This window comes from Sphingomonas sanguinis NBRC 13937, assembly GCF_001591005.1.
GTDB classification, from domain to species: Bacteria; Pseudomonadota; Alphaproteobacteria; order Sphingomonadales; family Sphingomonadaceae; genus Sphingomonas; species Sphingomonas sanguinis.
On record NZ_BCTY01000004.1, the window covers coordinates 113,571 to 165,091 of the forward strand.

44 protein-coding genes and 1 other RNA gene (1 of these 45 only partly in view) are annotated in these 51,521 nt (G+C 66.6%); 21 read left to right on the forward strand and 24 right to left on the reverse strand.

Annotated elements, in window-relative coordinates:
* From SSA01S_RS03950 to SSA01S_RS03960, 3 genes are all read right to left on the reverse strand, one after another.
* Positions 1–881, reverse strand: the 5' portion of a protein-coding gene (locus tag SSA01S_RS03950) for a M13 family metallopeptidase (RefSeq protein ID WP_061779313.1). 1,165 nt of this gene lie to the left of the window's left edge; 881 of the gene's 2,046 nt are visible here — the first part of the coding sequence; the start codon lies at positions 879–881; its stop codon lies off the left edge, out of view.
* A 143-nt stretch (positions 882–1,024) separates the two neighbouring features.
* Positions 1,025–2,221: a multidrug effflux MFS transporter gene (locus SSA01S_RS03955; RefSeq protein ID WP_061779314.1), complete on the reverse strand. Its 1,197-nt coding sequence runs from the start codon at positions 2,219–2,221 to the stop codon at positions 1,025–1,027.
* A 208-nt stretch (positions 2,222–2,429) separates the two neighbouring features.
* A complete protein-coding gene (locus SSA01S_RS03960; protein WP_061779315.1) occupies positions 2,430–4,706 on the reverse strand; it encodes a glycoside hydrolase family 3 N-terminal domain-containing protein in 2,277 nt (758 codons plus the stop codon).
* 165 nt (positions 4,707–4,871) lie between these two features.
* Here SSA01S_RS03960 and SSA01S_RS03965 point away from each other — a divergent pair, with 165 nt between their 5' ends.
* The 7 genes from SSA01S_RS03965 to SSA01S_RS03995 all read left to right on the forward strand — a co-directional run bounded on the left by SSA01S_RS03965 (position 4,872) and on the right by SSA01S_RS03995 (position 15,315).
* Positions 4,872–5,873: a LacI family DNA-binding transcriptional regulator gene (locus tag SSA01S_RS03965; RefSeq protein WP_061779316.1), complete on the forward strand. Its 1,002-nt coding sequence runs from the start codon at positions 4,872–4,874 to the stop codon at positions 5,871–5,873.
* The gene (locus SSA01S_RS03970) at positions 5,870–7,405 is read left to right on the forward strand and encodes a tryptophan halogenase family protein (protein ID WP_061779317.1); all 1,536 of its coding nucleotides are present in this window, start codon (positions 5,870–5,872) and stop codon (positions 7,403–7,405) included. Before SSA01S_RS03965 ends, SSA01S_RS03970 begins: the two co-directional genes overlap by 4 nt.
* 220 nt (positions 7,406–7,625) lie before the next feature.
* On the forward strand, positions 7,626–10,604 hold the full coding sequence (locus tag SSA01S_RS03975) for a TonB-dependent receptor domain-containing protein (RefSeq protein WP_240954698.1): 2,979 nt from the start codon (positions 7,626–7,628) through the stop codon (positions 10,602–10,604).
* A gap of 214 nt (positions 10,605–10,818) precedes the next feature.
* Positions 10,819–11,499 carry a DUF6445 family protein gene (locus tag SSA01S_RS03980; protein WP_061779356.1) on the forward strand — a complete coding sequence of 227 codons (681 nt, stop codon included), beginning with the start codon at positions 10,819–10,821 and terminating at the stop codon, positions 11,497–11,499.
* Positions 11,496–13,289 (forward strand): family 43 glycosylhydrolase, encoded by a 1,794-nt coding sequence (locus SSA01S_RS03985; RefSeq protein WP_061779319.1) that lies wholly within the window; start codon positions 11,496–11,498, stop codon positions 13,287–13,289. Before SSA01S_RS03980 ends, SSA01S_RS03985 begins: the two co-directional genes overlap by 4 nt.
* Positions 13,290–13,419: 130 nt before the next feature.
* The gene (locus tag SSA01S_RS03990) at positions 13,420–14,949 is read left to right on the forward strand and encodes a L,D-transpeptidase family protein (protein WP_156477657.1); all 1,530 of its coding nucleotides are present in this window, start codon (positions 13,420–13,422) and stop codon (positions 14,947–14,949) included.
* Positions 14,950–14,958: 9 nt separating this feature from the next.
* Positions 14,959–15,315: a hypothetical protein gene (locus SSA01S_RS03995; protein ID WP_061779320.1), complete on the forward strand. Its 357-nt coding sequence runs from the start codon at positions 14,959–14,961 to the stop codon at positions 15,313–15,315.
* Between the two features lie 130 nt (positions 15,316–15,445).
* On the opposite strand, the gene SSA01S_RS04000 is transcribed toward SSA01S_RS03995, so the two are convergent.
* From SSA01S_RS04000 to uxuA, 3 genes are read right to left on the reverse strand one after another with little or no spacing between them, the layout of a single operon-like run.
* Positions 15,446–16,822, reverse strand: coding sequence for a mannitol dehydrogenase family protein (locus SSA01S_RS04000; RefSeq protein WP_061779321.1), 1,377 nt, complete (start codon positions 16,820–16,822; stop codon positions 15,446–15,448).
* Positions 16,819–18,231, reverse strand: a complete 1,413-nt coding sequence (uxaC, locus tag SSA01S_RS04005; protein WP_061779322.1) for a glucuronate isomerase — start codon at positions 18,229–18,231, stop codon at positions 16,819–16,821. Before uxaC ends, SSA01S_RS04000 begins: the two co-directional genes overlap by 4 nt.
* Positions 18,228–19,430, reverse strand: coding sequence for a mannonate dehydratase (uxuA, locus tag SSA01S_RS04010; RefSeq protein ID WP_240954700.1), 1,203 nt, complete (start codon positions 19,428–19,430; stop codon positions 18,228–18,230). The genes uxaC and uxuA overlap by 4 nt, the downstream gene beginning before the upstream one ends.
* Positions 19,431–19,571: 141 nt before the next feature.
* Here uxuA and SSA01S_RS04015 point away from each other — a divergent pair, with 141 nt between their 5' ends.
* Positions 19,572–20,474, forward strand: coding sequence for a sugar kinase (locus SSA01S_RS04015; RefSeq protein WP_061779324.1), 903 nt, complete (start codon positions 19,572–19,574; stop codon positions 20,472–20,474).
* 183 nt (positions 20,475–20,657) lie between these two features.
* Entirely contained in the window at positions 20,658–22,331 is a 1,674-nt protein-coding gene (locus SSA01S_RS04020) for an alpha-L-fucosidase (RefSeq protein ID WP_061779325.1), read from the forward strand.
* Between the two features lie 105 nt (positions 22,332–22,436).
* Here the strand turns inward: SSA01S_RS04020 and SSA01S_RS04025 are convergent, their stop codons facing one another.
* From SSA01S_RS04025 to rplK, 3 genes are all read right to left on the reverse strand, one after another.
* Entirely contained in the window at positions 22,437–22,943 is a 507-nt protein-coding gene (locus SSA01S_RS04025) for a hypothetical protein (RefSeq protein ID WP_061779326.1), read from the reverse strand.
* A 192-nt stretch (positions 22,944–23,135) separates the two neighbouring features.
* Positions 23,136–23,828 (reverse strand): 50S ribosomal protein L1, encoded by a 693-nt coding sequence (rplA, locus tag SSA01S_RS04030; RefSeq protein WP_058715478.1) that lies wholly within the window; start codon positions 23,826–23,828, stop codon positions 23,136–23,138.
* Between the two features lie 4 nt (positions 23,829–23,832).
* The gene (rplK, locus tag SSA01S_RS04035; protein WP_007407063.1) at positions 23,833–24,264 is read right to left on the reverse strand and encodes a 50S ribosomal protein L11; all 432 of its coding nucleotides are present in this window, start codon (positions 24,262–24,264) and stop codon (positions 23,833–23,835) included.
* Between the two features lie 242 nt (positions 24,265–24,506).
* Here rplK and SSA01S_RS04040 point away from each other — a divergent pair, with 242 nt between their 5' ends.
* From SSA01S_RS04040 to SSA01S_RS04050, 3 genes are read left to right on the forward strand one after another with little or no spacing between them, the layout of a single operon-like run.
* The gene (locus SSA01S_RS04040) at positions 24,507–25,277 is read left to right on the forward strand and encodes a hypothetical protein (RefSeq protein ID WP_240954701.1); all 771 of its coding nucleotides are present in this window, start codon (positions 24,507–24,509) and stop codon (positions 25,275–25,277) included.
* Positions 25,278–25,289: 12 nt separating this feature from the next.
* Positions 25,290–26,453 carry a M48 family metallopeptidase gene (locus SSA01S_RS04045; RefSeq protein WP_061779327.1) on the forward strand — a complete coding sequence of 388 codons (1,164 nt, stop codon included), beginning with the start codon at positions 25,290–25,292 and terminating at the stop codon, positions 26,451–26,453.
* Positions 26,450–27,037, forward strand: coding sequence for a hypothetical protein (locus SSA01S_RS04050; RefSeq protein WP_061779328.1), 588 nt, complete (start codon positions 26,450–26,452; stop codon positions 27,035–27,037). Before SSA01S_RS04045 ends, SSA01S_RS04050 begins: the two co-directional genes overlap by 4 nt.
* Before the next feature lie 67 nt (positions 27,038–27,104).
* Here the strand turns inward: SSA01S_RS04050 and nusG are convergent, their stop codons facing one another.
* The 4 genes from nusG to SSA01S_RS04070 form a co-directional block, all read right to left on the reverse strand.
* Positions 27,105–27,641 (reverse strand): transcription termination/antitermination protein NusG, encoded by a 537-nt coding sequence (gene nusG, locus SSA01S_RS04055; RefSeq protein ID WP_058715475.1) that lies wholly within the window; start codon positions 27,639–27,641, stop codon positions 27,105–27,107.
* A gap of 10 nt (positions 27,642–27,651) precedes the next feature.
* Complete coding sequence (gene secE / locus SSA01S_RS04060) at positions 27,652–27,849, reverse strand: preprotein translocase subunit SecE (protein WP_007407051.1); 198 nt, start codon at positions 27,847–27,849, stop codon at positions 27,652–27,654.
* A 458-nt stretch (positions 27,850–28,307) separates the two neighbouring features.
* Positions 28,308–28,490 carry a YbdD/YjiX family protein gene (locus tag SSA01S_RS04065; protein WP_061779329.1) on the reverse strand — a complete coding sequence of 61 codons (183 nt, stop codon included), beginning with the start codon at positions 28,488–28,490 and terminating at the stop codon, positions 28,308–28,310.
* On the reverse strand, positions 28,487–30,532 hold the full coding sequence (locus tag SSA01S_RS04070) for a carbon starvation CstA family protein (RefSeq protein WP_061779330.1): 2,046 nt from the start codon (positions 30,530–30,532) through the stop codon (positions 28,487–28,489). Before SSA01S_RS04070 ends, SSA01S_RS04065 begins: the two co-directional genes overlap by 4 nt.
* A gap of 155 nt (positions 30,533–30,687) precedes the next feature.
* Between SSA01S_RS04070 and SSA01S_RS04075 the strand changes: the two genes are divergently transcribed.
* The gene (locus SSA01S_RS04075; protein ID WP_156477658.1) at positions 30,688–31,638 is read left to right on the forward strand and encodes a hypothetical protein; all 951 of its coding nucleotides are present in this window, start codon (positions 30,688–30,690) and stop codon (positions 31,636–31,638) included.
* Here SSA01S_RS04075 and SSA01S_RS04080 read toward each other — a convergent pair.
* Positions 31,614–32,453, reverse strand: a complete 840-nt coding sequence (locus tag SSA01S_RS04080; protein ID WP_061779332.1) for a MipA/OmpV family protein — start codon at positions 32,451–32,453, stop codon at positions 31,614–31,616. The two genes, SSA01S_RS04075 and SSA01S_RS04080, sit on opposite strands and share 25 nt — an antisense overlap.
* A gap of 113 nt (positions 32,454–32,566) precedes the next feature.
* Here SSA01S_RS04080 and SSA01S_RS04085 point away from each other — a divergent pair, with 113 nt between their 5' ends.
* Positions 32,567–33,157 carry an NADPH-dependent FMN reductase gene (locus SSA01S_RS04085; RefSeq protein WP_061779333.1) on the forward strand — a complete coding sequence of 197 codons (591 nt, stop codon included), beginning with the start codon at positions 32,567–32,569 and terminating at the stop codon, positions 33,155–33,157.
* Between the two features lie 439 nt (positions 33,158–33,596).
* Here the strand turns inward: SSA01S_RS04085 and SSA01S_RS04090 are convergent, their stop codons facing one another.
* Positions 33,597–34,268 (reverse strand): nucleoside/nucleotide kinase family protein, encoded by a 672-nt coding sequence (locus SSA01S_RS04090; RefSeq protein WP_061779334.1) that lies wholly within the window; start codon positions 34,266–34,268, stop codon positions 33,597–33,599.
* Entirely contained in the window at positions 34,268–34,546 is a 279-nt protein-coding gene (locus SSA01S_RS04095) for a chorismate mutase (RefSeq protein WP_042491330.1), read from the reverse strand. The genes SSA01S_RS04090 and SSA01S_RS04095 overlap by 1 nt, the downstream gene beginning before the upstream one ends.
* 109 nt (positions 34,547–34,655) lie before the next feature.
* Between SSA01S_RS04095 and SSA01S_RS04100 the strand changes: the two genes are divergently transcribed.
* The 3 genes from SSA01S_RS04100 (at position 34,656) to SSA01S_RS04110 (ending at position 38,612) form a co-directional block, all read left to right on the forward strand.
* Positions 34,656–35,666: a polyprenyl synthetase family protein gene (locus SSA01S_RS04100; protein WP_061779335.1), complete on the forward strand. Its 1,011-nt coding sequence runs from the start codon at positions 34,656–34,658 to the stop codon at positions 35,664–35,666.
* A gap of 201 nt (positions 35,667–35,867) precedes the next feature.
* Entirely contained in the window at positions 35,868–38,318 is a 2,451-nt protein-coding gene (gene hrpB, locus SSA01S_RS04105; RefSeq protein ID WP_061779336.1) for an ATP-dependent helicase HrpB, read from the forward strand.
* 12 nt (positions 38,319–38,330) lie between these two features.
* Positions 38,331–38,612 (forward strand): ETC complex I subunit, encoded by a 282-nt coding sequence (locus SSA01S_RS04110; RefSeq protein ID WP_042491340.1) that lies wholly within the window; start codon positions 38,331–38,333, stop codon positions 38,610–38,612.
* Positions 38,613–38,827: 215 nt separating this feature from the next.
* Here the strand turns inward: SSA01S_RS04110 and SSA01S_RS04115 are convergent, their stop codons facing one another.
* The 4 genes from SSA01S_RS04115 to SSA01S_RS04130 are packed head-to-tail and all read right to left on the reverse strand — an operon-like array spanning position 38,828 to position 41,528.
* Entirely contained in the window at positions 38,828–39,361 is a 534-nt protein-coding gene (locus tag SSA01S_RS04115) for an NUDIX hydrolase (protein ID WP_082794914.1), read from the reverse strand.
* Complete coding sequence (locus SSA01S_RS04120) at positions 39,358–40,023, reverse strand: TPM domain-containing protein (protein WP_061779337.1); 666 nt, start codon at positions 40,021–40,023, stop codon at positions 39,358–39,360. Before SSA01S_RS04120 ends, SSA01S_RS04115 begins: the two co-directional genes overlap by 4 nt.
* 1 nt (position 40,024) lies before the next feature.
* Positions 40,025–40,924, reverse strand: a complete 900-nt coding sequence (locus tag SSA01S_RS04125) for a TPM domain-containing protein (protein ID WP_082794915.1) — start codon at positions 40,922–40,924, stop codon at positions 40,025–40,027.
* Between the two features lie 10 nt (positions 40,925–40,934).
* Entirely contained in the window at positions 40,935–41,528 is a 594-nt protein-coding gene (locus SSA01S_RS04130) for a LemA family protein (protein ID WP_058715461.1), read from the reverse strand.
* A gap of 108 nt (positions 41,529–41,636) precedes the next feature.
* Between SSA01S_RS04130 and mscL the strand changes: the two genes are divergently transcribed.
* Positions 41,637–42,089: a large conductance mechanosensitive channel protein MscL gene (mscL, locus tag SSA01S_RS04135; RefSeq protein WP_061779338.1), complete on the forward strand. Its 453-nt coding sequence runs from the start codon at positions 41,637–41,639 to the stop codon at positions 42,087–42,089.
* A 167-nt stretch (positions 42,090–42,256) separates the two neighbouring features.
* Here mscL and SSA01S_RS04140 read toward each other — a convergent pair whose 3' ends face one another.
* Complete coding sequence (locus tag SSA01S_RS04140) at positions 42,257–42,688, reverse strand: RrF2 family transcriptional regulator (protein WP_058715459.1); 432 nt, start codon at positions 42,686–42,688, stop codon at positions 42,257–42,259.
* Positions 42,689–42,725: 37 nt separating this feature from the next.
* On the opposite strand from SSA01S_RS04140, the gene ssrA reads away from it, so the two are divergent.
* Positions 42,726–43,075, forward strand: a transfer-messenger RNA (tmRNA) gene (ssrA, locus tag SSA01S_RS04145).
* Between the two features lie 304 nt (positions 43,076–43,379).
* Here the strand turns inward: ssrA and mutS are convergent.
* From mutS to SSA01S_RS04160, 3 genes are read right to left on the reverse strand one after another with little or no spacing between them, the layout of a single operon-like run.
* A complete protein-coding gene (gene mutS / locus SSA01S_RS04150; protein ID WP_061779361.1) occupies positions 43,380–45,950 on the reverse strand; it encodes a DNA mismatch repair protein MutS in 2,571 nt (856 codons plus the stop codon).
* A gap of 27 nt (positions 45,951–45,977) precedes the next feature.
* Positions 45,978–46,301 (reverse strand): type II toxin-antitoxin system RelE/ParE family toxin, encoded by a 324-nt coding sequence (locus SSA01S_RS04155; protein ID WP_240955031.1) that lies wholly within the window; start codon positions 46,299–46,301, stop codon positions 45,978–45,980.
* Positions 46,241–46,420 (reverse strand): hypothetical protein, encoded by a 180-nt coding sequence (locus SSA01S_RS04160; protein ID WP_061779340.1) that lies wholly within the window; start codon positions 46,418–46,420, stop codon positions 46,241–46,243. The genes SSA01S_RS04155 and SSA01S_RS04160 overlap by 61 nt, the downstream gene beginning before the upstream one ends.
* 132 nt (positions 46,421–46,552) lie before the next feature.
* On the opposite strand from SSA01S_RS04160, the gene SSA01S_RS04165 reads away from it, so the two are divergent.
* The gene (locus tag SSA01S_RS04165) at positions 46,553–48,811 is read left to right on the forward strand and encodes an NADP-dependent malic enzyme (RefSeq protein WP_061779341.1); all 2,259 of its coding nucleotides are present in this window, start codon (positions 46,553–46,555) and stop codon (positions 48,809–48,811) included.
* Between the two features lie 203 nt (positions 48,812–49,014).
* Positions 49,015–51,414: a TonB-dependent receptor gene (locus tag SSA01S_RS04170; RefSeq protein ID WP_061779342.1), complete on the forward strand. Its 2,400-nt coding sequence runs from the start codon at positions 49,015–49,017 to the stop codon at positions 51,412–51,414.
* Positions 51,415–51,521: the final 107 nt, after the last annotated feature.

Sequence of the window (51,521 nt, forward strand, 5' to 3'; positions counted from 1 at the left end):
ATCGCGTCCGGCTGCCACGCGATGAAGTCGCGCTGCCCGGCGGGAAGGCCCGCCGCCGTCCAGAAGGCGGTCCAGTCCAGCCCCGGCGCGCGGGCGTCGAAATCGGCGCGTGTCCAGGGATTGTCGCCCTTGTGCGCATCCTGGCTGGCGATGATGTCGGTCTGGGCGGCGGCGATCTTCGTCTCCAGCGCGAAGACGCGGGCGGCGCGCCCTTGCGGATCGGAAAGCCCCGCCAGCTGCATCAGCTGGGTAAGATAAGCCTGATAGGCGGTGCGGATCTCTGCCATTTCGGGCTTGTCGGACAGGTAATAATCGCGGTCGGGCAGGCCCAGGCCGCCCTGCATCAGATAGGGGACGTTGCGTGTCGGCTGGTTCAGGTCCTGGCTGACGAACAGGCCGAACAGGTCGTTGGTGCTGGCGTAATTGTTGTTGTTGAACGGGTCGGTATCCGACCGCATCGCCGCACCAATCGCGCGTGACAGGTCGCTTTTGTTCTTGATCGCGGCGATGGCGGAAAGGCTCGCCTGGATCGGCGTCAGCCCGCGCGCCTCGATACCGTTCGTGTCGGTATAGGCGGCGTAATAATCGGCGATCCGCTGCTGGTCGCTACCCGGCGCGCCTCTGGTCGCGGCGGCACCCTTGATGATCGCGGCGGTGCGGGCCTCGGCGCGCAGCGACACGTCCAGCCCGACGCCGATCGACGAGCGGTCGGCGGGGATTTCGGCGGTCTTGCGCCAGCCGCCATTGGCATAGGTGTCGAAATTGTCGCCCGGCTTTACGCTGGGGTCCATATAGGCCTTGTCCACGCCCGGCAGCGAACCGGTCTGGGCGATCGCGGCGGTGGTGACGAGTAGGGCGGCGGCAAAGGCGAAGCGCTTCATGAGTGTCCCGAAATCCTATGGTGCTGCCGGTGATGGAGAACCCGCGCTCGGATCAAGTCAAGTGACGGGCTTGTCATCAAAGCGCGAATGACGCTCTAACTCTTCCTCCCCTTCCAGGGGAGGCAGAAGTCCGAGACGTCGACCTATCCCGCATGGCGGGCGCGGAACAGCTGGCGGTCCTCGATGAGATAGACGAGCGTGAGCACGCCGAGCCCGATCGCCAGATAGCCGATCGCCAGCGGATAGGTGGTGCCGTTATAGGCCTGGCCGATCGCCGAGCCGACGATGACGGCGCCGACGCTGGTGATGAAGCCTTGGATCGACGAGGCAGTGCCCGCGATATGGCCGACCGGCTCCATCGCCATCGCCCCGAAATTCGATCCGCACAGGCCGATGCACGTCATGCTGAGCGCCTGGAACAGCATATAGGTGATCAGCGTCTCGTGTCCCGCCGCGATGACACCCAGATGCAGCACCGACAGCGCGATCAGCCCCAGCACCGCCGACTGCGAGATCAGCCGCGTGCCCAGCCGCTCGACCAACCGACTGTTAGCGAAGGACGCGCAGCCCATGGAAAAGGCGCACAGCGCGAACAGGATGGTGAAGCGGTCGCCTGCGCCGAACTCGTCGACGAAGATCTGCTGTGCCGAGGAGACGAAGGCAATGACCCCGCCAAAGGTCATCGACGCGCACACCGCATAGCCCGCCGAGAAGCGGTTGATCAGGGTCAGGCGATAGGCGTTCTTCAGCGACGCCAGCGACAAAGGCGAGCGTCGCGCGACGGGCAGGGACTCCGTCAGGCGCAGCGCCGACCAGGCCAGCACGAAGGCGGCGAAACCGGCCAGCGCGTAGAAGATGAACCGCCACGGCCCGAAGCCCAGCAGCACCTGGCCCAGGCTGGGCGCCATGATCGGCACCAGGAAGAAGATCATCTGCGCGATCGACAGGGTGCGCGCCATCTGGCGGCCCGAAAACCGGTCGCGCACGATCGCCACCGCCAGCACGCGGGTGGAGGCGGACATCAGCCCCTGCAACACCCGCGCACCGAGCAGCGCGGCAAAGGTCTGAGACCCCGCCGCAAAGATGCTGGCGCCCACGAACCCGGCCAGCGTCACCAGCAGGATCGGCCGCCGCCCATAGCGATCGGCGAGCGGGCCATAGACCAGCTGACCCGCGCCGAAGCCCAGCATATAGACGGTGATGATCCATTGCCGGTGGTTGGCGGTGGCGATCCCCAGCTGGCGACCCATATCGGCAAGCGCCGGGAGCATCAGGTCGACGCCCAGTGCGTTGACCGCCATCAAGGCCGCGATGAAGGCGACATATTCGCCCGCGCGCATGGGGGCGCGTTCAGTCTGATCCGTCATGATGGTCCGTCTAGGGATGCCAAGTGGCGGTGACCATGGCTAAATCCCGAAAGACGATCGACATTTATGCCCCCCCACTCCCCTTGATAGGGGAGTGGGTTAGCTGGGCTTCCTAAACGGCATTCGGGCCTTCGCCGGAAGGGGGTGATGCGTTCTGCGACGCCCCCTTCCGGCGGCGAATTTACTTCACCAACTCGAACGTCCCGTGCGCGCCGTCGGCCTGCGCCGAGGGCGCGATCCACACGTCGAAGGTGCCGGGCTCGACCGTCGGGCGCAGGTCGGTGCCCAGGAATTCGAGCTGCGCACGGGTCAGGGTGAAGCTGACCCGCTCGCTCTTGCCTGGCGCCAGCGCGACCTTGCGGAACGCCTTCATCTCGCGCACCGGCCGGGTGATGCTGGCCACCCGGTCGCGGATATAGAGCTGGACCAACTCCTCGCAGGCCCGCGTGCCGGTGTTGGTCACGGTCGCCGATACGGTAATCCGCCCGTCCCAGGCCAGGCTGGCGGGCACGTCGGCGGCGTCATAGGTAACCTTGCCGTAGGTCAGCCCGTGGCCGAACGGATAGAGCGCGGCATTGGGCGCGGTCCGCCACTGCGTCTTGTAGGGCACGCGCGTGCCAGCGGGGGCGGGGCGGCCGGTTTCCTTGTGCGCGTAATAATAGGGTTCCTGCCCGCTTTCATAGGGAAAGCTCAGCGGCAGACGGCCCGAGGGGCCGACCTTGCCGAACAGCACGTCGGCAATGGCATGGCCGGTTTCCGATCCCAGGAACCAAGTGACCAGGATCGCGGGCGCGTCCTTGACCGCGCCCTCCAGCGCCAGGCCGCGACCGTTCTTGAGGAGAACGACGATCGGCTTGCCCGTTTTCGCCACCGCCTCGGCCAGCGCCATTTGTGGCGCGGGCACGGTGATCGAGGTGCGCGACTGCGCCTCGCCCGACATGCTCTCGCTCTCGCCGATCGCCAGTACCACGACATCCGCGCCCTGCGCCGCCGCGACCGCCGCCTCGATCCCGCCGGGTAGCGCGTCCTCGACGCCCGAGCCCGGCGTGACGGTCACATTCTTCGCGCCAGCCGCGCGCAGGCCGGTCACCAGATCGATCGCCTGGTTGTTATCGCCATACACCACCCAGGGGCCGTTCAGGTCATGCTGGCCGCTGGCAAAGGGACCGATCAGCGCGATCTTGCGGGCGGGGTCGAGCGGCAACAGGTCGCCGTCATTCTTCAGCAGCACCATCGATTTCTGCGCCGCCTCGCGCGACAGGGCGATGGCGGCCTTGGTCCGCGACCGCGCGGTTTCGCGCTTGCGGTCGATGCGGCGGAAGGGATCGTCGAACAGGCCGAGCATCTGCTTGACCGCCAGCACGCGCCGGACCGAGCGGTCGAGCACCTCTTGCGGCACCGCGCCCTCACGCACCAGGCTGGGCAGGTGGAGCGCGTACAGGTTCGACTGCATGCTCATGTCGACACCCGCCAGGAAGGCGATGCGCGCCGCGTCCTTGCCATCCTTGGCGAAACCGGCGGCGATCATCTCTTCGTCGCCGGTATAGTCGGAGACGATGATGCCGGGGAATTTCCACTCGTCGCGCAGCAACTGCTTCATCAGCCAGGGATTGCCGGTCGAGGGGATGCCGTTGATCTCGTTGAACGAGGCCATGCCGCTCATCGCGCCCGCGTCGAACCCGGCCTTGTAGGGCGGCAGATAGACTTCGCGCAGCGTCCGCTCCGACATGTCGACGATGTTGTAGTCGAGGCCGCTCTCCGCCGCGCCATACGCCGCGAAATGCTTGATGCAGGCCATCACCGCATCGTCGGCGGCCAGGTTCTTGCCCTGGAAGCCCTTCACCCGGGCGATGGCGAACAGCTGGCCCAGCATCGGGTCCTCGCCCGCGCCCTCCATGGTGCGGCCCCAGCGCTGGTCGCGCGCGATGTCGACCATCGGGAAGAAGGTCCAGTCGATGCCCGCACCCGCCGCCTCATAGGCCGCCATGCGCGCGGTGCGCATCGCCAGGTCGGGGTCGAAGCTGGCGGCCTCGGCGACCGGCACCGGGAATATGGTGCGATGGCCGTGGATCACGTCGGCGGCGAAGATCAGCGGGATTTTCAGCCGCGAATCGCGCATCACCGCGCCCTGCATCCGCCGCGCCATCTCCGCGCCGTTGCCGTTAAATACGCCGGTCAGCTTGCCCGCGACGGCATCGGCCAGCTGCCCCTCGAAGCTGGGGCCGTTGGACGGCGGGTTGAGCGCGGTGGCGACGCCGCCGCCCCAGGCGGCTGCGTTCAGCTGCAACTGCCCGGCCTTTTCTTCCAGCGTCATCTTGGCCAGGATCGCCTCGACCGCAGGCGACAGGGTGGCGCCATCGGCCTGCGCCAGCAGCGCGCGGGCGGGGCTGGCCGCCCAGGCGGCGACGGTGCCCATGCCCAGCAGCGCGGCGCGGCGCGAAATGGTGTTGTCGGACATCGGCCTTCTACTCCCCTAAACCACGGCGAACGTTCGGACGTTTCGCATTACAGCATGGATGTTGACGCTATTGTGTAACCGGTTACACAGGCGATCGGCATCGCACAAGATGCGACACATGCTATAGCGGGTTTCCTCGCGCATTTTGCGGGGAAGGGGAGGAATGTGAGGCAGTCATCGGCCACGATCCGTGACGTGGCGCGCGAGGCGGCGGTATCGGTCGCCTCGGTGTCGCGGGCGATGAACGGACATAGCAGCGTGCATCCCGACACGCGCGAGCGGGTGATGGCCGCCGCGCGCTCGCTGGGCTATGTCCCCCATGCGGGCGCGCGCAGCCTGTCGCTGTCGCGCAGCCATGCGATCGGTGTCGTCCTGCCCGACCTGCACGGCGAGTTCTTTTCCGAGATCGTGCGCGGCATGGACCGCGAGGTGACGGCGCGCGGCTATCACCTGCTGCTGTCCAACATGCACGCCGATGCCGAACGGGCGGCGCAGGCGGTGCGGTCGATGCGGGGCCGCGTCGACGGGCTGATCGTTATGGCGCCGCAACTGGTCGCGGGCGGGCTGGACGAGGCGCTGCCGCTGGGCGTGCCCGCCGTCCTGATCAACTCCCAGCACGGCCCGGGGCGCGCGTCGTTCCACATCGACAATGCGGCGGGAATCGCGGCGAGCGTCGAACATCTGGTGGCGCAGGGGCGGCGACGGCTGGTCCATGTCTCGGGCCCGTTCGGCAATATCGATGCGGACGAGCGGCGGCAGGGCTATCTGTCCGCCATGGCGCGTCTGGCTCCCGAGGTGGAGCCGGTCGTGATCGAGGGCGATTTCCACGAAGATTCGGGCGCGGCGGCGATGGCCGAGATCGCAGAACGGGGCGTGCGCTATGACGGAATCGTCGCGGGCAACGACATGATGGCGCTGGGCGTCCTTAGCGTGCTGCGCGAGCGGCGGGTCGATGTGCCGGGTGCGGTCGCGGTCACCGGCTTCGACGACATCCCGCTGGCCCGTTATCTGGGCCTGACCACGATCCGCGCGCCGCTGGCCGAGATGGGCGAGCGCGCGGTCGCCCGGTTGGTCGATGCGCTGGAGGGCGGGACGCTGGCGCTGGAGACACAGACTATCGCGACCGAATTGGTGATCCGCGCGACCAGCCCGGCGGGGGCAGCATGACGGGGGCGGCGCATCCCAATTCGCCGATCAAGACCGTCACCATCGTCGGCGGCGGCACCGCCGGATGGATGGCGGCGGCCTTGCTGTCGCGGCTGCTGCTCGGCGCCTACACGATCCGGCTGATCGAGTCCGAGGAGATCGGCACGATCGGGGTGGGGGAGGCGACCATTCCCGCGATCCGCACCTTCAACGGATTGGCCGGGATCGACGAGTTCGAGATGGTCCGCGCGACCCAGGCGACCTTCAAGCTGGGCATCGAATTCCGCAACTGGCGGGTACCGGGGCACAGCTATATCCATGGCTTCGGCAAGATCGGGCAGGACCTCTACTGGCTGCACTGCCATCAATTCTGGCTGAAGGAAGCGGCGCGGGGTCGCGCGAAGCATTTCGACCATTATGCGCTGAACACGCTGGCGGCGCGGATGAACCGCTTCACCATGCCCGATCCGGCGCATCCGAACTCGCCCATCGCCGATATCGACTATGCCTATCATTTCGACGCCTCGCTCTATGCGCGCTATCTGCGCGGGCGGGCGGAGAAGGCGGGGGTCGAGCGGATCGAGGGGCGGATCGTCGCCGCCAATCGGCGGGCAAGCGATGGCCATCTCGATCATGTCGTGCTGGCCGATGGGCGGACCGTCGATGGCGACCTGTTCATCGACTGCTCGGGCATGCGCGGCCTGCTGATCGGCGAGGCGATGGGCGTCGGCTATGAGGATTGGAGCCAGTGGCTGCTCTGCGATCGGGCACTGGCGGTGCCGAGCGCGCGGGGGAGTGGGCCGCTGACCCCCTATACCCGCTCGATCGCGCATGGCGCAGGCTGGCAATGGCGCATTCCGTTGCAGCACCGGACCGGCAACGGCCATGTCTATAGCAGCCGGTTCATGTCGGACGACGAGGCGGCGACGACCCTGCTGGCGAATCTCGATACGCCAGCACTCGGCGACCCGCGTCCTGTGCGATTCCGTCCGGGCAAGCGGACCCGTGCCTGGGAAAAGAATGTCGTCGCGCTGGGGCTGGCGGGCGGTTTCCTGGAGCCGCTGGAATCGACCAGCATCCATCTGATCCAGACCGGACTGCTGCGGCTGCTGGCGCTGTTTCCGGGGCGCGGATTCCACGCGGCGGACATGGCCGAATATAATCGCCAGACTGATTTCGAATATCGCGATGTGCGCGACTTCATCATTGCGCATTACAAGGTGACGCTGCGCGAGGACACGCCCTTCTGGCAGTATTGCCGCCACATGGGAGTGCCCGACAGCCTGGCCGAGCGGATCGAGCTGTTCCGCTCCTCGGCACGCTTCTTCATGCACGGCAAGGCCGAGCTGTTCCGCGAGGAAAGCTGGGTGCAGGTGCTGCTGGGGCAGGGGCTCGACGCGCAGTACGACCCGATGGTCGACATGATCCCCGACGCGCAGACCACCGCCTTCCTGAGCGATGTGGAGGAGGTGATCGCCGAGGTGGCGAGCGGCCTGCCTACCCATGAGGCGTTCATCGCCCGCCATTGCCAGGCCCCGCCGCTCCAGGGCTGACCGATGCGTCACCTGTGACGTTTGCGCAACAGCCGTCACGATAGTGAAATGGAATGCACAACGACGGTTGTAACCGGTTACGCGCGCAAGTAACCGGTTTCATAAGCCTCTCCCAACTGGTCGGTCGGCGCGTGCGCGCCAGGTCGGCCGGGGGCAGGAAGAGGCGCCAAGGGATGACAAGGAGGGGACTGAAATGGCATCCACTATCGATCGCGCGCGCATGAGCCGTGGAATTTCGGCGCTGGCGATGGCCGCCGCACTGGTCGTCAGTGCACCGGCCTATGCCCAGGCGACGGGCACGTTGCGCGGCCATGTCGAGGGCGCCTCGGCAGGCACCTCCGTCAAGATCACCGATCTGACCACCGGCCAGGTCATCACCGTGCGCACCAATGCGTCGGGTGACTATACCATCCCCGGCATCCGCCCCAGCACCTATCGCGTCGAGGTTCAGGGCCAGCAGCCCGAACAGGTCGTGGTGCCGATCGGCCAGATCATCACCGCCGATATCGGTGAACCCGCTGCCGCTGCCGGTAGCGAGGTCGCCGCTGGTGGCGCCGCTTCGGGCGATGTCGTCGTGACCGGCCGCCGCACCCAGGAAGTGCGCACCGCCGAGGTCTCGACCAACGTCTCGCAGCAGCAGATCGAAAGCCTGCCGCAGAGCGACCGCAACTTCCTGAACTTCGCCGCCCTTGCACCGGGCGTCGCGGTGACGCCGGGTCGCGGCAACCGTCAGGTCCAGGCGGGCGGCGTCAGCGCCGATAACGTCAACGTCTTCATCGACGGCCTGTCGTTGAAGAATCAGGTCAATCACGGCGGCGTCGCGGGCCAGAATTTCAGCCAGGGCAATCCCTTCCCGCAGCTGGCGGTGCAGGAATTCAAGGTCGATACCCAGAATTACAAGGCCGAGTATGAGCAGGCCGGGTCGGCGATCATCACCGCGGTGACCAAGACCGGCGGTGACAGCTATCACGGCACGCTGTTTGGCGAGTGGCAGCCCAGCTCCTTCTACGGCACGAAATATTTCGACCGTCCGGGTCAGCGCAACAACCAGGACGGCACGCGCGATCTCGGCAAGTTCGACCGCAAGCAATATGGCGCCGATCTGGGCGGCCCGATCATCAAGGATGTGCTGCACATCTACGGCGCGTTCGAGGCGACCGACCAGAAGGCTCCCTCGGCGGCGGTGCTGCTCGGCCAGACGGTGTCTGCCGACCCGACCCAGAATGTCCCGCAGGCGATCGCCAATCAGTATAATGGCAGCTATCCGCAGGATTTCAGCCAGCGTCTCTATTTCGGCAAACTGACCGGCTATGTGTCGGCGGCCGATACGGTCAATCTCAGCGGCTTTTTCCGCCGCGAAAGCAATCTGGCTGATTTCGGCGGCACCTCGGTCCCGTCGCACGGCCATCTGCTCCAGTCGAAGATCGACCTCTATCAGCTCGAATGGAACCATCGCGGCGACCATTGGCTGAACGAGCTGACCATCGCCTATAACAGCGTGTTCAACGGCACGCCGCGCACCAGCTCCGGCCCCGAGATCAATCTCGGCAAGCCCGGCGCGGTCGTCGCGCAGCTTGGCACCAACGGGTTCGAGCAGTTCGACAACCAGAAGACTTGGACGTTCAAGAACAACGTCACCTTCTTCGGCGACCGCCATGTCGTTAAGGCGGGTGTGAAGGTCTCGCTGAACGACCTGTCGCGCGCCGAGGACAATCTGGGCAATGGCGGCTATTATTTCCAGCCGTCGACCTTCACGAGCTTCGACGCCTCGACCCCGCAGCAGGCGGCGGTTTCGGTTGTGCCGGTGCGCCCCGCGACCGCCAAGGATACGCAGATCGGTCTGTTCATTCAGGACGACTGGACGGTTGACGATCACCTGACCATCAACGCCGGTCTTCGTTGGGATTACGAGACCAACGCGAAGAACGAGAAGTTCGTCACGCCAACCGCCATCGCCAATGCGCTACGCAACTATCAGCCCTGGCAGGCGGCGGGGATCAACCCGAACGACTATATTTCCACCGGCACCAACCGGAAGCCCTATTGGAAGGCGTTCCAGCCGCGTCTCGGCATTTCCTATGACCTGAATGGCGATCGCGACACGATCTTCTTTGCGGGCGCCGGGCGCTATTATGACCGGCCGCTCTTCATCGCCTCGGGCATCGAGACGGTGAAGCAGCTTTATCAGCAGACCGTCACGCTCAGCTTCTGCGACGGCCCCGGCCAGCCGAGCTGCGCCAGCATCCGCGCGACCAACAATGGCGCGCTGCCCGCCGCGACGCTGGCCTGGAACAACAACTACAAGAATGTCGACGCGTTGCGCGCCGCGGCGACCGCCACGGGCGTGGGCGGCGAGGTCTGGCTGCTCAACAACGATACCAAGCTGCCCTATTCGGACCAGTTCAACATCGGCTTCCGCAAGCGGCTGGGCGTCGTCCAGACCTCGGTGACGTTCAGCCACATCCGCAGCTACAACATCTTCAAATATGTGCGCGGCAACCGCCTGCCCAGCGGGCAATATACCAGCCAGGGCGATCAGTGGATCGAGGACAACTTCCCCGCCCAGGGCATCCTGCCCGGCTATAGCGGCAAGCTGAACATCGGCTCGAACGCGGGCAAGGCGGTGTATAACGCACTCTACTTCACCGCCGAAAAGCCGTTCGTCACGGGCTCGAAATGGGGCTTCACCGCGACGCTCACCGTGCAGCAGGCCAAGAGCAATGTTGCCCAGGAACTGCAGGGTGACGAATTCTACAATGGTCCGCGCATGGATGCGTATGGTTGGAATTATGTCGCGGGCGTCGAGAAGTGGCGCTTCGTCGGCACCGGCATCGCCAAGGGGCCATGGGATACCAAGATCTCGGTCACCGGCACGTTCAGCTCGGGCCCGTCCTTCGGCCAGGTCATCTTCCCGGCCAACCCGCCGGAGAACGCCAATGCTTATGGCAATTTCGGCGGCGTGTTCTGGCCCGACCAGATCGTCGGTTATGCCTCGGTCGATCTGCGTATCGCGAAGAACTTCAAGATGCCCTGGGGGCATGACCTGGAGGTCAACTTCGCCGCGTTCAACCTGTTCGACTCGGTCAACCGGACCTATTCGGCCTGGGGTGCGGGCTCGGGCGTCAACCCGACCAAGCGCGAATTCGACACGACCGGCGTGCCGCGCTCGTTCCAGGTCGGGGCGCGTTACAAATTCTAAGGGGCGAGGGCGGCTTGCGTCGTCGCCCTCCTTTCAGAGGGGTAGAGCAAAATCTGTCGCTCCGCCCCGGCGACGGCCGGGGCCCAGTTGGGGAAGCATTGGTGATCTACGCCGATCGCATGGCAACTGGACCCCGGCCTGCGCCGGGGTGGTCCCGAATGAGCAAAAGACCGATGGGGCCATGTCGTCATTGGTATGCGGGGAGGGCGGCGTCGTGACGCCGCGCCTCCTGCGTGTCGGGCAATCACAAAGCCCGGTCGTGGTCGTCGACGATGTGCTGGGCGATGTCGCGGGCGTCGTCGCTCTGGCGGCGGCGCTCGCGCCCTTTCCCGAGGTGCCGGACAGCCATTATCCCGGCGTCCGGCGTGTCCTGTCGCCCGCCGACGGTCCCGCGCACGACTATGCGGCAACATTGCTCCAGATGGTCGCGCCGTTCATCGGCGGCGCGTTCGAGGTGGACGGCTTCGACTGGATCGAGGGCAGCTTCTCGATGGTCACCGCCGCCCCCGCCTCCCTGTCCCCGGCACAGCGCGCGCCGCATTTCGATTCGGCCGATCCCGGCTATCTGGCCGTCCTCCATTATCTGTCGGATACGCAGCGAAGCGGCACCGCCTTCTACCGCCAGCGCGCGACGGGCATCGAGCAGGTGACACCCGCCAATCGCGACGCCTTCATCGCCGCCGCCAGGCGGGATAGCGCGGGACTGGCGGGATATACCAACAGCAGCAACGCCGCCTTCGAGCAGATCGGCCTGGTCGAGGCGCGGGCCGACCGCGTCGTCATCTATCAGGGCAACCTGCTCCATTCGGGCATCATCCCGCCCGACATGCCGCTCAGCGACGATCCGCGAGCCGGCCGCCTCACCACCAACCTGTTCGTCCAGGCGCAACGATGATCCTGTCCCTTGCCCTCGCGGCGGCCGCCGTGCCCGCCCAGACCTATGCCAATCCCGTCGACATCGATTACCGCTATAATTTCGAGCAGGTGAACGAAGGTGTGTCCTATCGCACCGGCGCGGACCCGGTGATCGTGCGGTTCAAGGGGGCCTATTATCTCTTCCTGACGCTGGCCGATGGTTATTGGCGCTCGACCGATCTGGTCCATTGGCGCTTCGTCACGCCAAGCCGCTGGCCCGCGCAAGGCATCGTCGCACCCGCCGTCAGCTCGGACGGGAAGCGGCTGCTGATCATGCCGTCGATGACCGATCAGGGCACCATCTATTCGACCAGCGATCCGGCGAGCGGCAAGATCGACTATTTCGTTCGCCGGATGCCGCCCCTGCCCGGCGCGGTGCGTTCGGGGTTTGAGGACAGCATCAAGCCCGGCCAGGTGCCGCCCGGCCCCTGGGACCCCGACCTGTTCCAGGACGATGACAAAAGTTGGTATCTCTATTGGAACTCGTCCAACGTCTTTCCGATCTATGGCGCGCCCATCCGCTTCGTCGATGGCAAGATGGTCTATGGCGAGCCGCGCCGCTCGTTCATCCTGCTCGACCCGGCGCATCATGGCTGGGAGCGGTTCGGCCAGGATCATAGCGGCACGCTGCCGAATGGCACGCCGATCACCCCCTTCATGGAAGGGGCGTGGATGACCAAGGTCGCCGGGCGATATTATCTGCAATATGGCGCGCCGGGCACCGAGTATAATGCCTATGCCACCGGCACCTATGTCGGCACCTCGCCGATGGGGCCGTTCACCTATGCCCCGTACAACCCGGTCGGCTACAAGCCCGGTGGCTTCGTGCAGGGGGCGGGGCATGGCAACACCTTCCAGGATGCGCACGGCAATTGGTGGAACACCGGCACGCCCTGGATCGGCTATAATTGGACCTTCGAGCGGCGCATCGGCCTATGGCCCGCCGCGTTCGAGGCGGACGGGCAGATGCGCGTGTCGACCCGCTTCGGCGATTTCCCGCACCGGATGCCGACCACGCGCGTCACCGACCCGGAATCGCTGTTCACCGGCTGGATGCTGCTATCCTATCACAAGCGGGCGACGGCGAGCGGCGAGGTGGCGGGGCATCCGGCATCCGACGCGACGGACGAGAATCCGCGCAGCTTCTGGCTGTCGCCGACCAAAGCCCCGGGCGCGACGCTGACCCTCGATCTGGGCGCGGTGAAGACGGTGCGCGCGGTGCAGGTCAACTTCGCCGATTATAAAGCCGGCCGCTTCGGCGATGCGCCCGACATCTATACCGAGTTCCGGCTGGAGCAGTCGGTGGATGGCCGCCACTGGCGCCCACTCGCCCGGACCGAAGCGCCGCGTCGCGATCGACCCAACGCCTATTTCGCGCTGCCAGCGCCGGTACGGGCACGTTATGTCCGCTATGTCCACGGTCATATCGGGGGCGCGCATCTGGCGATTAGCGACCTGCGGGTGTTCGGCAATGCCGATGGTGTCGATCCCGCCGCCCCCGAGCTGACCGCCGCGACGCGCGAGGCGGACACGCGCAACGCCATGATCCGGTGGAAGCGCGTGCCGGGCGCGGTCGGCTATAATGTCCGCTGGGGCATTCGGCCCGATCGGCTGGCGCTGACCTATCAGGTCTTTGCCGACCGGGTGGCGGCAGGGGAGCAGGCCGCATTGCCGCTGCGCGCGCTGACCATGGGCCAGCGCTATTATGTCGCGGTCGAGGCGTTCGACGAACACGGCGTCTCGCGCCTTAGCCGCATTCAAGAGATGTAATCGGCCCTTTTCGGTTCTTTGGGAGCCAATTTGTCGGCGGATCGTCGTTCGGTTCAGCTTGGCGTAGGATTGCGCGGCGTAAGCGCGCTGCTGCGACGACAATAGGACGAATAGGGGCTATCATACCGACATGACCGCATCGCTTTTTTCCGTGAATCGCCCTTTTTTCGCCCGCTGCCTCGCCACCATGGCGGTCGGATCGCTGGTAACCACGCCGCTGATGGCGCAGGTCGCGCCGCCGCCGGTCATGGTGCCCCCCGCGCCGGGCGCGCAGACGCCGCCGCCCGCCATCATCACGACGCCCGTCGCTCCCTCCCTCGCTGCGCCAACAGCGATACCGACGCTGAGCGAGGCGCAAATCCGCCAGCTCGCCACGCTGATCGCACAGGCCGAGGTGGCGCAGGGGTTGCGCCAGGGGCCGCCGCGTGACCTGTCCACCCTGTCACCCGCCGCGCTGACGCGTGTCGCGCTCGACTATGCCCATGCGGTCCATGTCGGACGGCTCGATCCAAGTGACTTCACCAAGGACTGGGGCATCCGGCCGCAGCCCTTCGATGCTGCGCCGGGCTTTGCCGATGCGGTGCGCCGCGATCGGCTGGCGGATTGGGTCGCCTCGCTGCCGCCGCCCTATGCGGGCTATGACGCGCTGGTGAAGGGGCTGGCGCGCTATCGCGCGATGGCGGCGGCGGGCGGCTGGTCGTCGCTGCCCGCGACCACGATCAATTTCGGCGCGAGCGGGCCGCAGGTCCTGGCCTTGCGCAAGCGGCTGGCGATGGAGGACCCGGCGGTCAGCACGACCGGCGAGCGGTTCGACGACGACCTGCTCGCCGTGGTCCGCCGGGCGCAGCGCCGCTATGGCCTGAACCCGGTCGGTACGGTGGGCGGCCAGACCATCGCGATGCTGAACGTGCCGGTGGCGCAGCGCATCCGCCAGATCATGGCGAACATGGAACGCTGGCGCTGGCTGCCGCAGCAGCTGGAGGCCAAGCGGGTGCAGGTGAACATCGCCGCCGCCGTGCTGACCGTGTTCGACGGCGACAACCCGGTCATGTCGATGAAGGCGGTCACCGGCCGTCCGGGCAACGAGACGCCGATGCTGGTGTCGACGATCCGCAGCATCGTGCTGAACCCGCCATGGAACGTGCCCAGCTCGATCGCCAATAAGGAGCTGTGGCCCAAGGAACGGGCCAATCCAGGCTATCTGAAGCGTGCCGGTTTCCGCGTGATCGACAATGGCGACGGATCGAAGCGATTGCAGCAATCGTCGGAAAAGAGCGCGCTGGGGCGGTACAAGTTCGATTTCCCCAACGACTTCGCGGTCTATCTGCACGACACGCCCGCCCAGTCGGGCTTTTCCAAGTTTGACCGGCTCGCCAGCCATGGCTGCGTCCGGCTGGAAAAGCCCGCCGAGCTGGCGTCGCTGATGCTGAAGACCACGCCCGAATGGCAGCAGCCGCAGATCGATGCGACGATCGCCTCGGGCAAGACGGTACGCGCGACCATGGCGGAGCCGGTGGCGGTCTATCTGCTCTATTGGACCGCCTTCGCCAATGCCGATGGCCAAGTGGGGTTCCGTGAGGACCCCTATGGCTGGGACGCGCTGCTGGCGAGCAAGATCGAGGCACGCTCGGCCGAGCGGGCCCAGTCGACCAAGGATTAAAGGGGAAGCATGATGAAGATGATGAACAAGCGGGCGATGGCACTGGTCGCGGCGGGGCTGTTGCTCCCGGCGCTGGCAGGCTGCTCGCGCTCGTCCGAGGACCCGCCCGTGCCGGTCGAGAACGACACGTCGGTCGTGGAGGACAATATGTCGATGCCCGAAGAGGCCCCGGTCATGACCAACGATGCGGCGCCGGTCGCGCCGGTCAACATGGCCGCCGACACCGTACCGCCGCCGCCGCCCGAGCGTACCGTCGACCAGCAGATGCTGGACGATGCGTCCGCCACCGGCATGACTTCGCGCGTCCAGCGCACCCCGAGCAGCGATGCGCCCGCCGAGGGTGTCGAGCCCAAGGACGGGCAGTAACGCCTTATCATTCCTCCCCTGTAACGGGAGGGGGACCATGCGCAGCATGGTGGAGGGGTGTCCCCCTCTCGAAAGCGGGACACCCCTCCGTCAGTCCTTCGGACTGCCACCTCCCCTTGCAGGGGAGGAATTACAGTTCAATCGCTCGGACCAGCGCCTGACGCTGCACCTCGGTCGGCTGCCATAGGCCCGCCATCGAACCGCCAGCGCCGAACAGCGCATCCACGACCCGCCCCGCATCGCCCTGCGCCCACAGCCTGGCCAGCTCTGCCCGGCGTGGATCGGGTGAGGCGTCATTCCCGGTGCGGATGAAGCGCAGCCACGCCGCCAGCGCCGTCAGCGTGGCGGGCGCGTCCCCGCCATGCGCCGCCAGCGAGGATAGCCAGCGCGGGCCGACCTTTTGCGATCCGTCGCTGGCGATCTGCGACAACCGATGTTCCAGCGTGACATTGGCGAAGCGGGCAAGCAGCGCATCGGCATAGGGATCGAGCTGCTGCCCCTCGGCGGCCGTGAAGCTGGTCGCCGCCTCTTGGCGCATCAGCCTTTCCACCACCGGGCGGATCGCCGGATCGGCCACCGCCTCGTGCACGAAACGGTGGCCGCGCTCCAGCCCCAGATAGGCGAGCGCGGAATGCGCGCCGTTGAGCATACGGAGCTTGGCGGTCTCATAGGGCGCGACATCGGCGACGAACTGTGCGCCGCCTAATTCCCAGCGCGGACGGTCGCCCGCGAAATCATCCTCAATCACCCATTGGCGATAGGGCTCGGTGACGACCGCGGCCTCGTCACGCATCCCCAGCACCGCCTCGACCCGCGCGCGGTCGCCATCGGTGACGGCGGGGACGATGCGGTCGACCATGGTGTTGGGACAGCGCCAGTCGCGCTCGAACCAACCGCGCGCCGCCGTTTCGCCCTGATGGTTGAGGAACGCTGCGACACCGGCGCGCAGCACTCGGCCATTGTCGGGCAGATTGTCGCAGCTCACCAGCGTCAGCGGAGCCAGGCCCGCCGCCTGCCGCGCGACCACTGCCCGGGCGAGATGATGGTAGATGCTGTTCCCGTCCGCGACGATGCCCGCCAGATCGGTCGCGCCGTCCGGTCGCCGCCAATAGCCCTTCTCGGTCACGGTCAGCGTGACGATCCGCGTGTCTGCCGCCGCGAGCAATGCCGCCAGCCGCTCCGGGGCCTTGGCCGCCACGGTCACCTCGCGGATCGCACCGATCAGCCGGACCGACTCGCCTTCGCTCGACCGTTCGGTGACCGTATAGAGCCCGTCCTGCGGCGCCATCTGGTCATGCACGCCCGCCGACCGCAGCGATGCGCCCGCGATCGCCCAATCGCGATCCCCCGCCGCCATCGCGTCATCGGTATAAACCGCCTGATGCGCGCGGTGAAACGCGCCGAGCCCCAGATGCACGATGCCGATCCGCTGGCTCGCCCGATCGTAACCAGGGCGCGAGACACCGGCGGGCAGATGGGCGGCGGTCGCCTCGCTCAGCCGGGTCACAGCCGGTACGCCGTGCGGACCAGCCCGTTGGTCAGCGCATGGGCGAGGTCCACCGCCTCATCCTCTTCCAGCCGGTGCTCGGCGACGAGCCGCGCCAGAAAGCCGCAGTCGATCCGCCGCGCGACATCATGCCGTGCCGGGATCGACAGGAAGGCGCGGGTGTCGTCGTTGAACCCGACCGTGTTGTAGAAACCCGCCGTCTCGGTGGTCATCTCGCGGAAGCGGCGCATCCCTTCCGGGCTGTCGTGGAACCACCAGGCGGGCCCCAGCTTCAGGCAGGGATAATGCCCGGCCAGCGGTGCCAGCTCGCGCGCATAGACGCTTTCGTCCAGCGTGAAGAGGATGATGGTCAGGTCGCGCTCATTGCCGACGACATCGAGCATGGGTTTCAGCGCATGGACGTAATCGGTGCGCATCGGCATGTCCGCGCCCTTGTCGCGCCCATGGCTGGCGAAGAGCCCTGCATTGTGGTTGCGGAACGATCCGGGATGGATCTGCATCGTCATGCCGTCCGCGACGCTCATCTTCGCCATCTCGGTCAGCATCTGCGCGCGGAAGAGTTCGGCATCGGCGGGCGTCCAGTGGCCGCCGATGATGCGCGCAAACAGCGCCTCGCACTCGGCGGTCGACAGGTTCGCGGTCGCCGCCGTCGGATGGCCGTGATCGGTGGCGGTCGCACCCAGCGCGCGGAAGGCGGCGCGACGCTTGGCATGGGCGGCGAGATAGCCGGACCAGCTATGGACATCCTCGCCGGTCAGCTCGGCGAAACGCTGCATCGCGCCCGCGAATTGCTCATGCTCGACATCGATCACGCTGTCGGGGCGATAGGTGGTGATGACGCGGCCCTTCCAGCCGGAGGCCTGGATCGCCTGGTGATGGACCAGCGAATCGTCGGCGCCTTCGGTCGTCGCCAGGCACTCGATACGGAACCGCTCGAACAGCGCGCGCGGGCGGAAGGCGGGGGTGGCGAGCGCCTCGCCGATCGCGTCGAAATAACGGTCGGCGGTCGCTTCCTCCAACGCCTCGTCGAAGCCGAACACCTCGGCAAAGACATGGTCCAGCCACATGCGCGACGGCGTGCCGCGGAACAGGTGATAGTTCGACGCGAACAGCTTCCACGCCGCGCGCGGATCGGCCGCGGGGCGGCCACCACGATGCGGGATGCCCAGATCGTCGAGCGCAATGCCCTGGCTGTAGAGCATACGGAAGACATAATGATCGGGCGCGAGCAGCAGGTCGCTGGCGTCGGCCCAGGGTTCGTCGGTGGCGAACCAGCGCGGATCGGTGTGGCCGTGCGGACTGATGATCGGCAGGTCCGCAACCTCGGCATAAAGCGTCCGCGCGATGCCCCGCGTCGTCGGGTCGGCGGGCAGCAGCCGGTCGGGGTGAAGCTCCAGCTTGCGGGTCATGCGGTCAGCTCCAGTTCGGCCGGAGCGGCGTTTGCGTTCAAGCCCAGCATATGCACGATTCCCTGCTCCAGCCCACGCAGCTCGGCCAGCCCGCGCATCCGGCCGAGCAGCGAATAGCCGGGATTGGAGCTGCGATGAAGGTCGTCCATCATCCGGTGGCCATGGTCGGGCCGCATCACGATGGCGCGGTTCTGTGCATGCGAAATCTCGACCACCGCCTGCATCACCTGGGTCATGCGGGCATTGCCGCCCAGATGCTCGGCCTCATGGAAATTGCGCTCGCCTTCTTCCCAGCCGACCGAGCGGAGGTGGAGGAAGTCGATCCGGTCGGCAAAGCGCCGGACCATCGCGGGCAGGTCGTTGTCCGGCCGTGCGCCGAATGAGCCGGTGCAGAAGCACAGCCCGTTCGCCAGCGACGGCACGGCGGCGTAGAGATGCTCCAGATCCTCCGCCGTGCTGACCACGCGCGGCAGGCCGAAGATCGGGAAGGGGGGATCGTCGGGATGGACGACCAGTTTGATGCCGACCTCCTCGGCGATCGGGCAGACCGCGCGTAGGAAGGCGATGTGGTTCGCTCGCAGCGCCTCGGCATCGATCCCGGCATAGCTGTCGATCGCGCGCAAGAAGGCCGGCGAGTCGAAACTCTCCTCGCTACCCGGCAGCCCTGCGATGATCGTGCGTTCGAGCTTGTGGCGCTCCTCGGGCGTCATCGCGGCAAACCGCTCAGCGGCGGCGGCGCGGACTCCTTGCGAATAATCCGCCTCGGCCCCCGGGCGCTTCAGGATATGGATGTCATAGGCCGCCACCGCCGCCCATTCGAAGCGCAGCGCGGTCGCGCCGTCGGGAAGCTCCCAGTCCAGGTCGGTCCGGGTCCAGTCGAGCAGCGGCATGAAGTTATAGGTGACGGTCCGCACACCCTCGGCCGCCAGATGGCGCAGGCTGTCGCCATAAGCCTGTACCAATTCGTCGGTCAGCTCGCCCCGCTTGATCGCGTCGTGCACCGGCAGGCTCTCGACCGTCGACCAGCCGAGCCCGGCCGCCTCGATCATCGCACGCCGCTCGGCGATTGCCTCGCGCGGCCAGACCACGCCATTGGGGATTTCGTGCAGCGCGGTGACGACCTCTGTGGCACCGGCCTGGCGGATGTGGGACAAGGCGATCGGGTCGGCGGGTCCGAACCACCGCATAGACTGGATCATCAACACGTCGGCTATCCTCGTCCCATATCGCATTTTCCGATCGGTAGCGGTAGCATCGGCGTTTCGGATTGACCAGTTACAAATTTTGGCCTTGCCACTATCGAGAGGGCACAGGCTGATACGATAAAGGAGAGAAGGCCGATGCGGATCGTGGTTGTCGGGGAGGGCATGATCGAGTTGACGCGGGCCGAGGGCGGCCTGTGGCGGCTGGGCCATGGCGGGGACACGCTGAACACCGCGATCCATCTGGCGCGCCTGGGCGCTCATGTCCGCTACGTCACCGCGCTGGGCGACGATCCGTTCAGCAATACGCTGATCGCGGACTGGTCGGCGGAGGGCATCGATACCAGCCTGATCCAACGCGACCCCAGCCATATGCCCGGCCTCTATGCGATCAACACCGATGCAGCCGGTGAGCGCAGCTTCGCCTATTGGCGTGGACAGAGCGCGGCGCGCCAGACGCTATCCCTGCCGGGCGCCGAGGCGGTGATGGCGGAGGCGGAGCAGGCCGACCTTCTGTTGTTTTCGCTGATCACGCTGGCGGTCCTGAAGGACGAAGGGCGCGATCGCCTTTTCGCGCTGGCCGGGCGGGTTCGCGCGCGCGGGGGACGGGTGGCGTTCGACGGCAATTATCGTCCGCGCCTGTTCGCCGATCAACAGGTGGCGCGCGACCTGTGCGCTCGCGCGATATCGGTCTGCGATATCGGTCTGCCGACGCTGGAAGACGAGACGATGCTGAACGACGCGACCTCGGCCGAACAGGTGCAGGCGCATTGGCGGGCGGGCGGCGCGGGCGAAGTGGTCGTCAAGCTCGGGGCGGAAGGCTGTCTGTTGGCGGGTGATGGGATCGTGCCCCCGCCCGAGCGTCTGAACCCGCGCGATACGAGCGGTGCGGGTGATGCGTTCAATGCGGGCTATCTGGCGGCGCGGCTGGGCGGAGCCTCTCCGGCCAAGGCGGCGGTGCGCGGCCATCGCCTGGCGGGATGGACCGTGATGCGGGCCGGAGCGATCCCGCCGCGTGATGACGCGATGCCGAACGGATGAAGACGCTTTTGGACTGACCAATACCGGCGGAATGTCAGGCTGGTCTTAGTCGTTCGGTCATATATAAATATCATAGGCGATTGTTCGATCTCATTTGTAAAACTTCTTGCCACTCTCGTAACCGGATGACACATTATGTCGGACATGAATGGTCGAAAAAACGACCGGTGCGGGAGTGTGGAGATGAAGGTGAATCGGCGTGATCTCTTGGGGGCGGTCGGCGTGGCAGGAGCCTCCACCGCACTCGGCCCGGTGGCAGCGTCCCAGGCTGCGGCACCGGGGCAGGCCCGAACCTTCACCCCCGATTGGGCCTCGCTGACGAGCGGTTACCGCGCGCCCGACTGGTTCCGGGACGCCAAGTTCGGCATGTGGGCGCATTGGGGCCCGCAATGTGTGCCCGAGGAAGGCGACTGGTATGCGCGCGGCATGTATGAGCAGGGATCGCGCGCCTATAACGCCCATGTTCGCAAATACGGCCACCCCAGCAAGGTCGGTTTCCTGGACGTCATCGGAAAGTGGAAGGCCGAGAACTGGAATCCGGAGCGACAGCTCGATCTCTACCAGCGCGCCGGGGCCAAATATTTCGTCGCGATGGCGAACCATCACGACAATCTCGACTGCTTCAACTCGCCGCACCCCTGGAACACCACCCGGGTGGGGCCCAAGCGCGACATTATCGGCACCTGGGCCAAGCTGGCGAAGGCGCGAGGGCTGCGCTTCGGCGTATCGAACCACAGCGCCCATAGCTGGCACTGGTATCAGCCCGCTTATGCCTATGATTCCGAAGGGCCGATGCAGGGCAAGCGCTATGACGCGGCCTGGCGGACCAAGGCGGATGGGCGCGGCACCTGGTGGGACGGGCTGGACCCGCAGGAATTGTACAACGGCCCGATCATGAAGCTTCCCGACGGATATCGGGACCGGACCGAGGTCGACGGCTGGCATGAGCGGAACGACAGGCTCTGGAACGAGGGCAAGCCGCTGGGCCGTCCCGATCTGGCCGCGAAATGGGCGCGCCGTTGCCGGGCGCTGATCGACAATTACCAGCCCGACCTGATCTATTTCGACAATTTCGACCTGCCGATGGAAGAGATCGGACTGGAGATGGCGGCCTATTATTACAACGCCAGCCAGCGTTGGCATAACGGGCGGCTGGAGGCGGTGCTCAACATCAAGACCACGCCGCCGCAGCGGCGCATGGCGGTGGTCGATGATGTCGAGCGGGGCGGCAAGACCTATATCGAAACCTATCCGTGGCAGACCGATACCTGCCTCGGCGCCTGGCATTATGACCGCAGCATCTATGACAATGACGGCTATAAGAGCGCGGCGACGGTGATCCACACGCTGTGCGACGTGGTGTCGAAGAACGGCAATCTGCTGCTCAACGTGCCGATGCGCGGCGACGGCACGATCGACGAGAAGGAAGAGCGGATCGTCGAGGGGATCGCCGCCTGGATGGGGCGCTATGGGGATGCCATTTACGGCACGCGGCCCTGGCGCGTTCATGGCGAGGGCCCCGGCTCGGGCGGCGGCGGCATGTTCAGCGAGACGCAGCACTCGAAGAACAGCGCGGCCGATATCCGTTATGTCCGCAAGGGCGAGAACCTGCATGCGTTCGTCCTGGGCTGGCCAGACGATGGCGTCGCGCGGCTGACCCTGCTGGCGAACGGCAACCCGATCGGGCGAGGCCGCGTGGAGCGCGTCACCCTGTTCGGCGACTCGACGCCGCTGGCCTTCCGCCGCACCGACAAGGCGCTGGAAGTCACGCTCCCGGCGGGTGCCCGCGAGACGATCGGCGTGGCGCTGGTCCTGCAGGGCCCGGGGCTGGTTGAGGGCAGCGTCCCGGTGGCGTGATGCCGATCCGTTTCCCCTCCGGGTAAGGCCTGGAGGGGGGGTAGGGGAAGTATGTATCTGCAAAATGAGAGCAAAGGGTGGGCTCGAACCTGAGCGGGGATCGTCTCACGGAACCGGTATGGGAACGAGCAGCGAGTAATCGGAAAGATTCCCAAGGCAGATGGCCAGGAGCCTTGCATCCTCGCTTCCATGGTCGTCGTAGAGGCGGGCGCAATAGCGAATGACCTTGGATCGCAGAGCCGGGTCCCGAGCGACTTCGAATTCCCGCTGCGACAGCTGGTTCCGATCCGTCATGCCTTGTTGCCACTTCGAGGTCATCAGGGCGAAAATCATGCCCTGCATAGCTTCGTCTTGTTCCCGCGCGCAGCCTATGTCGATCGCGCCGTGGCGGTTGCAATAGATGTAACCCCGCCGCCGGATAGCCTTTAGCCACGGCCGTTCCCGAAACAAAGTGCGCCAGAGGGGCGGGAGGACGGCATCGCCGTCAGTCTGCATGCGCGCAATGTCTTGCTCGGTAGGGCGTGGGCGGGAGGCCGGTCGTGCAACCAGCAGGCCGAGGCCGAATGCGAGCGGCATGCCGAGGCTCAGCGTCAAAAGGAAAATGGGGCGCATGGATCGACTATGCCGCATCCGGTGCGACCGACCGGCAAGCCGAGGAGGCGTTGCCCTGTGCGATGCGCATCGGCTCCGTTCATCATGAGGGTGCAGGCTGGGGAGGAAAAATCTGATCGACCTCCACGAAAAAGGGGGCCGGAACCGAAGTTCCGCCCCCCTGATCCTGTCAGCTTGCGCTGGCGGCGTAGGTTACGCGCCCGGGATTTCCGAGACGTTCACCTTGATGCCGCGGCCCATCGTCGACGAAACGGCGACCTTGCGGACATACTTGCCCTTGGCGCCCGACGGCTTGGCCTTGATCAGTGCGTCGACCAGCGCGTCGAAGTTGGCGCGCAGGTCTTCCGCCGGGAACGACGCCTTGCCGATGCCCGAATGGATGATGCCGGCCTTTTCGACGCGGTACTCGACCTGACCGCCCTTGGCCGCCTTGACGGCTTCGGCGACGTTCATGGTCACGGTGCCCAGCTTCGGGTTCGGCATCAGGCCCTTGGGGCCCAGCACCTTACCGAGGCGACCGACGACGCCCATCATGTCCGGGGTCGCGATGCAGCGATCGAAGTCGATGGTGCCGCCCTGGATGGTTTCCATCAGGTCCTCGGCGCCCACGACGTCCGCACCAGCGGCGCGTGCCTCATCGGCCTTCGCGCCCTTGGCGAACACGCCGACGCGAACGGTCTTGCCGGTGCCCTTGGGCAGGGTGACGACGCCGCGGACCATCTGGTCGGCGTGGCGCGGGTCAACGCCCAGATTGACGGCGACTTCGATCGTCTCGTCGAACTTCGAGGTCGCGTGGGTGCGCGCCAGCGAGATCGCTTCGTCGATGCCGTGCAGCTTCTCGGAGTCGATCTGGACCGACTTCTGCTTCTTGGTCAGCTTGGCCATGATCTTAGCCCTCCACCACTTCGAGGCCCATCGCGCGGGCGGAGCCTTCGATGATCTTGGTCGCAGCCTCGATGTCGTTGGCGTTCAGGTCCTTCATCTTGACCTGAGCGATTTCCGCGAGCTTCGAGCGCGCGATCTTGCCCGCCGACACCTTGCCCGGCTCCTTCGAGCCCGACTTCAGGTTGGCGGCCTTCTTGATGAGGTAGGTCGCAGGCGCGGTCTTCGTCTCGAACGAGAACGAACGGTCGGCATAGACGGTGATGACGGTCGGCAGGGGCGTGCCCTTTTCGACTTCGCCGGTCTGCGCGTTGAACGCCTTGCAGAATTCCATGATGTTCACACCGCGCTGACCCAGCGCCGGGCCGATCGGCGGCGAGGGGTTGGCGGCGCCTGCAGGAACCTGCAGCTTGATATAGCCGGTAATCTTCTTTGCCATGTCACTCTCTTTTCGAGTCTAGCGGTCGTGACGGGCGCGAGGCATAAGCCAGCGCACCCTCCCGCAAGGGTTCCGTCGCATGATGCTAGGGAAGCGCGGGCCGATAGCGGAATATGGGTCGAAACGCAAGGCAAGCATTGTGCTTGTCAGGAGCGAACCGGGCATGTCACCTTTGGTTCATGATGGACGACTCGGTCGAGGGAGCGACCGGTTCCGCCATCGCTCGAACGGGGGTTCGACACATGGGACGGGGATGGGGTGCGCTGGCCTCTGCGGCGGCGCTGACAATGGCTGCCACACCGTTGGCGGCGCAGGAAAAGACCGGCAACAAGCCCGGTTTCACCCTCACGCCCGGCACCGCCACCATCGTGCTGATGCGGCCCGAAATCGCGGTCGGCGCGCAGTCGACCGGTGGCGCTTTCGAGCCCAATGCCGACTGGACCGACCAGGCGCGCGAAAATCTGGGCAGGGCGCTGGCTCAGGCTCAGGGGCAGCTCGGCAACGAGGTCGTGAACTTCGTCGAACCGGTGGGGCAGGGGGCGGCGACCGCGCATGAATATCGCGCGCTGTTCACCGCGCTGGCCGACTCGGTCATCACCTATCAGTTCTTCCCGGGCAATCGCCTGCCCACCAAGAAGCGTGATGGCAGCTTCCTGTGGTCAATCGGGCCGGAGGTTGCCAAGCTGCCGGGCCTTCAGGGGGCCGACTATGCCCTGTTCGTCACGACGGTGGATCATTACGGCTCGACCGGGCGCAAGCTGCTCCAGGTGGTGGCCGCCGGGGTGGCCGGTGTCGGCGTGACGGCGGGCGTGCACAAGGGCTATGCCGGGCTGATCGACCTGAAGACGGGCGATCTGGTTTGGCTGAACGCCGATCTGGCGATGGGTGGCGATGTCCGCACGCCGGAGGGCGCGGTCAAGCGGGTCTCGCAATTGCTGGAGGGTTTCCCCGGCACCACCGCCCAGACCGCCGCCGTGTTGCCGTCGGCCGCGATCCAGACCGCGGCACGTTAAGGGCGGCCGAGCATGGCTGGATGGATGATCGCCGCTGCGCTGGCGAGCGCGGCCCTGGGCCATGGCGCGCCCGACAAGCTCGCGCCCCTGCCGCCTTATGGCGCGGCTTATACGCCGACTACGGTCGACGAACGTGGGCTGTGGCAGCAGGCGGACGAGGCCGAGCGCGACCTGCGCGACTCGCCCGCCGTGGTGCGTGACGCGGCGCTGAACGCCTATATGAGCAAGGTCCTTTGCCGCTCGGTCGGCGAGGATCGGTGCAAAGGCGTGCGAATCTATGTGGTGCGCGCGCCCTATTTCAACGCATTCATGGCGCCCAATGGAATGATGGTGGTCTGGACCGGCGCGCTGCTCCGTCTGCGCGACGAGGCAGAATTGGCGGCGGTGTTGGGTCATGAGTTCGGGCATTTCGAGATGCGCCATGGGCTGAAGACGTTTCGCCGGGCGCGGACGATCACCGACATCATCGCCTGGACCAGCGTCCTCTCACCCTACAGCACCCTGCCGGTCAGCCTGGTCCAACTGCACTTCTCCTATAATCGCGCACAGGAGACGGAGGCAGACCTGATGGGCCTGCGCTATCTGACGGCGGCGGGCTATCGGCCGCTCGCGGCATCGCGCATCTGGGAGCGGCTGATGGCGGAAGAGGATGCGACCGCGCTGGTGCGCAAACGGCGCGTCTCGCATCGTTATGCGGCAGGGTTCTTTGCCGATCATCCGACCGAGCTTACCCGCGCGACCTATCTGCGCGAGGCGGCGGGGGCGGATGGCGAACGCGGCGAGGAGGCACGCGATGCGTTTTCGACGGCGATGCGCCCGTGGCGCGCGACCTTTCTGGCCGACCAGATCAAGCTCAACGATTTCGGCGGCTCGGAGTATCTACTCGGCGAACTGGCGGGCGCGCAATGGACGCCCGACCTGCTGCTGACGCGCGGCGAACTCTATCGCGAGCGGGGCAATCCCCGCGATCTGGTCAGCGCGGCGCAATTCTATCAGCAGGCGATCGATGCGGGCTGCACTGATCCGGTTGCCTGGCGCGGGCTGGGCCTGTCCCTCTTGCGCGGGCAGCAGGAAGCGGCGGGGCGGGCGGCGCTCAAAACCTATCTGGAGCGCGCACCGCAGGCGAGCGACCGCGCGGCCATGGCGATGTTGATCGGAGAAGGGGGCGTGCAATGAGAGGTTTCAAGATCGCGGCGATCGGACTGGCGCTGGTCGCGGCGCCGGTGCTGGCGGGGAACAAGTTGATCCCGGCGGGGCAGCCGGTGGCGGTCGCCAAGTCGGTACTGACGGTCACGCCTTCGGTCGAATGGAACAAGCTGGGTGCGCGGCCGGGGCGCAATTCGGAGACATGGACCTTCGATGGCGATGCGCTGAACGACCTGACCTTCTACGGCGGGATCGAGCCCGAACAGACGCTGTTCCGCGAGGTCAGCAAGCGCACCAAGCCGCTGCCGCGCGTCAAGGCGACGATGCTGGTGACCGACATCCCGACGCTGGTCGAGAACAGCTATCGCATCGCGCTCGACACCCCGCTGTTCACCGTGGACGCGATGGAGCCGATGGCCTTTGCGGGCCAGCCGGGCATCCGCTTCACCTACAACTTCACCCGGCCCAACGAGGACCTGCCGCGCAAGGGCGAGGGGCGGGCTGCGATGATCGGCGGCAAGCTGTACCTGATCACCTTCGAGGCACCCCGGCTGCACTATTTCGACGCCGGGGTCGCTGCGTTCCGGCAGGTGGCGGACAGCGCCAAGCTGTAGGACGCCAGATGCGAAAAGGGCCGGTGGCGTCGCCGCCCCGGCCCCTGTTTCGTCGGATCGTCCGAACTTACTTCGAGCGTTCGACCTGCTCGAAATCCAGTTCCACCGGGGTCGCGCGACCGAAGATCGACACCGACACCTTGACCTTGGACTTGTCGAAATCCAGTTCCTCGACCACGCCGTTGAAGCTGGCGAAGGGGCCTTCCAGCACCTTGACCGCGTCGCCGATCTCGTAATCGACCTTGACCTTGTGCTTCGGGGCGGCGGCGGCCTCTTCCTTGGAATTCAGCATCCGCGTGGCTTCCGTTTCGCTGATCGCCTGGGGCTTGCCCATCGCGCCCAGGAAGCCGGTGACCTTCGGGGTGTTCTTGACCAAGTGATAGACCTGGTCGGTCATGTCGAGCTTGGCCAGCACGTAGCCGGGCATGAACTTGCGCTCGACCGCGATCTTCTTGCCGCGGCGGGCCTCGGTCACGGTTTCGGTCGGCACCTCGATCTGGTCGACCAGATGGTCGAGGCCCAGACGGGTCGCCTCAGCCATGATCGAGTCGCGGACCTTGCCCTCGAAACCGGAATAAGCGTGGATGATGTACCAGCGCGCCATGGAAAACCTTTTACTTCGCGAGCGACAGCAGGGTGCGGACCAGCGTCTCGAAGAACGAGTCGACCGCCAGGAAGAAGATCGCCAGGATCGTGGTCATCACGACCACCATCACGCCGGTCATCACCGTTTCGCGCCGCGTCGGCCAGACGACCTTCTTGGTCTCGGTCTTGACCTGATTGAAGAACTCGATGGGGGTCGTCTTCGCCACTCGTGCCGTTCCCGCACCTGCGTTGAAATTCTGTCAGCGAGGCATAGGTCCGCCGTCGCCTGCCCCAGGGGGCCTGCGACGAAAGGTCCGTCCGCGCTGTTCGGATGGGAACGCGATGTAGCTGTGGCTCGGATAAAAGGCAAGGGTAGGGGCGGGATGAGGGTTTTCGGTTCACGCGAAGCCGCGAGGACGCGAAGGTTTTTGTTCACGCGGAGACGCGGAGATGCGGAGATGCGGAGATTATTAGGTTCGCGCAGAGGCGCGGAGGACGCAGAGGGGCTTTGCCCGCGCTCAGAAGCGGGAGACTATAAGGCAGGCGTTGGGATAGTCTGGCCTGTCGGCCGGGTCCAACACCTCCGCGTCTCCGCGTCTCCGCGTCTCCGCGCCTCCGCGCGAACCAACCTTCTTCCTTCTTCGCGTCCTCGCGGCTTCGCGTCCTCGCGGCTTCGCGTGATCAATCAGCAGCAACGCCCGCCATTCTTCCCGCCATACCGCGCCTGTTGCCGCTCGCGGAAGAAGGTCACTTCGTCCATCGGCTCGCGGTCGGGATGTTTCGCCGCCATGTGCGCCACATAGGCGTCATAGCTGGGCATCCCGACCATGGCGTTGCCGATCTGGCGCAGGCGGGCGAGCCAGCTCATTCGGCGGCCACCATCTCGGGCGGAACCTCGGTCACGCTCGGCCGGTCGATACGGCGGGCGATCAGGCAGGTACGCACCGCATAGACCAGGATCGCCAGCACCACGCCCAGGAAGATCGCGCACAGCCCCGCGTCGATCCGGTCGTTGAAGACGATCCGGCCCATGTCGCCCATGGTCTTGGCGGGCGGCAGGACCTTGCCCGACGCGGCGGCGCTGGCGAACTTGTCAGCATGGGCCAAGAAGCCGACGCGCGGATCGGCGGAGAAGATCTTCATCCACCCGGCGGTCAGCGTGCAGGCGAGCAGCCAGACGGTCGGGATCACGGTGATCCAGGCATAGCGATCCTTCTTCATGCGGAAGAGGACCACGGTCGCCAGCATCAGCGCCACGGCGGCGAGCATCTGGTTGGAGATGCCGAACAGCGGCCACAGCGTGTTCACTCCGCCCAGCGGGTCGGTAACCCCCTGATAGAGGAAGAAGCCCCAGGCCGCGACGCACAGGCCGGTCGCGATCAGGCCCGGCGCGACCTTGCTCGACCCCCGGAAGCTGGGGACGACCAGCCCGATCAGGTCCTGCAGCATGAACCTTCCGGCGCGGGTGCCCGCATCGACGGCGGTCAGGATGAACAGCGCCTCAAACAGGATGGCGAAGTGATACCAGAAGGCCTTCATCGCCTGTCCGCCGAACAGGTGGCTGAAGATTTCCGCCATCGCCACCGCCAATGTCGGCGCGCCGCCCGCGCGGCTGATGATCGTATGCTCGCCCACGTCACGTGCGACCTGCGCCAGCGTGTCGGCGGAGATGGGGAAGCCCATCGCAGTGACGGCGGCGGCGGCGCTGGCCGGGTCGGTGCCCAGCACGGCGGCAGGCGCGTTCATCGCGAAATAGATGCCCGGATCGAGGATCGACGCGGCGACCAGCGCCATGATCGCGACCGCGCTTTCCATCAGCATCGCGCCGTAACCGATGAAGGGCGCATCCTTTTCGCTGGCGATCAACTTGGGCGTGGTGCCGCTCGCGATCAGCGCGTGGAAGCCCGACACGGCGCCGCATGCGATGGTGATGAACAGGAAGGGGAAGAGCGGCCCGGCCCAGACCGGCCCGCTGCCATCGATGAACTTGGTCAGCGCAGGCATCTTCAGCGGCGGCGCCATGATAACGATGCCGATCGCCAGCGCCACGATCGCGCCGATCTTGAGGAAGGTCGACAGATAATCGCGCGGCGCGAGCAGCAGCCACACCGGCAGGACCGAGGCGACCGCGCCATAGCCGATCAGCAGGAAGCAGAGCTGCACCGGCGTGAAGGTGAACAGCGGCGCCAGCACCGCCGACTGCGCGATCGACTGGCCATAGACGATCGCCAAGATCAGGCCGATGAAACCGATGATCGACACCTCGCCGATCTTCCCCGGCCGCACCCAGCGGGTATAGCCGCCCATCAGCATCGCCAGCGGCACGGTAGCCGCCACGGTGAACAGGCCCCAGGGGCTTTCGGCCAGCGCCCGCACGACGATCAGCGCGAGCACCGCCAGGATGATGACCATGATCATGAAGGCGCCGAACAGCGCGATGGTGCCCGCAACGGCTCCCATCTCCATGCGGATCAGTTCGCCCAGCGAGCGCCCGTCGCGCCGCATCGACAGGAACAGCACCAGGAAATCCTGCACCGCCCCCGCCAGCACCACGCCCGCCAGAATCCACAGCGTGCCGGGCAAATAGCCCATCTGCGCCGCCAGCACTGGCCCGACGAGCGGCCCTGCGCCCGCGATCGCGGCGAAATGGTGGCCGAACAGCACCGTCCTGTCGGTCGCGACATAATCCAGCCCGTCGGCGCGGCGGATGGCCGGGGTAGGACGGCTGGGGTCGATGCCGATCACCTTGGCGATGAACAGCGCATAATAACGATAGGCGATCAGATAGACCGAGACGGCAGCCGCCACGATCCACAGCGCGTTGACGGGTTCGCCCCGCACCGTGGCAACGACACCCAGCGCGCCCGCGCCGACGATCGCCAGCGCGATCCAGGGAAGGTGTTTGGTCATGCCCCGTGCAGTCCTCCGATTATGCTCTTGTCGTCTCTTCTAGCTCGGTGGGCGGGGTGTACCAGTCCTGAAAAACAGGACGTCGGCAAAGGCGGATGGCGGCTTGTGCCGCATCGCCGTCGTGGCACACTCGTCCCAGATCGACCGGGGAGGGCATGATGCGTAAGGCTGCCATGATGTTGGGGCTGGGGGTCGCATTGGCGGCATGGAGTCCGGGACAGGCCGCGCATGCACCGATGACGCCCGGGACTATTCCATGCCAGGTGCCGCCGGGCTGGGATCAGGTTGCGGCCCAAGGCGCAAAGGTCGTGGTGTTCGGCGAGATGCACGGGACGCGCGAGGCACCGGCTTTCGTTGGCAATCTGGCCTGCGCGTTGGCTGCCAAGGGCGAGCGTGTCCTGGTCGCGGTCGAGCATGACGCCATCAATGACGACGACTTTCAAAAGGCCTGGGCGATGCCGGACGCCGCGTTCGTGCCTGCTCTGACCAAGGCTGGCTGGGCGGAGCGTGATGACGGGGTCGGCAGCGAGTCGATGCTGGCGATGCTGGTCGGGCTGCATCACGAGGCGCGGATGGGACGCAGGATCGACATCGTCGCCTTCAACGGTGCCAAGGACGAAGCGCAAGCGCGGCAATTCGCGCAACTGCCCGGGCAGGGGCCGCACGACGCGGCGCAGGCCGAGAATATTCGCATCGCGGCGGCGTGCCAGCCTTACGACCATGTGCTGGTGCTGACGGGCAATACCCATGCCCGCAAGCGGCCGGTCACCTATACCCGCACCCCCTTCGATCCGATGGCCATGCGACTGGCACGATCGGTTCCTGTGATCGCGTTGAACATGAAGTCGGCGGGCGGCACGTCATGGACCTGTGAGCTGAAGCCGGGGGTGGTGCCCAAGCCGCATGTGCCGATCACCGCTGCGGACGTGGAATGCGCGGCGCATCCGTTGGGTAAGGATGCCGATCTGGATCGCGCGCCGTTCATCGCGCTGGGCAGCCTGCCGGGGCAGCAGCCCGATCCGGATTATGACGGCGTCTTCTGGCTCGGCCCGGTCAGCGCCTCGCCGCCCGCCGTCCCGGCTCAGAGCCCGAAGCGGACCCCGTAGCCCAGGCCCAGAGTCGCCTGCATCCGCTGGCCGCGCTCGCGGATCAGCGGCGAATCGGCGGCAGGACCGCCCAGCCGCTCCAAGCTGGTGAAGAGGGTGAGGGCGCTGCGCCGGTTCAGCGGGCGGATGACGTTGCCGCCCAGGCCATAGGACAGCACGCCCCCCGCCGCGCGATAGGGGGCCAGGCCGGTGCGTGTCGACTGGGCCGGCGAGATGCCGAAATAGGTCCGCATGAACGGTACGCTGGCCACCGTCATGCGTGGCCCCGCGCTGACGATCGCGCGTCCGATCCGGGTGCGGTACGTCGCCGACAGGTCCGCGACCACGCCGTCATGGCCGCCGAAACCTTGTCGTACTTCGGCGCGTGTGCGCCAGGCGCGGCGCGGGCCGAACGACTTTTCGACAAAGCCGCCGATCTCGCCCGCCGCCTTGATATTGCCCATGCCCGCCAGGGCGTCGCTGCCCCCTGCGATCAGGAAGGGGGAGCCGCCATTACGCTCGTTCCGGCCGAAGCGGATTTTTGCCAGTGGCCCTGCGCGCCAGCCGTCGCGGTTGACCGCGTTCCACCCGATCCCATCGGGCACCGAGGCGAAGAGCGTATCGCCATAATTCACGCGCAGGTCGGGAAAGATCGACAGCGCCATCTCCCGCGATCCCTGCCAGGCGGGGCCGAGGACCGGCGCGGCACCCAGGGTGATGATCCAGCCTGTCGGGGAGCCAGGCGCGATGCCGGGCGGCGGGGCGCTCTGACGCACCTCCTGCGCCGCGACCGGACAGGCCAGCAGCATGGCAACCCCCAGAACCATTTCACGCATCCGTCATCTCCCTGTCATGTTGGATAGGGCGAGAGGTCGGGCGCCGCAATGGGAAGCCCTGTCCCAGAACTTAGCGCTTGCCCCGCCGTGCCGTCCGGGGTGAAAGGCGGGACATGGCCCATAACTCCTCCCCGCTCGTCGTCGGTATCGGCGGCACGATCGGCAGCGTCTCCTCGACCGAGCGCGCGCTTCGGACCGCGATGACGGCCGCCGCGGACGAGGGGTTCCGCACCCATGTCTTCGGCGGCGAGGATCTGGCGCGCCTGCCGCTCTACAATCCGCGCACGGCGACACGGACCGAGGCGGAGCAGGTGTTCGTGGACACGGTGCGACAGGCCTCGGCGATCATCATCGCGAGTCCGGGCTATCATGGCAGCATCTCGGGCCTGGTGAAGAACGCGCTCGACCTGCTGGAGGAAACGGCAAAGGACGAGCGGCCCTATTTCGCCGACCTGCCCGTGGGGCTGATCGCCACCGCCTATGGCTGGCAGGCGACCGGCTCGACGATCGCGGCGCTGCGTTCGATCGTCCATGCGCTGCGTGGCTGGCCGACGCCCTTTGCGGCGGCAGTGAACACGCAGCAGACGCGGTTCGATGACGAAGGGCGGATCAGCGACCCGGCGGTCGAGGGGCAGTTGCGCCTGGTCGGCCAACAGGTCGCCCGCTTCGCGCCGCTGGCGGGGACGATCCGCGCGTCGAATTGAGGGGCGGGGCCGGGATTTTGGTTCATGCGAAGCCGCCAAGCCGCTAAGAGTTTTATCTCGCGCGGAGGCGCGGAGGACGCGGAGAAGTATCGCGCGCGGCCGTGCGCAGTTCTCTTTCTTCGATCGCTTGAGGGGGACGGGCTGCAAGAGCCGCGAGCACGACAGCTCCGCGTCCTCCGCGCCTCTGCGCGAACCAAATCTTCTCTCTTCGCGGCATCGCGGCTTCGCGTGAGATCAATCATCTCATCCGCCGTCCGATCGAGTGGCGAAGTTCCGGAATTGAATAAATCCGTTCCCCGGCGAAGGCCGGGGCCCAGTTCCTTCCAAGCCGGTGGCGCGTCGAAACGTTGCGTGGGAGGCCAATGCCTCGCGCACTTCGATAGTGCATAGAAACTGGACCCCGGCCTTCGCCGGGGAACAGTAAGTCGTCGGGAAACAGCTAGCGCAAGCGTTCCGTCGCCAGCGCCGTGATCTCGTCCGCAATCGCCGCCGGATCGCGTAAGGCGCCGCCCGCCACGGTCGACACCGTCGCCCACTCGCCCAGCATCGCCCCGTCCGCCATCGCGGCGTAATTGGCGCGCACCCGCGCCTGGAGCCCCAGGTCCGCCTCATAGGCGTCATAGGTGTCGTCGGTGTAACTGCGCTTGCGCTTGCGGGCGATTAGCTCGCGCGCGACGTCGAGCGGCGTATCGAGATAGACCGACAGATGCGGGGCGGGCAGGCGGAACTGCACCGTCTCCAGCTGCTCGATCCATTGCAGCAATGCAGGCGCCTGGTCCGCCGGGACCTGCGCCGCCTGATAGGCCATGTTCGACGCGATATAGCGGTCGAACACGATCACGTCGTGCGCTTCGGCCAGTTCGATCAGGTGCGGGCGCGATTCGAATCGGTCGAGCGCATAGAGCGTCGCCGCCGTCTCGGGCGCGGCAGCATGGGGCAGGCGGCCCGCCAGATACTCGCCCAGCGCCCAGCCGCCGACCGTCTCGGCATAGCGCGGAAAGGACAAGGCGGCCGCCGACAGCCCGGCGGCGTTCAGCCGCTCGGTAACGGCCGCCGTCGCGGTCGCCTTGCCTGCGCCGTCCGCGCCCTCGATCGCCAGCAGGAATGCCATTAGCCGCGAAAGCCTTCGTGGTGGCGGATCACTTCGTCGATGATGAAGCGCAGGAATTTTTCGGAAAATTCGGGGTCCAGCTGCGCATCGCTCGCCAACTGGCGCAACCGGGCGATTTGCGACTCCTCGCGGCCGGGATCGGCGGGGGGCAGTTCATTCTCTGCCTTGTAGCGTCCGACCGCCTGGGTGATCTTGAACCGCTCGGCCAGCATGAAGACCAGCGCGGCGTCGATATTGTCGATCGACTGGCGATAGCCGGTCAGCACGGTGTCGGACATCGATACGTCTCCCTCTGGCGCAGCCGCGTCCCACGGCAAATTCACGCGGGCCCTTTCGCGCTTAGGCTTGCGTTCGGCAAGCGTTGTCGCCAGAGGCTCTTACCTGCCCATGACCGTAACCGCCACCCGCCTCGCCAAGCCCGCGCCCTCGCTGGACCCGATGATCCGGCTGGTGGCCGACGACATGAACGCCGTGAACCAGGTCATCATCGACCGCATGGCGTCCGAAATCCCGCTGATCCCGCAACTGGCGGGCCACCTGATCGCAGGCGGCGGCAAGCGGATGCGCCCGATGCTGACGCTCGCGAGCGCACAGCTGCTGGGCTATCAGGGCACCAGCCATCACGTCCTGGCGGCGGCGGTCGAGTTCATCCACACCGCCACGCTGCTGCACGACGATGTCGTCGACGGCTCCGACCTGCGGCGCGGACGTCGGACCGCCAACATCATCTGGGGCAATCCCGCCAGCGTGCTGGTCGGCGACTTCCTGTTCAGCCGGTCCTTCCAGTTGATGGTCGATGCGGGCAGCCTGAAGGTGCTGAACATCTTGTCGGGCGCGTCCGCTGTGATCGCCGAGGGCGAGGTGAACCAGCTGACCGCGGTGCGACAGGTTGGGCTGGCCGAGGAACGCTATCTCTCGATCATCGACGCCAAGACCGCCGCTTTGTTCGCGGCCGCCTGTCGCATCGCCGCCGTCATCGCCGACCGGCCCGAGGCGGAGGAACTGGCGTTGGAGGCCTATGGCCGGAATCTGGGCATCGCGTTCCAGCTGATCGACGATGCGATCGACTATGTGTCGGACGCAGGGACCATGGGCAAGGACGCGGGCGACGACTTCCGCGAGGGCAAGATGACCCTGCCGGTGATCCTGGCCTATGCGCGGGCGAACGACGAAGAGCGCGCCTTCTGGAAGGACGCGGTCGAGGGACGTCGGACGTCGGACGAGGACTTCGCCCATGCCATCGCGCTGGTCCGCAAGAGCCGGGCGGTCGACGACACCATGGCCCGCGCGCGGCATTATGGTGGGCTGGCGATCGAAGCGCTGCGCGGCTTTGCCGATGGCCCGGCGAAGAGCGCGATGATCGAGGCCGTCGAATTCGCCGTCGCGCGGGCTTACTGAACCAAATACAGGTTTGACCCCGGCGAAGGCCGGGGCCCAGTTGCGGTGAACGATCGAAGGCGCAGGGGGTTAGCCTCCCCCGCCTCGCGTGGCGCGCCACCAGCTTGGTGGGACCTGGGCCCCGGCTTTCGCCGGGGAACTGGTGAGTGGGAAACGGGGGAAGTCCTTCACCCCGCCCGCCAAACCTCCTATCGCCACCCCATGACCCTGCCCGTCACCGCCGTCCTGCCCGATCTGCTGGCCGCGCTTGCCGACGCCCCCAATGCCGTCCTTGTCGCGCCTCCCGGCGCGGGCAAGACCACCGCTGTCGCGCCCGCCCTACTCGACCAGCCCTGGTGCACCGGCGAAGTCCTGCTCCTGTCCCCCCGCCGCCTCGCCGCGCGCGCCGCGGCCGAGCGCATGGCCGCACTTGCCGAGGAGCCGGTCGGCCGCACCTTCGGCTATGCCACCCGCATGGACACGAAGGTCAGCGCTGCGACCCGCGTGACCGTCGTCACCGAAGGCATCTTCGTCGCACGTATCCAGGCCGATCCCGAACTGGCGGGCGTGTCGGCGGTCCTGTTCGATGAAGTCCATGAACGCAGCCTCGATGGCGATTTCGGCCTGGCGCTGGCGCTGGATGCCCAAGCCGGGTTGCGGCCCGACCTGCGGCTGGTGGCGATGTCCGCGACGCTCGACGGTCGCCGCTTCTCCAGCCTGATGGGCGATGCGTCCGTGATCGAAAGCGAGGGGCGGAGCTATCCGCTGACACTGCGCCATCTCGGCCGGGCGGCGGAGGCGCGAATCGAGGATTCGGTCGCCGCCGCCATCCGCCGCGCGTTTAGCGAAGAAGCGGAGGGCGATATCCTCGCCTTTCTGCCCGGCACCGCCGAGATCGCGCGCACTGCCGAGCGGCTGGCGAATCTGCCCTCCGCCATCGCAATCCACGAACTCCACGGCTCGCTCGACCCGGCGGCGCAGCGCGCGGCAATCCGACGCGACCCGGGGGGGCGGCGGCGAATCGTGCTGGCTACCTCGATCGCGGAGACCAGCCTGACGCTGGATGGCGTGCGGATCGTCGTCGATTCGGGGCTGGCCCGCCGCCCCCGCTACGACCGCGCGGCGGGGATGACTCGCCTCGTCACCGAACGCGCCAGCCAAGCCGCCGTCGTCCAGCGCGCGGGCCGCGCCGCGCGCCAGTCGCCGGGCGTGGCCTATCGGCTTTGGGAGGAAGCCGCGACGGCGGGCCTGCCACGTTTCGACCCGCCCGAAATCCTGGAGGCGGACCTGTCGGCGCTGCTGCTCGGCACCGCGCTTTGGGGCGTCAGCGACCCACGTGCGCTGCCCTGGCTCGACCCGCCGCCCGAGGCGGCCGTCAACGAAGCCCGCGCCCGCCTCACCGTGCTGGAGGCGCTGGATGAGACAGGCCGCCCGACCGCACATGGTAAGGCGATCGCGAAACTGCCGATGCCGCCGCGCCTCGCGCATATGCTGATCCGCAGCGGCGAGCGCGGGCTGGCGTCGACCGCCGCCGAGGTGGCGGTGCTGCTCGGTGAGCGCGGGATCGGCGGGCAGGATGTCGATGTCGAACAGCGCCTGCGCCGCTGGCGGAACGAGCGTGGCCCCAAGGCGGAGGCGGCGCGGGCGATGGCGAAACGCTGGACCGGCCTCGCCCCGAAACTGGTCGAGCAGGAGGCATGGGACCATGCGGCGGGTGTGTGCCTGGCACTCGCCTATCCCGACCGGGTGGCGCGGCGGCGTGACGGCACGGGCGAGAATTGGGCGAGCGTCGGGGGCAGGGGCTTCCGGCTCGATCCCGCCTCGGGGCTGGCGAGTTCGGAATGGCTGGCGGTGGGCGAGACACAAGGCGCGGCCTCGGGCGCGCGCATCCTGTCGGCCGCCCCGCTCGACCTCGCCACCGTCGAGGCGCTGTTCGCCGACCGGATCGAGACGCGGCGCACCGTTACCTTCAACCCTGCGACCGGCGGCGTTGAGGCGTTGCGCGAACGGCGGCTGGGCGGGCTTCGCTTGTCGAGCGGCCCCGATTCGGGCGCATCCCCCGACGCCATTGCCGCGGCGCTGGTCGAGGGGGTGCGGACGCATGGCCTGTCGCTGCTGCCCTGGAGCGAAGGGGTGGGGGCTTACCGGGCGCGGGCGGCCTATGCCGGGGTAGCGCTGGACGATGAGACGCTGCTCGAACGGCTGGACGGCTGGCTGCCTGCATTGGTCGCGGGCAAGCGGCGGCTGGACGCGCTGGCGCCGGGCGCGCTGACCGAGGCGATCCGTAATCTGGTCGACTGGAACGATCAGCGGCGGATCGATTCGATGGCGCCGTCGCACTTCACCAGCCCGGCGGGCAGTAGCCATGCCATTGATTATGCAGCCGAAGGTGGTCCGCGCGTCGAGCTTCGCGTGCAGGCGCTGTTCGGCCTTGCGGAGCATCCGGTGATCGGGACGGAGCGCGTGCCCTTGGTCCTCAGCCTGACCTCGCCCGCCGGGCGGCCGATCCAGACGACGCGTGACCTGCCCGGTTTCTGGGCGGGAAGCTGGAGCGCGGTGGCCAAGGAAATGCGCGGCCGCTATCCCCGCCATCCTTGGCCCGACGACCCTGCGGCGGCGTCGGCGACACTGCGCACGAAAAAGGCGGATGCAAGAGCCGCCGGTTCGCGATAAGGGACTTGGATTATGGCCACTGCTCGCATCTTCCAGCGCCCCAAGAACGCGATGCAATCCGGCAAGTACCGGACCGATCGCTGGCAACTCGAATTCGAACCGACCGAGGCGAAAAAGCCCGATCCCCTGACCGGCTGGGCCGGCAGCGGCGACACGCAAGAACAGGTCCGCCTGACCTTCGCGACGCTGGAAGAGGCGATCGCCTATTGCCAGCGCGAAGGGCTCGACCATCACGTCGTGCCGACGCCGCAAAAGACGCTGAAGCTGCAAAGCTACGCCGATAACTTTCGCTGATGTTCGAGCGCTCCGGTCACGGCCGGGGCGCTTTTTCTTTCGCGCGCAGCGCTTGAGAGGGTTGGTTCGCGCAGAGGCGGCGTGTCTGGTAGCATCGGGCGCGCATGACAAACGGCCGGTTGAAGAGATATTTCGCTGCCGCGAATACGACATCTCCGCGCCTCCGCGCCTCCGCGCGATAAATCGTCTTCGCGTCCTCGCGGCTTCGCGTGAACTCAAAAGCCCAGTATGCCGCCACCCAGCAGCAAGAGCAGCTTGGCATCGACCGCCACGCCCGCCGTGCGGCGTTCGGCGATGAAGGCGGAAACCTCGGACAGCTTCACCCGGTGCACGACGATCTGCTCGTCCGAATCGCCACCGCCTTCGCCGACCTTCACCAGCCCGGTGGCCCGGACCAAAGTGAAACGCTCCGACGTCATGCCCGGCGAGGAACAGAATTCCCCCAGCGCCTCGATCCGGGCGGGGCGATAGCCGGTTTCCTCCTCCAGCTCGCGCGCGGCGCCGTCCAGCACCGCTTCGCCCTCGGTCTCGTCACCGATCAGACCGGCGGGCATTTCCAGGCAGGTCACGCCCAGCGGGATGCGGAACTGCTCGACCAGCAGGATATGCCCGTCCTCGATCGCCAGGATGACGGCGGCGCGGATGTCGCGCGGGCGGTCGGCATATTCCCAGGTGCCGCGCTTGCGGAGCGTGAGGAACCGCCCCTCGGCCAGGGTTTCGAGGGGGGCGTCCATACGGGGATCGGTCATAGCGAGATCGGTCTGTCCGGCAGTTCGTTGGTGTCGGCCGCCGTCTTGGGGAAATGTGTCGCCAGCACAAGCCCGATGCGCTCGACCGCCGCGCTCAACCCTTCGCCGACATGGCCCTTGGCGACATGGGGCAGCATCACCGCCATGGCGCGGCCCCAGGTTTCGGGGCCGACCTTGCCGGTCAGGCCGGAGTCGGCGACGATCTCGGCCATATGCTCGTCCTCCGAGAGGTAGAGCAGCACGCCGTAACGACTGTCGGTGCGCCGCTCGGCTGCGACGCGGAACAGCAGCACCGCGCGTTCCCGGACGCGGGCGTGCCGAATACTCTTGGGGACGAGCGCCATCCGGCGTCGGGTAGAGCCCAGCACCGTCACCACGATCGCGCACACCACAACCTGCGCGATCATCAGCACGCCCAGGATCAGGTCCTCGCCCGGCGCGCTCCAGCCGTCATGCACCAGCGCCAGCAGCTTCAACCCCAGTTCGGGAAAGAGCGCCGCGAACAGCGGCACCAGCAGCATCGCCGCCGCCGCATAGCAGAGCGCGACATCGCGATACTCGTCCGAGCGGGGCGCGACGATGGTGACGATCTCGGCATCCGTGCCGGCCTCGGCACGCGCGACGGCGGCGGTGACCAGATCGCTATCGGTTTCGCTCAACATCTCACCAATCCCCCGAGGCGCCGCCGCCCCCGAAATCGCCGCCGCCGCCGCCGGTAAAGCCGCCGCCGAACCACGATCCGTCGCTGCCGCCCCCCGACGATCCGCCGCCCGAGCTCCAGCCGCCGCCTGATCCGCCGCCGCTGCCCCAGCCTGGACCCCAGAGGATGATCGGCCAGCCGCCGCCGCGTCGTCCGCCACCGCCGCCACGATCGTCGTCGTCATCGTCGTGGAAACGCTGGCCCTGTTTGCGGCGGACGATGGCGAGAACGACGAACGCGCCAATGAACACGATCAATATGATGAAGATCGGAAAGCCATTGGCATCACCGCCGCCACGCTGATGCTGACGATCGAACTGTTTGGCCGCGTCGGCGACCTTCGCCTTGGCCTCCTCCGGCGAGGCGCGCAGTTGGGCGATCACGGCATCCGCACCGGCGTTCATCGCACCCGAAATATCCCCCGATTCGCGCAGGCGGGGCAGCATCAGTGTGCGGATCATCTGCGACGACCAGGCGTCGGTCAGGATCGGCTCCAGACCACGCCCGACCTCCAGCCGAGGCCCGCGCTGGCCCTTGCCCTCATTGGGGGCGACGAACAGGATCGCGCCATTGTCGGCGTCCTTCAGCCCGACACCCCAGGCGCGACCCAGCCGATAGCCATAATCCTCGATCGGATAGTTTTGCAGGTCGGGGATGGTCGCGACCACCAGTTGGCGGCCGGTATCCTTTTGCAGGGACTCCAGCTTCGCCTCGAGCTGTGCCTTGGTGGCGGGGTCGAGCTTGTTCGCGGCGTCGACCACCAGCCCGTCGAACTTGGGGAAGGTCTGCGCCATCACGGGGACGGCGCAGAGAATCAGCCAGAGCCCGAGAACCGGGCGGAGCAGCCGGGTGAACCGGGTCATCGGGGTAGGATCAGCTACCGAAGTTCACCTTGGGCGCGTTCTCGGCCCCCGGGGTGGTCGCCTGATAGGGCGTCATCGGCTTGGCACCGTAAAAGACCTTGGCGCCGATCGCGTCGGGGAAGGTACGGATGCGAACGTTATACGCCTCCACCGCCTTGTTATAATCACCGATGGCGATGTTGATACGGTTCTCGGTGCCCTCCAGCTGGCTCATGAAGGTCTGGAAATTGTCCTGGCTCTTCAGGTTCGGATAGGCCTCGACATTGGCGAGCAACCGGCCCAGCGACCCGCTGAGCTGGCCCTGCGCCTGCGCGAACTGCTGCATCTTGGCGGGGTCGGACAGGTCGGCACCGGTCACCTGGACCGACGTCGCCTTGGCGCGGGCGTTGACCACCTCGGTCAGGATCGACTTTTCCGACGCGGCGGCGCCCTTCACCGTCGCTTCCAGATTGGGGATCAGGTTGGCGCGACGCTGATAGGCGGCCTGGACATCGGCCCATTTCGCCTTGGCGTTTTCCTCCGCCGTCGGCACGCTGTTCATGCCGCAGCCCGACAGGGCGACGGCCATCACGACCGGGGTCAGGGCAAGGGCGGAACGACGCATTCGACAAATCCTCCATCAACTGTATCGGCTATATAAGACGCGGCTGTCCCTTGGCGAAGGGCAAAAGCGACGATAGCGTTGAACTTCATCGATTTGAGGGAGTGGGCGATGCTCAAGGAATTTCGGGCCTTCATCGCGCGGGGCAATGTCCTCGATCTGGCGGTGGCGGTCATCATCGGCGCGGCGTTCAGCAAGATCGTGACATCGCTGACCGACGATGTGCTGATGCCGGTCATCGGCAAGGTCTTTGGCGGGCTGGATTTCTCCAGCTATTTCCTGCGCATGGGGCCAATCCCCGCCAATTATGCGGGTTCGCTGACCGACTATGCCGCGCTCAAGAAGGCGGGCGTGCCGCTGCTCGGCTATGGTGCGTTCGTGACGCAGGCGGTGAACTTCGTCATCGTCGCCTTCATCATCTTCCTGCTGATCCGCACCGTAAACCGCGCCACCGCGATGTTCGAGAAGGACAAGGCGGTCGCCGCCGCCGAGCCCAAGGCCGAACCCGCCGATGTCGCGCTGCTTCGCGAAATCCGCGACGAACTGCGCGCGCGGCGTTCCTAAGCCAATCGACCACAAGACCGGTGTTCCCCGGCGAAGGCCGGGGCCCAGGTGCCATCAAGATTGTGGTGCGCCACGACGTGGCGTGGGAGGCAAGCTTGTCCCGCCGTCGTCACTTCAGCCCAACTGGACCCCGGCTTTCGCCGGGGTGGCGCGGTTGGTGGACAGGGTTACGCCGCCGCCAGCTTCTTGGCGGTGGCGTCGGCCAGGCTGGTCCCATCAAGGATCCGTGCCGTCTCGTCGCGCACGCGCATCATCGCGTGGCGGATGGCGCAGTCGGCCTCGCTCTTGCAGTCGTTGCAGGGGCGGTAAGCCGTCCGGCTGACGCACGGCACCAGCGCCAGCGGCCCTTCAATGGTGCGGATGATATCGCCCAGCGAGATCAGGTGCGCAGGGCGCGCCAGGCGATATCCGCCCATCTTGCCGCGCTGGCTGTCGAGCAGCTGCGCGCCCTTCAGATCGGCGAGGATCAGCTCCAGGAACTTGCGCGGGACATTCGCCTCGGTCGCGATGCGCGTCATCGAGGTCGGCGGACCATCGGCAGGCATCTCCGCCAGGAACAGCATCGCGCGCAGCGCATAACGGGACCGCTGGGTCAACATGCGGGCTTCCATGGACCCAAATTGGGGCGAGCGAAAGGCATTTGCGTAAACCCGCCGGGATACCTATATCCATCCATGCCGGGTTTTACCCGGCTATGACGATAAACTGCGGCGAGTAATAGACGCAGCGGACCCGGGGGCAGTACCCGGCGGCTCCACCATAAAAGGTGGTGTACTTGGACACCGTTTCTGACGGGGCCGAACCAGGATCGACGTGTGTTGAAAAGCGCTGTTTTCGTTCGGAATGGGACCACCGCAACGGCCCATACTCACAAGTGCCAACGATAACGAAGCACTCGCGATTGCGGCGTAATTGAGGGCCTCACGGCCTGACATTACACCAAAATAGCGCGGTCGGACCCCACCGGGCAACAGAAGGGGAATCCAGCGGTACGGGGAGCACCGGGCAACAGAAGCTCCCCACTTTCCCAAATTTTAATGAGAGTGCTGAGCGCTTCTCTAGCCACCCCACGCTCCGTTCGTGCCGAGCGAAATCGAAGTGCGCCGATTACCTCGGTGGCGGGCGCTGGGGTGTGGGTGCCTGCCCCTTTCTTCGACCCCGGCGAAGGCCGGGGCCCAGGCTCCACCCAGTTGATGGCGCGCGATCCGGCGCGGGGGAGGCAAGCTGTCCGGCGCCTTCGATCGTTCACCGAAACTGGGCCCCGGCCTCCGCCGGGGTACGGAGAGGGGCTTAGCCCTCCCGCGCCAATGCCTTCAGCTTGTACAGCGCATCCAGCGCCTCGCGTGGCGACAGGGCGTCGACGTCGAGCTTCTCGACCTCCGCCCGAATCGCATCGCACTGTTCTTCCTCGATCTGCGCCGCGGCGGCAAAGAGCGGCAGGTCGTCCAGCCCCGCCGCCAGCCCGCCGGTCTTGGCGCGACCGGCTTCCAGCTTGGCGAGCACCGCCTTGGCGCGCGCCACCGTCGTCGGCGGCATCCCGGCGAGGCGCGCCACCGCCAGGCCATAGGAGCGATCCGCCGGACCCTCGCTGACCTCGTGCAGCAGCACCAGTTCGCCCTTCCACTCCCGCGCGCGGACATGGTGGAGCGACAGCGCCTCGCAGCGTTCGGCCAGCCGGGTCAGTTCGTGATAGTGGGTCGCGAACAGGCAGCGACAGCGATTATCCTCATGGATCGCCTCCACCACCGCCCAGGCGATCGCCAAGCCGTCATAGGTGGAGGTGCCGCGCCCGACCTCGTCGAGGATGACGAAGCTGCGCGGGGTGGCCTGCGCCAGGATGGCGGCGGTCTCGACCATCTCGACCATGAAGGTCGAGCGGCCCCGCGCCAGATTGTCCGACGCGCCGACCCGGCTGAACAGCCGGTCGACCAGCCCGATCTTCGCATGGGTGGCGGGCACATAGGACCCGGCCTGCGCCAGCACCGCGATCAGCGCGTTCTGTCGCAGGAAGGTCGACTTGCCGCCCATGTTCGGGCCGGTGACGAGCCAAAGCCGTGAGGCTTCCGACAGCGAACAGTCATTGGCGACGAACCGCTCGCCCGAACGCGCCACCGCCGCCTCGACCACCGGATGCCGCCCGCCCGTCACGTCGAAACAGGCATGGTCGACCAGTTCGGGCCGGACCCAGCCGCCCTCCACCGCACGTTCCGCAAGGCCGCTCGCGACGTCCAGCCGGGCGAGCGCGTCGGCCGTCGCGGCAATCGCTTCGCGCGAGGCGAGCGCGGCGGCGGTCAGTTCCTCGAGATGCGCGGCCTCGGCGGCCAGCGCATGGGCGCCCGCCTGCGCGACCTTGCTGGCGACCTCATGCAGTTCGGGCGTGTTGAAGCGGACCACGCCCGCCAGCGTCTGGCGATGGGTAAAGCCCGACTCCGGCTTCATGAGCGCATCGGCCGAACGCGCAGGGACTTCGACATGATAGCCGAGCACGCCGTTGTGACGGATCTTCAGCGCGGCAATGCCGGTCTTCTGGCGGAATTCCGCCTCAAGCGCGGCGATGGCGCGGCGTCCGCCCGCACCCGCATCGCGCAGATCGTCGAGCGCCACGTCATAGCCCGCCGCGATATAGCCGCCCTCGCTCGCCTCGATCGGCGGCGAGGGGACGAGCGCGCGGCGGAGCAGGTCGATCAGTTCGCCATGGCCGCGCAAACGGGGTGTCGTCTCGCGCAGCAGGGGAGGGCCGTCCGTTAGTTGCTCGGATAGCGCCCAGGCTCCGTCGAGGCCGTCGCGCAATTGCCCCAGATCGCGCGGAGAACCCCGTCCCGCTGCGATCCGGCCGATAGCGCGACCGATATCGGGCAGCGCCCGCAAGGCTGCACGCAAACGCTCGCGAAGCGCGGCATCGTCGTGGAAATGCTGCACCAGATCGAGCCGCGCCTCGATCGCATCCCGGTCCATCAGCGGCGCGCCGATATCCCCTGCCAATGCCCGCGCACCCGCGCCCGTCACCGTCCGGTCGACCGCATCGAGCAGCGAGCCCTTGCGCTGGCCGTTCGCGGTCTGGGTCAGCTCCAGGCTCTCGCGCGTCGCCGCGTCGATCGCCATGGCACCTGCCGCCTGGGACAGCACCGGCGGACGCAGGAAGGGCAGGGCCCCCTTGGCGGTATGATCGAGATAGGCGACCAGCCCGCCCGCCGCCGACAGCCCGGCGCGGCTGAACTGGCCGAACCCGTCCAGCGTGGCGACGCCATAGAGCCGCTTCAGTCGATCCTCGCCGCTGCCGCTGTCGAAGGTGGCCGAGGGACGCAACGTCGTAGCGGCCTCGGCATGAGCCGCGTTCTCGGCCGCGACCACTTCGGCGGCGGCGAGGCGGGCGAGTTCGGCCCCCAGCGCATCCGGCTTCACATCGATCACGACGAACCGCCCGGTGGAGATGTCGGCGGCGGCCAGCGCCACCGCACCACCTGCTTCACCGATCGCGACGCACCAATTGTCGCACTTGGCGTCGAGCAGCGCCTCTTCGGTCAGCGTGCCTGCGGTGACAACCCGCACGATTCCGCGCGCGACCAGCGCCTTGGAGCCGCCTCGCGCCTTGGCCTCGGCGGGCGTCTCGGTCTGCTCGGCGATGGCGACGCGGTGCCCGGCCTTGATCAGGCGTTGCAGATAGGCGGTCGCGGCATGGACCGGCACGCCGCACATCGGAATCTTCTCGCCGCCATGCTCCCCGCGCGAGGTCAGCGCGATGTCGAGCACGCCCGAGGCGATGCGCGCATCGTCGAAGAACAGCTCGAAGAAATCGCCCATCCGGTAGAAGAGCAGGCAATCCTCGGCCTCGGCCTTCAGCGTCAGATATTGCGCCATCATCGGGGTGGGGGTGGTCATGATGCTTCTTCAATCGTCGGAAAGTTGGGCGGCGTGGCGGATGCCGAGGATCAGGACGGTGTCGCCGAGATGTTCGTAGCGCAGGATATAGGGGCGAACCGTCACCATCTCGCGGCGGCCATGAGAAATGGGCCTGCCGCGATCCGGGAATTGCCGCAGGGATTCGGCGACGTCGATCAGCCTTTCACCCAAGCGCCGAGCGGCATCGGGATCAAACTGCTCTATATAATCGACGATCGCGGCGAGTTGGAGCGAAGCCTGAATCGACCAGCTTATTTCAGCCATTCGGGGGGCAGGGGCTTGCGATCGGGGGTGCCCCAGGTCTTCAGCCATTCGGCCATCTTTGCGTGGTTCACGAAACGGCCCGCCTTGAAATCGGCTCGCGCGCGTTCGTCGGCGGCCAGTTCCGCCGCCTCGTCACGCTGCTCGAAAATGCCGGGCTCATGCTCCATAGATCAACTTATAAGGCTGATGGCTTGCCTTGCCTAGGGCGGCAAAACTCCCGCGTGACAGGGTTGTCAGCCGTGCCCGAAAGCTTCAAGAGCCGTAGCGTCCTTGTATCCACAGCATCGAAGGCCGCGCGCATGTCCGACGAACCCACCGACCAGTTCTCCGAGCGCGAGGCCCTGCTGTTCCATTCCGAGGGACGGCCCGGCAAGATCGAGATCATCGCGTCCAAGCCGATGGCGACGCAGCGCGACCTGGCGCTGGCCTATTCGCCTGGCGTCGCGGTGCCCGTGCTGGCCATCGCCGAAGACCCCGCCACCGCGTACGACTATACGGCCAAGGGCAATCTGGTCGCGGTCATCTCCAACGGCACCGCGATCCTGGGCCTCGGCAATCTGGGTGCGCTGGCGTCCAAGCCGGTGATGGAGGGCAAGGCGGTGCTCTTCAAGCGTTTCGCCGATGTCGACTCGATCGATATCGAGCTGAAGACCGAGGATGTCGACCGGATCATCGACGCGATCGAGCTGATGGAGCCGAGCTTCGGCGGCATCAACCTGGAAGACATCAAGGCCCCCGAATGCTTCATCATCGAGCAGACGCTGCGCGAGCGGATGAACATCCCGGTCTTCCATGACGACCAGCACGGCACCGCGATCATCTGCGCCGCTGGCCTCATCAATGCCTGTCTGCTGACCAACCGGCGGCTGGACGAGATCAAGGTCGTCGTCAACGGCGCGGGCGCGGCGGCGATCGCCTGTACCGAGCTGATGAAGGCGATGGGCGTGCGCCACGATAACGTCATCATGTGCGACCGCACCGGCGTGATCTATCAGGGCCGCGACGACATCAACCAGTGGCAGTCGGCGCATGCCGCCGCCACCGACCGTCGCACCTTGACCGAGGCGCTGCATGGCGCGGACGTGTTCCTGGGGCTTTCGGCGGCGGGTGCACTGAAGCCCGAGATGGTCAAGGACATGGCGCCTTCGCCGATCATCTTCGCGATGGCCAACCCGGAACCGGAAATCCGCCCCGAGCTGGCCAAGGCGGCGCGCCCCGACGCGATCGTCGCGACCGGGCGTTCGGACTATCCGAACCAGGTCAACAACGTCATCGGCTTCCCCTTCATCTTCCGCGGCGCGCTCGACGTGCGGGCGACCGGCATCAATGACGAGATGAAGATCGCCGCCGCCAACGCCATCGCCGAACTGGCGCGCCAGCGCGTGCCCGAGGAAGTGGCACTGGCGTACGGCACGCAGCACAGCTTCGGTCCCGAATATATCATCCCCGCGCCGTTCGATCCGCGCCTGATGGAACTGGTCCCCTCTGCGGTGGCGAAGGCGGCGATGGACTCGGGCGTGGCGACGCGGCCGATCCTGGACATGGACGCCTATCGCCAGAAGCTGCGCGCACGCCTCAACCCGACCACCTCGGTCCTGACGCTGGCTTATGAAGGCGCCCGGGCGCATCCGAAACGCGTGCTGTTCGCCGAGGGCGAAGAGGAAGTGGTGCTGCGCGCCGCCATCGCCTTCAAGGAAGGCGGCTACGGCACGCCGGTGCTGGTCGGCCGCGACGACGTGTACGATCGCCTGAAGGCGCTGGGCGTCACCAATCCCAAGGAATATGAGGTCCATAACAGCCGCACCTCGGAGATGGTGCCGCAGATGGTCGACTTCCTCTACGAGCGTCTCCAGCGCCGCGGTTATCTGCGTCGCGACGCCGAGCGGATGATCAATCAGGATCGCAACATCTTCGGCTCGGTCATGCTCCAGCTGGGCCAGGCCGACGCGATGATCACCGGCATCACCCGCACCTATGCGCAGAGCTTCCGCGAGATCCGCCGGGTCATCGATCCGGTCGACGGCAAGGTGCCGTTCGGCATCCACCTGCTCGTTGGGCAGAGCCACACCGTCTTCATCGCCGACACCACGGTCAACGAGCGTCCCTCGGGCGAGGAACTGGCCGACATCGCCGAGCGCACTGCCGCCGTCGCGCGCCGCATGGGGCATGAGCCGCGCGTGGCGTTCCTATCCTACTCGACCTTCGGCAACCCGGAAGGGCAGTGGATCGACAATGTCCGCGACGGCGTGGCCGCGCTCGACAAGCGGCAGGTCGGGTTCGAGTATGAAGGCGACATGGCTCCCGACGTCGCGCTCAACCCCAAGCAGATGGCGAACTTCCCCTTCTCGCGCCTGTCGGGTCCGGCGAACGTCCTCATCATGCCAGGGCTCCAGTCGGCCAATATCTCCGCCAAGCTGCTGCGCGAACTGGGTGGCGACAGCATGATCGGCCCGATGTTGATCGGCATGGAAAAGCCGGTCCAGATCGCGCCGATGACCTCGACCGCGGGCGATCTGGTCACGCTGGCGGTCCTGGCAGCGGGCGGTATCGCGCGCTGATCCTCGCCGACAGAGCATAAGGCAGGGGCCGGGCAACACGGATTGCCCGGCCCTTTTTCGTACCCCCATAGGAGAGTGCGTTCGGGCGTGACCCGGAAAGCACATTCCGCCTCCGTCACAATCCAGTCACCGCGCTGTCGCGGACATGTCACGCCCCGGTCCCATGCGCCCGCCTCATCCGTGAAAGAGCCATTGGGGGCCAAATGAAGATCATAAAGTTGCTGGGTACGGTCGCGCCGATCGCTTTGATCGCGCCCGCGGTGTCGGCGCAGACCCTGCCTGCCCAGGCTGCCGTCACCAGCGCGGCCGATCCTGTCGCGGCTGATACGGCCACCCCCGCCGCGACCGACGACCAGGCCGGTGCCTCGGGCGACGTGGTCGTGCTCGGCTTTGGCCAGAGCCGTCAGATCCAGACCGTCAACGCCGCCGACCTGGAGCGCCTGACCCCGGGCACCTCGCCGCTGAAGGCGATCTCCAAGCTGCCGGGCGTCAATTTCCAGTCGGCCGATCCGTTCGGCGCTTATGAATGGTCGACCAAGATCTCGCTGCGCGGCTTCGACCAGAACCGCCTGGGCTTCACGCTCGACGGCGTGCCGCTGGGCGACATGAGCTATGGCCCGACCAACGGCCTGCACATCAGCCGTGCGATCATCTCCGAGAACATCGCCTCGACCAGCGTGGCGCAGGGTGCGGGCGCGCTGGGCACCGCATCGACCAGCAATCTGGGCGGCACCATCGAGTTCACCAGCCGGGCGCCGTCCGACACCGCCGCGCTGGCCGCCTCGGGCACCTATGGCAGCAACAACACCATCCGTGGCTTCGTCCGCGCCGACAGCGGCGACCTGGGCGGCGGCCTGAAGGGCTATCTGAGCTATGCCTATCTGACCACCGACAAGTGGAAGGGTTATGGCAGCCAGCGTCAGCATCAGGCCAATGCCAAGATCGTCAAGGATTTCGGCGATCGCGGCTCGATCACCGGCTTCTTCAACTTCTCGGATCGCCGCGAGAACGACTATCAGGACCTCAGCCTCGATATCATCAAGCGTCGCGGGCTTTATAACGACAATATCTCAAACGATTATCCGCTTGCGATCCTCTATGCCAAGCAGGCGACCAACGGTGCAGCGGCGGCGGCTTATGCCGCCAAGAACAACGGTTCGCTGACCGGCTTCACCGCGCCTTATGCGGGCGTGCAGGTCGGCCTGCCGAGCGGGATCACGCTGGACGACGGCTATTATGATGCCGCCGGTCTGCGCCGCGACTATCTGGGCGGGATCACCTTCGCCGCCAAGCTGACCGACGCGCTGTCGCTGACCTCGACCAGCTATTATCATCATAACAAGGGCCAGGGGTCGTGGATCACGCCCTATACCCCGACGGTAGCGGGCGCGCCCAATGCCGACGGTACGCCGATCACCAACCCGGCGCCGCTGTCGTTCCGCACGACCGAATACAGCCTGGCCCGGGCAGGGACCATCGCCAAGCTGGCGCTGAAGACGGGTGCCAACACGCTGGCGCTGACCGGCTGGTATGAAAGCAACACGCTGCACCAGGCGCGTCGCCTCTATGGCATGACCGACACCGCGACGCCGAACCGCAATGCGCTGGACTTCCAGAGCAATCCGATGGCGACCGTGTGGAACGGCAAATACGATACCGAGACGCTGCAATATTCGATCGGCGACACGCTCGATATCGGCCAGCTGACGCTGAACGGCGGCTGGAAGGGCGTGCGCGTGCGCAACCAGGCCAACACGCTGGCGGGTACGTTGGCGCGCGGCAAGATCAAGAGCGAGGACTGGTTCCTGCCGCAGATCGGCGCAGTGCTGCACCTGGGCAACCAGGCCGAGCTGTTCGCCAGCTATACCGAGAATATGCGCGCCTTCATCGCCGCCGCGACCGCGCCGCCCTTCTCGATCAGTCAGGCGGCGTTCAACGCGGTATCGGGCACCGTGCGCCCAGAAAAGTCCAAGACGGCCGAAGGCGGTGTCCGCTATCGTACCGGCGGGCTGCAACTGTCGGCGGCGGGTTACTATATCGACTTTTCCGACCGCCTGCTGACCTATTCGATCGGCACCGCGATCCAGGGCATTCCGCCGACGCTGAACAATGTCGGTGGCGTGGAAAGCTATGGCGCGGAGGTTTCGGCCTTCTATCGCCTGACCCCCGCCTTCTCGGCGCTGGCCAGCTATTCCTACAACCATGCCACCTATCAGCAGACGGTACGTGACGGGTCGGGCAATTTGCTGGCCGAGAAGGGGCGCTATGTCGTCGACACGCCGCAGAACATGGTCAAGGGCGAGCTGGTCTATGACGACAGCCGCTTCTTCGGCCGCGTCGGCGCGGACTATATGTCGAAGCGCTACTTCACCTATCTGAACGACCAGTCGGTCGCGGGCCGTGTCCTGGTCGACGCCAGCATCGGTTACCGGTTCCCGCAGGAATGGGGCGGCTTCTCGATCGAGGGCAGCGTGACCAACCTGACCGATAAGAGCTATATCTCGACCATCGGCACCAACGGCTTCACCGCCAGCGGCGACAACCAGACGCTGCTCGCCGGTGCCCCCCGCCAGTGGTTCGTGACGCTGAAGAAGGGGTTTTGATAAAAGCCAGAACTAGCGTCTAGCCGCACCCCTCCCGCAGGCGGGAGGGGATGGGGGAGGGGAGGAGTCTCACCGAGACTGTCCCTTGCGGCTTTGCCCCCCCCCCC

Excerpts from the sequence above, each read along its gene's own strand:
- SSA01S_RS03955 (WP_061779314.1), bottom strand. The coding sequence starts at position 2,221 with ATGCGCGCGGGCGAATATGTCGCCTTCATCGCGGCCTTGATGGCGGTC.
- SSA01S_RS03960 (WP_061779315.1), bottom strand. The coding sequence starts at position 4,706 with ATGTCCGACAACACCATTTCGCGCCGCGCCGCGCTGCTGGGCATGGGC.
- SSA01S_RS03970 (WP_061779317.1), top strand. The coding sequence starts at position 5,870 with ATGACGGGGGCGGCGCATCCCAATTCGCCGATCAAGACCGTCACCATC.
- SSA01S_RS03975 (WP_240954698.1), top strand. The coding sequence starts at position 7,626 with ATGAGCCGTGGAATTTCGGCGCTGGCGATGGCCGCCGCACTGGTCGTC.
- SSA01S_RS03985 (WP_061779319.1), top strand. The coding sequence starts at position 11,496 with ATGATCCTGTCCCTTGCCCTCGCGGCGGCCGCCGTGCCCGCCCAGACC.
- SSA01S_RS03990 (WP_156477657.1), top strand. The coding sequence starts at position 13,420 with ATGACCGCATCGCTTTTTTCCGTGAATCGCCCTTTTTTCGCCCGCTGC.
- SSA01S_RS03995 (WP_061779320.1), top strand. The coding sequence starts at position 14,959 with ATGATGAAGATGATGAACAAGCGGGCGATGGCACTGGTCGCGGCGGGG.
- uxaC (WP_061779322.1), bottom strand. The coding sequence starts at position 18,231 with ATGACCCGCAAGCTGGAGCTTCACCCCGACCGGCTGCTGCCCGCCGAC.
- uxuA (WP_240954700.1), bottom strand. The coding sequence starts at position 19,430 with ATGATCCAGTCTATGCGGTGGTTCGGACCCGCCGACCCGATCGCCTTG.
- SSA01S_RS04015 (WP_061779324.1), top strand. The coding sequence starts at position 19,572 with ATGCGGATCGTGGTTGTCGGGGAGGGCATGATCGAGTTGACGCGGGCC.
- SSA01S_RS04020 (WP_061779325.1), top strand. The coding sequence starts at position 20,658 with ATGAAGGTGAATCGGCGTGATCTCTTGGGGGCGGTCGGCGTGGCAGGA.
- SSA01S_RS04025 (WP_061779326.1), bottom strand. The coding sequence starts at position 22,943 with ATGCGCCCCATTTTCCTTTTGACGCTGAGCCTCGGCATGCCGCTCGCA.
- rplA (WP_058715478.1), bottom strand. The coding sequence starts at position 23,828 with ATGGCCAAGCTGACCAAGAAGCAGAAGTCGGTCCAGATCGACTCCGAG.
- rplK (WP_007407063.1), bottom strand. The coding sequence starts at position 24,264 with ATGGCAAAGAAGATTACCGGCTATATCAAGCTGCAGGTTCCTGCAGGC.
- SSA01S_RS04040 (WP_240954701.1), top strand. The coding sequence starts at position 24,507 with ATGGGACGGGGATGGGGTGCGCTGGCCTCTGCGGCGGCGCTGACAATG.
- SSA01S_RS04045 (WP_061779327.1), top strand. The coding sequence starts at position 25,290 with ATGGCTGGATGGATGATCGCCGCTGCGCTGGCGAGCGCGGCCCTGGGC.
- SSA01S_RS04050 (WP_061779328.1), top strand. The coding sequence starts at position 26,450 with ATGAGAGGTTTCAAGATCGCGGCGATCGGACTGGCGCTGGTCGCGGCG.
- nusG (WP_058715475.1), bottom strand. The coding sequence starts at position 27,641 with ATGGCGCGCTGGTACATCATCCACGCTTATTCCGGTTTCGAGGGCAAG.
- SSA01S_RS04065 (WP_061779329.1), bottom strand. The coding sequence starts at position 28,490 with ATGAGCTGGCTCGCCCGCCTGCGCCAGATCGGCAACGCCATGGTCGGG.
- SSA01S_RS04070 (WP_061779330.1), bottom strand. The coding sequence starts at position 30,532 with ATGACCAAACACCTTCCCTGGATCGCGCTGGCGATCGTCGGCGCGGGC.
- SSA01S_RS04075 (WP_156477658.1), top strand. The coding sequence starts at position 30,688 with ATGATGCGTAAGGCTGCCATGATGTTGGGGCTGGGGGTCGCATTGGCG.
- SSA01S_RS04080 (WP_061779332.1), bottom strand. The coding sequence starts at position 32,453 with ATGCGTGAAATGGTTCTGGGGGTTGCCATGCTGCTGGCCTGTCCGGTC.
- SSA01S_RS04085 (WP_061779333.1), top strand. The coding sequence starts at position 32,567 with ATGGCCCATAACTCCTCCCCGCTCGTCGTCGGTATCGGCGGCACGATC.
- SSA01S_RS04090 (WP_061779334.1), bottom strand. The coding sequence starts at position 34,268 with ATGGCATTCCTGCTGGCGATCGAGGGCGCGGACGGCGCAGGCAAGGCG.
- SSA01S_RS04095 (WP_042491330.1), bottom strand. The coding sequence starts at position 34,546 with ATGTCCGACACCGTGCTGACCGGCTATCGCCAGTCGATCGACAATATC.
- SSA01S_RS04100 (WP_061779335.1), top strand. The coding sequence starts at position 34,656 with ATGACCGTAACCGCCACCCGCCTCGCCAAGCCCGCGCCCTCGCTGGAC.
- hrpB (WP_061779336.1), top strand. The coding sequence starts at position 35,868 with ATGACCCTGCCCGTCACCGCCGTCCTGCCCGATCTGCTGGCCGCGCTT.
- SSA01S_RS04110 (WP_042491340.1), top strand. The coding sequence starts at position 38,331 with ATGGCCACTGCTCGCATCTTCCAGCGCCCCAAGAACGCGATGCAATCC.
- SSA01S_RS04115 (WP_082794914.1), bottom strand. The coding sequence starts at position 39,361 with ATGACCGATCCCCGTATGGACGCCCCCCTCGAAACCCTGGCCGAGGGG.
- SSA01S_RS04120 (WP_061779337.1), bottom strand. The coding sequence starts at position 40,023 with ATGTTGAGCGAAACCGATAGCGATCTGGTCACCGCCGCCGTCGCGCGT.
- SSA01S_RS04125 (WP_082794915.1), bottom strand. The coding sequence starts at position 40,924 with ATGACCCGGTTCACCCGGCTGCTCCGCCCGGTTCTCGGGCTCTGGCTG.
- SSA01S_RS04130 (WP_058715461.1), bottom strand. The coding sequence starts at position 41,528 with ATGCGTCGTTCCGCCCTTGCCCTGACCCCGGTCGTGATGGCCGTCGCC.
- mscL (WP_061779338.1), top strand. The coding sequence starts at position 41,637 with ATGCTCAAGGAATTTCGGGCCTTCATCGCGCGGGGCAATGTCCTCGAT.
- SSA01S_RS04140 (WP_058715459.1), bottom strand. The coding sequence starts at position 42,688 with ATGTTGACCCAGCGGTCCCGTTATGCGCTGCGCGCGATGCTGTTCCTG.
- mutS (WP_061779361.1), bottom strand. The coding sequence starts at position 45,950 with ATGATGGCGCAATATCTGACGCTGAAGGCCGAGGCCGAGGATTGCCTG.
- SSA01S_RS04155 (WP_240955031.1), bottom strand. The coding sequence starts at position 46,301 with ATGGCTGAAGACCTGGGGCACCCCCGATCGCAAGCCCCTGCCCCCCGA.
- SSA01S_RS04160 (WP_061779340.1), bottom strand. The coding sequence starts at position 46,420 with ATGGAGCATGAGCCCGGCATTTTCGAGCAGCGTGACGAGGCGGCGGAA.
- SSA01S_RS04165 (WP_061779341.1), top strand. The coding sequence starts at position 46,553 with ATGTCCGACGAACCCACCGACCAGTTCTCCGAGCGCGAGGCCCTGCTG.
- SSA01S_RS04170 (WP_061779342.1), top strand. The coding sequence starts at position 49,015 with ATGAAGATCATAAAGTTGCTGGGTACGGTCGCGCCGATCGCTTTGATC.